Raw genomic sequence first — 51,539 nt, 5'->3', positions numbered from 1 at the left:
GGCGGGGGCGGGCGTGGGCGCCGGAGCCGTAGCTGTCGAGGGCGCACGGGCGGGCGGTGCTGACGCCGGCTCCTGCGCCCGGCCGTCCTCGGCGGATAGCAGCACCTCGACCTCGGCCTTGCCGCGCAACTCCTCCAGCAGCTGGCGGACGCCTTCATAGGTCAGGTAGCGCACGATCTGGGGCCGGGCCTGTTCGAGCGTGGGCGGGCTCTCGCGGCGGCGATCCTCGACCCGCAGCACGGCCCAGCCGCCCTCGGTCTGGAAGGGGCCGACGGTGGAGCCGGCCGGCGCGTCCCTCAGCGCATTGGCGTAGGCCTGGGGCATGACGTCGACGGTGGAATAGCCGAGGTCGCCGCCGGAGAAGCGCGTGGCCTCGTCGATCGAGCGTTCCATGGCCACGGCCTCGAAGGTCGCGCCCTGGCCGAGGATGCCCAGAACGGCGTCGGCCTCCTGGCGCGTGCGCGACAGGATCAGGCGCACGCGGATCTCCTCCGACGTCTGCGCAAGCCTTAGCTGTTCCCGATACAGCGTCTCGACCGCCTGATCCGAGATGGCGCCGTTGACGACGTTCTCGACCAGCATGTCGCCCAGGATGCGCTCGCGCGTCGCCTCCAGCCTGCGCTGGGCCAGGGGGGAGTTGTCCAGACCGCGCCGTTCGGCCTCGCGGGCCAGCAGCTTCTGGTCGATGACCTCGTCCAGCACGCGGCGGAACAGGTCCGAGGTGACGTCCAGCGGCTCTCCCTCGCCGATCAGCCCTTGAGCCACGGCCTCGCGCTTGACGTCGGACGCCCAGATCGTCTGGTTCTGGACCTCGGCGACCGCCCGGTCGCCGGGCTCGGGCGGGCGGTCTTCGCCACCGCCGCGACCGCAGGCGGCGAGCGCAAGGGCGCCGGTCAGGGCCAAGAGGGTCAGGGCGTGGGAAAGGCGCCGCATCGGACGCTCCATGTCTTAAGCGATCAGGCCCAAACGCGCGGCTGCAAAGCCCCTCGCGTTGACAGGGGTATGGCCGGTGCTTAAGTCCCGCCTGCGCCCAAGTCGAGGGGTTTTCGAGCGTTCGCGCGGCCCCCACGCCGCCCCGTCCGGCGGCCCCTCTCGCGGCGTTCGATCGCCGCTCTCCTAGGGCACCTCCTGAGCTCTGAACCGCTCGTCCGCTTCCGGATCATCCATGCTCGGCTTCGCCAAGAAACTCTTCGGCTCCTCCAACGACCGCAAGGTCAAGGACTTCATGAGCCGGGTCCAGAAGATCAACGCGCTGGAGGCCAAGTACGCAGCCCTGTCGGACGACGAGCTGCGCATGATGACGGATGCGTTCCGCGACCGCATCGGGCAAGGGGAAAGCCTGGACAAGATCCTGAACGACGCCTTCGCCGTGGCGCGCGAGGCCTCCAAGCGGGTGCTGGGCCAGCGCCAGTACGACGTCCAGCTGACCGGCGGCATGATCCTGCATGAGGGCGGCATCGCCGAGATGCGGACCGGCGAGGGCAAGACCCTGGTCGCCGTGGCCCCCGTCTATCTGAACGCGCTCTTGGGCAAGGGCGTCCACGTCATCACCGTCAACGACTACCTGGCCCGGCGCGACGCCGAATGGATGGGCCGGGTCTATCGCTTCCTGGGGCTGGAAGTCGGCGTGATCGTCAACGGCCTGTCGTCGGGCCAGCGGCAGATGTCCTACGCCGCCGACATCACCTACGGCACCAACAACGAGTTCGGCTTCGACTACCTGCGCGACAACCTCGTTTATGACCGGCGCGAGATGGTCCAGCGCGGCCACCACTTCGCGATCGTCGATGAGGTCGACTCCATCCTGATCGACGAGGCGCGCACGCCGCTGATCATCTCGGGCCCGACCGAGGACCGGTCCGAGCTCTACAAGATCGTCGACGCCCTGGTGAAGACGCTGATCCAGGACAAGTCGACCTATGACCTGGACGAGAAGCAGCGCCAGGCGCTGCTGACCGAAGAAGGCTCCGAGCGCATCGAGCAGATGCTGGAAGAGGGCGGCCACTTCGCCGAGGACACCACGGGCCTGTATGACGCCGCCAACATCAGCCTGGTGCACCACGTCAACCAGGCGCTGCGGGCCAACACGCTCTACCAGCGCGACAAGGACTACATCATCAAGGGTGGCGAGATCATCCTGATCGACGAGTTTACTGGCCGGATGATGCAGGGCCGGCGCCTGTCCGAGGGTCTTCACCAGGCCATCGAGGCCAAGGAGGACGTCAAGATCATGCCCGAGAACCAGACCCTGGCCTCGGTGACGATCCAGAACTACTTCCGCCTGTACGAGAAGCTGTCGGGCATGACCGGCACGGCCGCGACCGAGGCCCAGGAGTTCCTCGACATCTACAAAATGGACGTGCTGGAAGTGCCGACCAACCGGCCGGTCCAGCGCATCGACCACGACGACGAGGTCTATCGGACCTACAAGGAAAAGAACCAGGCGATCGCCGCCCAGATCGCCCAGTGTCACGTGAAAGGCCAGCCGATCCTGGTCGGCACCGTCTCGATCGAGAAGTCCGAACAGCTGTCCGAACTGCTGCGGACCTATGCCTATGAGGTCGAGATCTCGCGCACGCTCAAGCCCGAATACGTCGGCCGCGAGAAGGAAGCCCAGAAGATCGGCGACGCCGCCTATGACATCCAGACGGTCAAGGGCAAGGGCATCCCTCACAGCGTTCTGAACGCCCGCCAGCACGAGCAGGAAGCCTATATCGTCGCCGACGCCGGTCTGCCCGGCGCGGTGACGATCGCCACCAACATGGCCGGTCGCGGCACCGACATCCAGCTGGGCGGCAACCTCGAGATGCGACTGGCCAAGTGGCGGCTGGACCAGAGGAACCTGGCCATCGAGGTCACGCCCGAGATGGAGAAGGCGGAAGAAGAGCGCCTCAAGGCCGACATCGCCGTCCAGAAGGAAAAGGCGCTCGCCGCCGGCGGCCTGTTCGTGCTGGGCACGGAGCGCCACGAAAGCCGCCGCATCGACAACCAGCTGCGCGGCCGCACCGGCCGTCAGGGCGACCCGGGCGTGTCGAAATTCTTCCTCTGCTGCGAGGACGACCTCTTGCGCATCTTCGCCGGCGACCGGCTGGATGCGATCATGAGGAACTTCGGCGTGGCCGAGGGCGAGGCGATCAGCCACCCTTGGCTGAACCGCGCCGTCGAGACCGCCCAGAAGCGGGTCGAGACCCGCAACTACGACATCCGCAAGAACCTGCTGAAGTACGACGACGTCGTGAACGACCAGCGCAAGGCCGTGTTCGAGCAGCGCCAGGAGTTCATGGATTCCGAGGACCTGTCCGAACTGGTCGGCGAGTTCAGGAACGACGTCATCTCCGACCTGGTCGAGCGCTACATGCCGCCCAAGGCCTATGCCGAGCAATGGGACATCGACGGCCTGGACGAGAAGGTGAAGTCCACCCTGGGCCTGACGCTTCCGCTGCACGACTGGGCCGCCGAGGAAGGCGTGTCCAACGAGGAGGTCGAGGAGCGCATCCGCGAGGCGGCGGACAAGCGCGCCGCCGAGCGTCTGGAACAGCTGGGCGAAGGCCAGATGCGGGGGCTGGAGAAGCAGTTCCTGATGCAGATGATCGACATGCAGTGGCGCGAGCACCTGGTGCATCTGGACCACCTGCGCGGCGTCATCGGCCTGCGCGGCTATGGCCAGCGCGATCCGCTGAACGAGTACAAGACCGAGGCCTTCAGCCTGTTCGAGACCCTGTTGCACGAGCTGCGGCACAATGTGACGCGCTGGCTGATGACGGTGGAGTTCCGCTTCGAGGCCCCGCCGCCGATGGACCTGCCCGAGTTCCAGGAAATCCACCTGAACCCCGGCACGGGCCAGAACGAGATGGCCGATCCGATGGCGCAGAACCCGGAGGGCCAGGTGACGGGCGACGACCGTTCGCGCCTGCCGGTCGAGCTGCTGCCCGCCGGATGGGAGCGCACGCCGAGGAACGCGGACTGCCCGTGCGGGTCAGGTCGCAAGTTCAAGCACTGCCACGGGGCGCTGGTCTGATCTCGGGGTCGTGGTAGTCTTAGGCTTATGGGCAAGTACGAGACGATCACGGCTGATATCGACGAGGATCTGGCGGCCGTGGTTCACGCGGCGGTCGATGCCGGCGACTATGCGGACGTCGCCGACGTCGTGCGCCACGCCCTGAGCCGATGGCGGGAGGCGTCCCGGATGCTCGACCAAGAGGGTTTGAGAGCGGCGCTGGACGCATCGTTGGACAGCGGGATCGGCAAATCGGCGGACGAAATTCTGATCGACTTGCGCGCCAAGTACGAAAATCCGCCGTCCCGAGCGAAATCCTCCGGATGAGGGTGATCTTCTCGCCCGATAGCGAGATCGATCTGGACGACATCGCCGCCTACATCGCCATCGACAATCCGGAACGCGCCTTCAGCTTCGTCGAGGAGATCGTCGAGGCCGCCAGTCGGCTCGACCGCTTTCCTGAGCGCCACTCAGTCTTGGTGAAGGGTCGGTGTGACTACCGTTGCCTGATTCATGGCCGCTATCGCATCCTTTATTCAGTCGAGGCCGACCATGTTCGGATCGCGCGCGTGATCCACGGGCGTCGTCTGATCCGTCCGGACATGCTTGGGTAGATCATGACCTACAAACCCCTCTTCTCCCGCGCGCTCGCGCTCGACCCCGACCGGCTGCACTTCGCCGCGCACAGCCATCACCTGTGGCCGGACGCCTCGTTCGACGGGCAGGTGCGGGCCTGGGTGGAGGCCAATCATTTCGCCGACCGCAAGTGGGACCTGGTCTTCGGCGAAGTCGTGCCGGAGGCGCAGAGGCATGTGGCCAAGGAGCTGGGCCTTCCTGACCCGGAGACGGTGGTGTTCGCGCCCAACACCCACGACTTCCTGATCCGGGTGTTCTCGGGCATCGAGACCCGGCCCATCCGCATCCTGACCACGGACGGGGAGTTCCACGCCTTCCGCCGCCAGGCCGAGCGGTGGGAGGAGGCTGGCGAGGCGGTCGTGACGCGGGTGCCGCTGGAGCCGTTCGAGACGTTCGATGACCGCTTCATCGCGGCGGCGAAGGGTGGGGCGTTCGACGCCATCGTGGTCAGCCAGGTCTTCTTCAAGACCGGTCAGGCCATCGGGTGCATCGACGATCTGGCGGCGCTGGCCAGGCCCGAGGGGCCGTGGGTGATCGTGGACGGCTATCACGGCTTCATGGCCACGCCGACGGACCTGTCGGCAGTAGCGGACCGGATCTTCTACGTCTCGGGCGGCTACAAATACGCCATGACGGGCGAAGGGGCGGGCTTCCTTCATGCGCCCGAAGGCTTCTGCGAGCGGCCGGTCGTGACGGGCTGGTTCGCCGAGTTCGGCAATCTGATGGGGCCGCCGGAAGGGGTGCAGTATCGCGCCGACGCCGGGCGGTTCTGGGGCGCGACGTTCGATTCGACGCCGCTCTATCGCTTCAACGGCGTGCGGCGGATGCTGGACGAGAACGGCCTGACCACGGCGGACGTGTCGGCCCATGCGGACCGGCTGTCGTCACGGTTCTTCGAGGCGTTGAAGGTGGGCGAATGCGGGCGGCTGGGCGAGGCGGAGGTGCTCAATCCTCCGCCCGGCGGCAACCTGCCGCGCGCCCGGTTCCTGGCGTTGAAGCACAGGGACGCCCAGCGTTGGCGGGCCAATCTGCTGGCCGCCAATGTCGTCACCGATGTTCGGGACGAGGTGATCCGCTTTGGCTTTGGCCTCTATCAGGACGCCGACGACGTGGAGCGTCTGATCGGCGTGTGCCGCAGGCTGTTCTCCTGACCGCCTAGAAGAAGGTCGTGTCGTCCTGTTGGTTCGGCTGAGGCGGAGCCGGGGGCGTGCTGGGGCGCGCGGGCTCGGTGCGCGGCGCGGCCGGGCGTGCGGGACCGGGAGTTTCCCCGGGCTGCGCCGTTGTTGCGCCCCCCTCGAGCGGCGGGATCGGCCCCAGGTTCGGATAGGGCAGGGCCCCATCGGTTCCTGCGGGTGGCGGGGCACCGGGCGCGACATCGACCGGATCGGGCGGGGTCGGGGTCGACAGGTCGTCGGGCGCGCCCACGTCGTCGCGCACGAACACCCAGGAGCGGCTGTCGGAGCAGGCGCACGCCTTCAGGAAGCCCTCCCTGTCGCGCCAGATGACCAGGGGATAGCCCATCGGGACGCCCGCGTCGCGCAGCAGGTCCGTCAGGCGATCGCGAAACTGGCGGCTGGCCTCGACCACGGCCGAGCGGGCCAGGTTGCCATCGGCCACGGGAACGCCGGCGGCCGTCCAGCGGTTGGCGGGCGTGGAGATCCAGCGCTCGTAGAGGCTCCAGTCGCGGCTGAGCCACAGCTCGGCGACGGTGGTGCGTTCGCTGGGTGTCGACTGAGGCGCGCCCTCGCGGTCGGGTCGGGCAAAGACGATGACCCGCATTTCGATGCCACCGGCGCGCAGCCGATCGCCTTCCTCGCGCTGGTAGCGCTGGAAGGACGCCGAGTCGCGATAGCCGATCACATAGAGCGGCTCTCCGCCCCCGCCGCCCGAGAGCCAGGACGCCTCATCCAGAAGCCGCTGGATGTCAGCCTGGTTCCTCGTGACCGTCACCGGCTGAAAGCGGGCGTAGAAGTTCCAGTAGGCCCAGTAACCGCCACCGGCGATGGCCAGGCCGATGACGACCGCGAGCGCGGACCAGATCAGAAAGCGACGCATGCGGGGAGGGGCTCCAGCTTCACCGTGTTCACGGGATGAACGTCTAACATCGAATTGCGTCGCTTCGTGAGGCGGAACCTTGGCGAAGGCATCGTCTCAGTGCGCGTTCAGGGGAACGATCTCGGCCCCGTTCGCCGGCGGCGGGGGACGTTCGGTGCGGGCGACCGGCATGCGGACGGTGACGGCGGTGCCTTCGCCGAGCGTCGAGTCCAGGCTCATGCGTCCGCCGTGAAGCTCGGTCAGCGAGCGGACCAGCGACAGGCCCAGGCCCGTGCCTTGCGCCTTCTGATCCGATCCGCCGGCCTGTTCGAAGGGGCGGCCAAGCCGCTTCAGATCCTTCCTGGCGATGCCGACGCCGGTGTCGGCGACGACGAGCTCCAGATAGGGTCCTATGGTCTCGAGCGTCAGAGTCACCGAGCCGCCCGACGGGGTGAACTTGATGGCGTTGGACAAGAGGTTCAGCGTGATCTGCTTGAGCGCGCGACGGTCGGCGTCGACGGTGACCGCGTCGTCTGGCAGCAGGCTGGTCAGCGACACGCCCTTGTCGGCGGCGGTGACCCGCACAAGCGCCACGGCGGCCGAGACGGCGTCGCGGGCGTCGAACACCTCGCGCGACAGCTCGTAACGTTCCGCCTCGATCTTGGCGACGTCCAGCACGTCGCCGATCAGTTCCAGAAGGTGGCCGCCCGCCTCGTGGATGCTGTCGGCATAGTCGGCGTAGCGGACGGGCAGGGGGCCGAACAGGCGCTGGCGCATGGCGTCGGAGAAGCCGATGACGGCGTTCAGCGGCGTCCTCAGTTCGTGGGACATATTGGCCAGGAAGCGGGTCTTGCCGGCATCTCGGGCCTCGGCTTCGGCGCGGGCGGCTTCCAGCCCGACCTCCACGGCGAACTGCCGGGTGGCGTCCAGCACCTGGGCGACCACCAGGGGCGCGCCACCGGGTTCGCCGATCCGCCGGAGCGCCAGGTTGATGCGGCGGTCCAGCGCCTGGCGCGGCGCGAAGCGAAACTCGGACCGTTCGCCCGCCAGGGCCGCGTCGATCGCCGACAGCACGGCGGCCCGGTCCGGGGCATGGATGGAGGCCATCAGACCGTCAGTGCGCAGGGCGGCGAGGTCGAGCGCAGGCGGCGGCGCGCCATAGTCGGCGACGAGCCGTCCGCCGGGCTCGATCACCAGCGTCAGGCCGGGCAGGGCGTCGAGGAAGGCGCGGACCCGCCGCGCATCGTCTTCGGCGCCGAGCAGGACACGCTCGCGCACCCGCCACGACAGCCGCACGGCCAGAACCGCCGCTCCGGCCGAAATCAGGGCGAACAGACCCGCCGCGAGATAGCGCGGCTCAGGCGGACCGATCCACCAGGCCGAAAGCTGGCCTCCGATCGCCGCAATGGCCGACCCCGCGGCTCCAGCCTGAGCCAGCCGCACGCCGTGCCGAGGCCCGCCCAGCGCCAGGCCGGCGACGAAGGGCATGATGGCGAACCCGACCAGCGGTCCGGACAGGCCGCCGGACAGAACCTGGGTGGCCACCGCCGCCAGCGTCCAGCCGACCAGCACCAAGGACCGCTCGCCCGGCCCGTCCTTTCTCAGCAACATCAGGCCGCCGAGCCCCGGAGCGATCATCGCCATCGCCCCGAAGGCCGCCGACCCGGTCAGACGGTCCAGCCAGATCGCGGCGACGGTCGTCACCACCACGGCGGCGGCCCAGCCGCCGTGCCAGGCCACGACGGCGCTGCGGCCCTCGAAGAGCCGTCGACCGGGTTCGGCCGCGTCCTCTGGCGTATGGGCGGGGGCTGGCGTCACGCGAGGTCCGGACGGCCGGGGCGACGGCCGCAAGGGAAGGAGGTTTTCGCCCAACGTTGCAGGGTAGCCGTGCGCACGAGTCGCCTAAAGCCCGCTCCCGCGCAGGGCGACTCGATTTCGGGGGGCGACGGGGTCCGGGTCGTGGAACGATGTCGCGGTTGTCCCTGATCGGCACGGGGCCTATGTCGCGGGCATGACCGCCGCCGCCAATCCCATCGAGGACACCCTCGCCGAACTGATCGAGGACTTCGAGGTCCTGGAGGACTGGGAACAGCGCATCGCCTACGTCATCGACCTGGGCAAGGGGCTGGCGCCGCTGCCGGATGCGGACCGGATCGAGGCCAACAAGGTGCCCGGATGCGCGGCCCAGGTCTGGCTGGCCACCGGACGGGACGGCGACCGGCTGACGTTCCGTGCCGACAGCGACAGCGCCATCTCCAAGGGGAATGTGGCCCTACTGTTGAAGTTGTACTCCGGGCAGGCACCCGGCGACATCCTCTCCTTCGACGCCAGGGCGGCGCTGGACCGGCTGGGGCTGCCCCAGGCGTTGACGCGGCAGCGGGCCAACGGGCTGAACGCCATGGTGGGGCGGATTCGCGCCGAGGCGATGGCGGCGGCGTAGGTCGAGTTCGGTTTTCGACCCGTTGCGAACCTTAGGCAGGCCGTGCGTTTCCCGCCGCCCGAAGAATTTCCTCCACCAAACCCTCGAACTCACTGACCGCGATAGCGTCCATTTCGCGATAATCCGGCGGGCCGCTGAACCAGTGGTGGTGGCGGCCTATCCGATAGAGTTGCCGGGCCGCCGCCTCGATTTGGACGCCAGAAAGTTCATGTTCCATCCGGCAAGCATTTCCTCAATCGACCTTCTCCGCAACTGATCGGAAGGTCCGCTTCCTACCCATAGCCGAAGTCCTCGACGTCCGCTCTTCGGCCCGCTCAGCCCACGCCATAGTAGCGAGCCAGCGCCGCCAGCCCGCGCTTCAGCATGTCCCGCCCCGCTCTCCGCCGCAGAGACAGCGTCTCCTCGGCCAGCCCAAGCGTCGCGCCCCGGATGCAGATGTGATCCAGCATCGCGCGGGTGTCGGCCGGGCAGGCGGCCAGCGCGCGTCTGACGCGGTCGGCGGCGTTGAGGGCGCGGTCGCCGGGTTCGACACGGGCGGCGGAGCCTCCGCCGGAACGCGGCAGGGCGTCCCAGCGCATGGTCAGCGAGGGGCCGGATAGCGCCTTCTCCGCGTCCAGGCCCAGCCGCAGGCCGGCCGCGACCTCGGCCGGCGTCAGAAAGGGGCGACCGTCTGCGTCGCAGCGGAGGGCCAGCCGCTGCAGCGGGCTCTGGCCCAGGTTAGCGCGGACACGGCGGGGGCGGCCGTCGGCCTCCATCAGGATGCGTTCGCCCTCGATTCGGCCCGGGGCTCCGACGGGCGCCGGACGCTCCGGCCGAGGGGCGTCGCGGGCCTCCCAGCCGCCTTTCGCGCGCCGGCGCAGTCCGGGGGTCTCGATCAGGGCGCGGAATACGGTCTCGTCGAGGGTCGTGATGGCGCGGTGGTTCCGGGTCGGGCCCAGTCGCAGGGCGTAGGTTCGGTCCGGAACGACCGTGTCGATCCAGGCGCCGGGGCGGGACAGCATGCGGCGCGCGCGCTCGACCGAGGCGCTCATGCCACTTCTCCCAGCCCCGACAGGTCCGGCGGCGGGGCGTCGACGACGGCGTGAATGGCGTCCTCCAGTTCCTCCAGCAGCTGGTTCAGGGCCTCGTGCTCGCGGGCATCCTCGATGCGGGTCGCGGCGTTGGACGCCGTCTGGCGATTGACGCCGAAGGCATGGCCGACCCGTTCCAGCTGCCAGCCCAGGGCGACGTGGGCCAGATACATCGCCACCCGCCTGGCCCGAAGCGCCGGGACGGGCAGGCGGCTGGTCCGGCGGATCGTCTCGGTCGGCACCCCCAGCCGCACGGCCACCAGCTGCATCACCAGGTCGGCGTGCAGCCTGTCCCGCTCATTGACCGCCACCCTGTAGGGCTCCCTCACGCGCGCCTCCCTGGCTGAACTCGCGATAGGAAGATAATCCTGACGTGCGTCAGAAGCGGACGTAGCCGTGAACGGCGCGAGAAAATTTCGACTCCTTGACTCGCGGACTCTCGACGCCGATTCGCAAATCAGCCTACGAATCGGTCACGGGGAGGCCATTAACCGTTCTTAAGGTTTTCGCCGGTTAACTCGCGAACAAGGTTACCCGTGCGTGTGCCCGGGTTCATACGGTCAAGCTTTGCCTGGAGGGGCATGAATGCGTGTTCTGCTGATTGAAGACGATCACGCCACGGCGCAAAGCATCGAGCTGATGCTGAAGTCCGAGGGTTTCAACGTCTACACGACGGACCTCGGTGAAGAGGGCATCGATCTCGGCAAGATCTATGACTACGATCTGATCCTTCTGGACCTGAACCTGCCCGACATGAGCGGCCTCGAGGTCCTGCGCCAGCTGCGCGTGGGCAAGGTCAACACTCCGGTGATGATCCTGTCGGGTTCGACCGAGATCGAGACCAAGGTCAAGACCTTCGGTGGCGGCGCCGACGACTACATGACCAAGCCCTTCCACAAGGACGAGCTGATCGCGCGCACCCACGCCGTGGTCCGTCGCTCCAAGGGTCACGCCCAGGCCATCATCCACACCGGCGAGATCGCGGTGAATCTGGACGGCAAGACGGTCGAGGTGAACGGTCACCGCGTGCATCTGACGGGCAAGGAATACCAGATGCTGGAGCTGCTCTCGCTCCGCAAAGGCACGACGCTGACCAAGGAAATGTTCCTGAACCACCTGTACGGCGGCATGGACGAGCCCGAGCTGAAAATCATCGACGTCTTCATCTGCAAGCTGCGCAAGAAGCTGGCCACGGCGGCCGGCGGCAAGCACTACATCGAGACCGTCTGGGGCCGGGGCTATGTGCTCCGCGATCCGTCGGAGGGTTCGCAGAGCGCGGCCGCCTGACAGGCAGTTGATCGCTGAAGCTTCAAAGGCCCGTCGGGAAACCGGCGGGCCTTTCGACGTTTCGAGGCCCCCGCTCCAGCGCTCTCAGCACTTCCTGCGCCAGTAGCCCCGCCGGGCCGCCCGTGCCACTCGCGCTGACCAGGGCGATCTCGCTGTCGGGCAGGGGCGGCAGGGGGTCGGCGATGACCACCAGATCGCGGGGGATCATGGCGGCGGGCAGGACGCTGACCCCCAGTCCGGCCCTGAGCGCCGCCATCTGGCCGGCGAGGCTGGGTGAGGTGAACGCGGGGCGAAACGCGATGCCCGCAGACTGAAGCGCGGCCAGCGCCCGCTTGCGATAGATGTCGGGCGCGGGCGCGACGATCAGGGGCAGGGGCGTCTCTGCGGCCAGCGCCAGGTCCTGCGCCACCCAGACCAGCGGCTCTTTCCAGACGCTCGCCCCCAGTTCGGGCCCCACAGGTTCGCGCTTGATGAGGGCCAGGTCCAGCATCCCTCGCGACATCTGATCCAGCAGGTTGGCGGTGAAGTCGCACGTCACCGACAGGCGGATCCTCGGATGACTGCGCGCGAAGGCCCCCAGGATGCCGGGCAGGTGAAGCGTGGCGATGTCCTCGGGCGCGCCGAAGCGGACCTCGCCCTCCAGATCGCCTTCGCCCAGCGTCGCCACAATCTCATCGTTCAGACGCAGCAGGCGGCGGGCCTGGGGCAGGAGGGCCGCGCCTTCGGTCGTCAAGGCCACGGAGCGGCCTGTTCGGTCGATCAGGGGCGAGCCGAGCTGGGTCTCCAGCCGTCGGATCTGCAGGCTGATGGCGGGCTGGGTCCGGTTCAGCAGGGCGGCCGCGCGGGTGAAGCTGCGCGTCTCCACCACCGTCACGAAGGTGCGCAGGAGGTCGATATCGAGGTCGAGAGGACGGCTGCTCATGTCATGAGCATCCGTTATGACGTGTATCAGGTCAATAAACTGGAATGGTCAAGCTCGGGCGGGCACACGGCGCCGCCTCTCGCCGGAACCCTGCCTATGCCCGATCTTTCCGCCAGCCTGGCGCTGCTCACCTCGCCCGCCATCCTGTTCTTCTTCGTCGGGGCTCTGGCCGCCTTCTTGCGCTCGGACCTGGCGATCCCGGAGCCCGTGACCAAGGCGCTGTCGCTCTATCTGATGATGGCGATCGGCTTCAAAGGCGGGGTCGAGGCCCGCGCGGCCGGGCTCAACGGCGACTTCCTGACGGCCGGGGCCATCGGCGTGGCCATGAGCGCGCTCATGCCGCTGCTGGTCTGGCTGTGGCTCAGGGGCTCGAAGAAGCTGGACAAGGCCACGATCTGCGCCGTCGCCGGCGCCTATGGGTCGGTGTCGGTGGTGACGTTCGCGGCGGGACAACAGCATCTGGCGACGATCGGGCTGGACGCCGGGGGCTACATGGCCGCCGTGCTGGCGCTGATGGAGACGCCGGCGATCCTGACCGCCCTGATCCTGATGGGCGGGGCGGGGGCCGACAAGCCTGTCGACCGGGGCGTGGTGCTGCGTGAGGTGCTGGTCGGCGCGGCCTCCATGATGCTGCTGGGCGGGTTCGCGGTGGGGGCGATCTCGGGTCAGGCGGGGTACGAGCGGCTCGAGCTGTTCGTCGGGCCTCTGTTCCAGGGTGCCCTGTGCTTCTTCCTGCTCGACCTCGGCCTGATCGCGGCGCGCGGTCTCATGAACGGCGCGAAGAAGTTGAGCGCGCGGATCGTCGTCTTCGCCCTGCTGTTTCCGGTCGTATCGGCCGCGATCGCCCTGGGCCTGGCGAAGGCGGCCGGGCTGGGCGTCGGCGATGCGGCCCTGCTGGCGGTGCTGGCGGGATCGGCCTCCTACATCGCCGTGCCCGCCGCCATGCGGGTGGCGGCCCCCAAGGCCGATCCCGGCGTCTTCGTGACGGCGTCGCTGGCCATCACCTTTCCCTTCAACCTGCTGGCCGGGATCGCCCTTTACACGGCCGCCGCCCAGTGGCTGTGGCGGTGAGACAGGGACCCGCGGGCCGCGGCACCCAACGCTCTTTCAACGACCGTGAAAACTGCTAGACGACCGCCTCCGGAACGACGGCCCAAGCGGCGGCGTTGCCGTGGAGCCCTCCATCCTAAGGCCATCCATGAAGATCCGCGTTCGCGCCGAGCTGGTCTATCGCTTCGATCCGCCGACGGATGCGATCTACAAGATCCATGCGGCGCGCTGGCCGGGGCAGGAAATCCTGCACGAGCAGCTGACGGTGACGCCCGAGCGGAGCTTTCACGAAGACGTCGACGCGGACTTTGGCGCACGGACGCTCAGGGCGCGACTGTCTGGCGAGGTGGCGGTCCACTACGAGGCCCTGGTCGACAACGGCCGCCTGATGGGCCTGCCGCCGGGCGCGACGCAGCAGGACTGGAACGATCTGCCGGCCGACGTCCTGACCTATCTATGGCCCAGCCGCTATTGCCCATCTGACCAGTTCGGGCGGTTCGTCGAGCGCCAGTTCGGCGGGACCGAGGGCGGGGAGCGGGTGCTGGCCATCCTGGACTGGATTGCCGAGAACATCGACTATGAGCGCGGCGTGTCCGACAGCGAGACGACGGCGGCGCGCACCTTCATCGACCGGGCGGGCGTGTGCCGGGACTTCACCCATCTGGGGATCACGCTCTGCCGGGCGTCGGGCATTCCGGCGCGAGCGGTCAGCGCCTATGCCGATCAGCTGAACCCGCCGGATTTCCACGCCATCTTCGAGGTGTGGCTGTCGAACGGATGGTGGCTGGTCGATCCGACGCGGCTGGCGCCGATCGAGGGGCTGGTGCGGATCGCCTGCGGGCGGGATGCGGCCGACATCGCCTTCCTGTCGACGCAGGGGACCTGCGAGTGGGTGCGTCAGTCGATCACGGCCGTGGCCGAGGACGAGACGGCGCGGGCGGCCTGATCGCTCAGTTCGGGCGGGTGCGTGAGGCCCTGTAGGTCTCGATCAGATCTAGCCGCCTGAGCACCTTGTTCTCCGGATCGATCAGGACGGAGGCGTTTGCGGGGACGCTGATCTCGCCCCGGCCGTCGGTCATCGGGACGGTCGTCACGACGCCGTCGATCTCGACCTCGACCGGCATGCGGAAGGGCACGCCGGCGCTGTAGCCGGAGACTTGCCATGACAGGGTCAACCGGTCGCCCTCGCGGCTCTGGTTCAGAACCGGCAGATCGCCGTTGAGCAGATAGGCCTCGAAGAACCAGCTCAGCTCCTGGCCTGTCTCGGCCTCGACGATTCGGACGAAGTCGCGCGTCGAGCGGCGCATGGTGGTGAAGCTGCCGGGTTGCGGGTCCGGGTGGCCATAGATCAGGACCCTCAGCGAGCGGAAGAACGCCTCGTCGCCGATCAGCATTCGCAGGGTGTGGGCGACGAGCGCGCCCTTGAAATAGATGTCGTTGCCGGCACCCTGGCCGCTGAGATAAGCGCTCCCCACGAGCTCCTCGTCCCGCACGATCGGGAAGATGTTGGCCAGACTGGCGTGCAGCTCGCCCAGCTCGATCTGCATGTAGCGGTCGCCGTGCAGCCAGCGCGCATACAGCGGCTGCATATAGGTGCCCAGGCCCTCGTGCAGCCAGAAGTCGTCGATGTTGGCATGGGTCATCTGGTTGCCGAACCACTCGTGGGCCAGCTCGTGCTGGAGCAACCAGTCGTAGCCGCGCAGGTCGATCCGGTAGCCGTTGCCGTAGGCGTTGATGGTCTGGTGTTCCATGCCCAGGTGCGGGGTCTCGACCACGCCCATCTTCTCGTCGGCGAACGGATAGGGGCCGATGGTCGCCTCGAAGAAGTCCATCATCGGCCGGAACTGGGCGAACAGGCCCGCGACCTTGGCCGGGTCGTCGGACCTCAGGTGCCAGTATTCCATCGGGAAGCTGTTGCCGAACCGGCTCTGATAGGTCGCCTCGACCTTCTCATAGGGACCGATGTTCAGCGCCACGGCATAGGGATTGATGTCGCGCGCCGACCAGTTCCAGGTGGTCCAGCCGTCACCATGATCGACCGTGCCCAGAAAGCGGCCATTCGACGGCGCGGACAGGTTGGACGGAACGGTGATGTGCAGATCGACGCGGCCGGGCTCTGACAGGCTGGAATCGATGCACGGCCAGAACAGGTCGCAGCCCTCGCCCTGAACGGCGGTGGCGATCCAGGGTTCGCCCGTCGGCGCGGTTGCCCAGACGAAGCCACCGTCCCACGGTGGGTTGGGGGCCACCCTCGGCCGACCGGAATAGGCGACACGCAGGGTGGCGGAGCCGCCGACAGCCAAGGTCGCCGGGAGTCGAGCCCAAAGCCGACCGTCAGACTGACCCCAGCCGTCATCGGCCGACAGGGTGACGCCGTCGACGGCGACCTCGGTGATGGTGAAGCGCTCGTCCAGATCCACGATCAGCCGCTCGACAGGGCCGTTGGCGGTGAAGTTGAGGGTCGCGACAGCATCTATGGACCGGGTCTCGGGCAGGACCTTGATGGCGAGGTCGGCGATATCGAGCGTCACGGCCGCCTGTTCGGGCGCCAGGGGCCGCCCGCTCTGGAGCGTGGCGACGGCGGAATCACGGGCCGCGTCCTGGGCCGCGACGGGCGTGGCGACGAGCAGGGCGGCGAAGGCGGCAGCGAGGATCGACATGGCGTGAGACGACGACGGCCAGTCGCTGCGGTCAAGACCGGACGAGGCCGATCGCCCAAGGAAAAAGGCCGGCGTTTCCACCGGCCTTTTCGCAAATCGGGTTGTCGCCGAAGGCTCAGGCGGCCTGTTCGGCCAGCTTGGCCTTGACCTGGCGCTTGATGCGCTGGGCGGTCAGGGACAGCTGCTCGTCATTAGCCTTGACGATGAAGGGATCCAGCCCGCCCTTGAAGTCGAGCGTGCGCAGCGCAGCGTTCGAGATCCGCAGGGAGAAGGTCTGGCCCAGAGCCTCGGACGTCACCTTGACCTTCTTCAGCGACGGCAGGAAGCGGCGCTTGGTCTTGATGTTCGAGTGGCTGACCGAGTGGCCGACCATCGGGCCGACGCCGGTGAGTTCGCAACGACGAGACATCGTCAGATCCTTAGAGGCAGGCGCCGCCGAACCGGGGCGCAAGAAACGAAAGCGCGCGGAAGGACGCCCTCCGCGCGAGAGGGGGCCGTATAGGGCAACGGGCTCGCCGCCGTCAAGGCTTCGTCGCCTCGCGCGCGATCCGGTTCATGCGTCGTTCAATCGCCGTGTTTCATTGCCTAGACTGACCGGATGTTCCGGGGAAATGAGACCACCATGACCATGCCGAACCTTCTGATCCGCACCCTCGCCGTCGCTGCCCCGGCGATCGCGGGCGCGGCCTTGCTGGCCGCGCCGGCGTCCTCGCCCCAGGCCCAGGCTTCGGCGACCGAGGTGCTGCCGGGCTACTGGGAATACACCACGAGCGCGGTGGGCATCCGTGACACCGAGCAGAAGTGCGTGCGGCCCAGCGAGATCAATCGCTTCTTCGGCGGCCTGTCGACGCGGCGCTGGCAGTGCACCTATCCGGTGCGCGAGGTCGGCAATGGCCGCACGCGGTTCGAAGGCACCTGCACCGACCGGCGCGGCCGGCGGGTGAACGTGCGGCTGCGTGGGACATATGATTCCGAGTCGTTCCGGTTCAGCGGCGGGGCGCAGCTGGCGCGCGGCACGCCGTATCTGCCGGCGAGCATCACCGCGCGGCGGATCTCGGCCCAGTGCCCGGCGAACGCGGAGTATTTCTGACTTTCGTCATTCCGGGCGAAGCGCAGCGAAGACCCGGAACAAGGCGGCGCGCGATAGCGCGAAGCTGTCACACACGAGTGGGCTGACGCACTTCGCCTGCGCTTCGCTCCGGCGCCACCTTGTTCCGGGTCTGCGGCGCAAGCGCGCCTCCGCCCGGAATGACGAAAGAAAGAAAAAGGCCCCGGATTGCTCCAGGGCCTTCGTCATTTCAGTATCGCCGACCCGATCAGGCCGCTTCGGCTTCCTCGGCCTCTTCGGCCACCGGCTGGTTGGCCTTCTTGGCGCTGAGGGACTTGCCGAGCAGGGCGACGGCGGCGTCCTTGTCGATGCGGTTGGCAGCGGCCACCTCGCGGGCCATGCGGTCCAGCGCCGATTCATAGAGCTGGCGCTCCGAATAGGACTGTTCCGGCTGGGTTTCGGCGCGGTGCAGGTCGCGGACGACCTCGGCGATCGAGATCAGGTCGCCGGAGTTGATCTTGGCTTCGTATTCCTGGGCGCGACGCGACCACATGGTGCGCTTGATGCGGGCGCGGCCCTTGAGCACCGTCAGGGCCTTGGACACGGTGTCCTCGGCGGCCAGGGTGCGCAGGCCGGCGGTCTTGGCCTTCTTGGTCGGGACGCGCAGGGTCATCTTCTCGTGGTCGAAGGTCACGACGTAGACCTCCAGCGACATGCCCGCGACTTCCTGGGTCTCGATGGCCGCGACCTTGCCGACGCCGTGCGCCGGATAGACGACGGCGTCGCCAACCTTGAATTCCAGACCGGTCTTGTTCGTCATGTCATTCCTTTCCCGGACTCAGGGAAAGGGTGAGGCGAAGGCGCGACGACAATTGCGCTCGGAGCCCGGCGACGATGGATCGCCGATGCCCAAGATCAATCAGTCAAACGCGGAAACGGATCACCCAACCTCTGGCCGACCCCGTCTTCATGGACAGGGTTCTGTCGCAAACGCGGGCGGCGCGTAGAAAACGCAGACCGCCCGACCCAATGTGAGGAACATATCACAAAAATGCGGAATTTCAAAACGTCAGCGCGCGAGCGGTGACTCGGGCCGAAATTCCGACCCCGGGCCGAGGCGGCCGGATCAGGAGCCCTTGCCGGGCTTCTCGGAGAAGTATTTTTCGAACTTGCCGGTCTCGCGCTCGTACTGCTCGCGGTCGGCGGGCGGCGTGCCCTTGACGGTGATGTTGGGCCAGACGCGGGCGTACTGGGCGTTGACCTGGAGCCACTTGCCGTCGGGCTCGTCCTCGGTGTCGGGCTTGATGGCGTCGACGGGGCATTCCGGCTCGCAGACGCCGCAGTCGATGCATTCGTCGGGCGCGATGACCAGGAAGTTCTCGCCCTCGTAGAAGCAGTCGACGGGGCAGACCTCGACGCAGTCCATGAACTTGCAGCGTACGCAGGCGTCGGTGACGATATAGGTCATTGCAGAAAAGGCGGCCTTGGATGACGGCGGGCGACGCGCCGACATGGCGGGGGCGGCGGAACCTGTCAACGTCGTTGGGGACGCGCCTCGCCCGGCTTTACCGCAGTTTCCCGCGTTGGTAGGGATCGCGCGCGACCGGGAGGCGAGTCGCGGGGGAGTTCTGTTCATGTATCGTTTTCGTTCGGGCGCCGCGGCGCTCGCGCTTGCCGTCGCCACTCTGGGGGCCGCCGGCTGTTCCTCGACCTTCGAGGCCACGACGCTCGATGCGACCACGGGTCGCTTTCCGATCAGCCAAGTTCTTCCGCCCGAGGCGATCAAGGTCGACGAGGCCTTCCCGGTCAACGACAACCGGCGGCTGCTGCTGGTGCGGACCAACCTCGGCACCCTGACGCAGTATGAAGAGTATTTCGAGGAGTCGATGGAGAACATCGGCTTCTTCCAGCAGGTCGTGCGGCCCGACGAGTTCGAACGCATGCTGGTCCAGGCGGGCAAGGCCGACGGGGTCAGCGGCACGACCGGCTTCGCGGGTCTGGCCCAGGCCTCGCGCGCCTGGGGGCCGTTCCTCGTGGCCGACTTCAACCTGACAGCCGGCGCCGGCTATCAGGTCGACATGGTCATGACGGTCTATGATCCGTCGACCGCGCGGGAGCTCTACAAGATCGATCACGGGGTGACGAACTGGGCCGGCCTGGACGGCGTGCTGTTCGAACCCAGCTTCAACGCCTTCATCGAGTGGCTGGAGCGGAACTCGCCGACCTATCCCGAGGATCGCGCGGTCCCGGCGGCGTCGGACGACGACGAGGACTGATCCTGCGCGATCTCGGAGCCGTCGTTTCCGAGCATGGCATAAAGGGCGCGGGCCTCGGCCGGAGGCCCGCGTCTCTCGCCTACCTGAAGCACCCGAACCGCTACCAGCCGACCGTCGCGGACGAACACCACGTCGTCGCCGACATGGACGGATCGGCTGGCCTTGTCGAGGCGGGTCTGCAGGCCGTTGTGGGTCAGGCGGACGGCTCCGGTCTCGATGAAGGCGGCGGCCAGCGAGCGGGTCTTGGCGAATCTCGCGCGCCACAGCCAGACGTCGATGCGGCAGGCCTCTGTGGTCATGCCGGGGTCGTATCCGGCGCCGGGCTGTCCGCGTAGGCGGCTGACAGACGGCGGTAGGCGCGCGAGTTGAAGGCCAAGATCGTCAGGACCACGCCGCAAAGACCAGCGACGGTGAAGACCAGCGCCATGCCTCGGTCCGCGCCCGTGCCGAACCATGTTCCTATCGTCCGCGCGCCAGCGCCGTCGGTCATGAAGGGGATGACGATGAACTGGGTCAGGGGACCGATGAGGAAGGCGGTCAGCGGCGAGGCCGACTGCTCCACCGACTGGGCGAAGCCGAAGACGCGGCCCTGGCGCTCATGGGGGACGACCTTCTGGAGCGTGGTCTGTTCGGCGGCCTCGGCCCAGGGGCCCAGGAACATCCAGATGGCGCAGCCGACCGCCAGCAGCGGGATGGAGGTCTGGAGCGTGAAGACGCTGGCCACGCTCCACATGATCAGGTTGACGATCAGGAGGGTGCGCAGGGGCTTTGGGCCGAGCCCGACCTTTGCAATGACAATACCGGAAACGATGAAGGACACAGAAATCGCCGCCCACAGGAAGCCCCAGGCCTGGACCGGCATCAGCGACAGGCCATAGGCGTCCATCAGGGCCATGAAGACGCCGCCCAGGAAGTTGTTGAAGGCGGCGAACAGGATCAGGGCGAACAGGCCCGGCACGGCGAAGACGACCTTGAGCGTGCCCTTCAGGTCGACGCGGCGGTCGGGTTTGGCGTCGGGGTCCGCTGCGCCGTCGCCGCTCGAAGCCGCGGTCTGGGCGTGGGCGGGCACGCGGACGGTCAGCAGATGCAGGATGACCAGCACCGTCAGACCGAGGGCGACGCCGAGCGCTCCGATCATGCCGGCCCAGGCGACCAGCAGGCCGGAGATGACCGAGGTGGTCAGAAAGCCGATGCCGGTGGCCATGCCGACCAGGCCGTTGGCCTTGTCGCGGCGGTCTTCTGGGACCAGCAGGGTGACGAGCGTGGGCAGGGCGATGTTGCGGACGTTGCCGGCGATGACGCCGAGCATGACCAGGCCGATCAGGATCCACAGTTGCGGCCGGGCCACGTCGCGGAAGGCGGTCTCGGGCGTGACGAGGAGCAGGGCGAACGAGGCGGCGTAGAGCGCGAGCGACGCCAGGCTCGAGCCCAGCATGACGCGGGTCTTGGGATAGTGATCGACCAGGCTGCCGAACCAGACGGCGAAGCCCGCCGTCAGGACAAGGAAGACCCCCGCGATCATGCCGGTGGCGAAAACCGAGCGGGTCTCCAGGAACACCCAGAAGGTGATGGCGAACCAGACCGTGAAGTTGACCACGCCCGCGACGGCGTTGTTGGCCAGCAGATTGTAGAAGGCCCGCATGGGGCTTGCCCCCGGCTCACTCATCTCCGCTCATCCCCGCGAAAGCGGGGACCCAGTGCTTTGGGTGACCGGCGCCAATCCGCTGTCCTCGCCGGCGATCCCATACGCCCCTGCCTCACTCAAGCACTAGGTCCCCGCTTTCGCGGGGATGAGCGGAAAAGAAAAGTCACTTCGTGGCTTTGCGGCGCGGGCGCTTTCGCCTGACCGGCGTGGGCGGGGCGGTCAAGGCGGCCAGCGCAGCGAAGGGTGAGTCCTTGACTGGGCGGGCAGGCTTGTCGGGGCGGTCGGGCTGCTGGGCGCGGGGGGTGCGGAGCGCGGCGAGCACAGTCTTGAGCTCGGCGGCGGACCAGCCGAGCTCGGCCAGCGCCGCGTCGGACAGGTCGGCCTTTGCGGCCTCGCGCTTGAACTCTGCGAGGCGTTCCAGGGTCTCGACGGGAATGGCGAAGCGGCCGACGGCGCGAAGGCCCTGGGCGGACAGGGCGCGCGGGCCGGGGGGCGGCTCGGGAAGGAGGCTGAGGCCGGTCTCGCGCAGCGCGAGGGGCGGGCCGGCGAAGGCCTGGGCCAAGGCGCGGGCACGGGGCTTGAGCGCGCCGGGCAGCCAGACGGAGTGATTGCCGACGCGGACGGCGAAGGTCTTGAGCGTACGGCGCTCGGACTGGCTGATGGCGGCGAGATCGCGCTCGACATCGCGGCGGTCGAGCACGCCCCCGGCCTCGATCAGGCGGAAGGCGAGGCCGCGCGGCAGGCCGGTCAGGGTTCCGTTCTCGATGGCTGTCCGGAGGCGGCGGAGGTCGCGGAGCGCCCGCCCGGCCTCCGACGACAGGAAGGCCTCGATGCGGCGCTGGGCGCGGTCGCGGGCGGCCTGGGGGCCAAGGTCCCCGATCAGGCGGACGCGCGGGGTGAAAGGATCGCCGCCGGTAATGCGGGCCGCGAGCGCCCCCTGCCACAGGACGTCGCCCTCAGGCGTGACGGCGAAGGCCGCGTCGGCGTCGGCGGCGAGGCGGCCCAGGCGGCGCGCGATCTCGGGGCCGACGGCGCGCAGGGCGGCGGCTTTCAGTGTGCGGTCGGCCAGGGCCGAGCCTCCGGCCGACGGGGCGAAGCGGACGCCCTCGAGATGGCCGACGGCCTCGCCGTCGACGCTGACGACGCCGTCGCCTGCGACCTCGGCGAGCGTCGCCTCGCGGTCATGCAGCGAGCGCATCAGGGCGGTGGTCTTGCGGTCGACGAAGCGGGCGGTCAGGCGCTCGTGCAGCACGTCGGACAGGCGGTCCTCAAGCGCCCGGGTCCGCTCGCGCCAGGCCTTGGCGTCGGCGACCCAGTCGGGCCGGTTGGCGATGTAGGACAAGGTGCGCACGCCCGCGAGCCGGGCCGAGAGCTGGTCGATCTGGCCGTCGTCGCGGTCGACCTCGGCGAAGCGGGGGGCGAACCAGTCGTCGGTCAGACGGCCGCGTGAGCTGGTCAGGGCGCGGAAGACGTCGCGCGACAAGCGGGCGTGCTCGTCCAGCGTCGTCTTCTGAAAGTCGGGAAGCTGGCACGCCTCCCACAGCCGCATGATCGTCCCGCGCGAGCGGCCGATGCGCTTGATGTCGTCGTCCAGCAGGGCGCGGCGCAGCAGGGTCTCGTCGAGCGCCTGGCCCGTCAGCTTCAGGCCGTTGACGCCCGGCGTCTGGGTCAGGGAGCGGAGCAGGTCGGGCAGGGTGTCGAAGTCGAGGCGGGCGTTGCGCCACTCGATGGCCTGGACCGGGTCGAAGCGGTGGTCGACGACCTGGCCGACCAGGTCCTCGTCCAGCTCCTCGGCCTCGCCCGTGACGCCGAAGGTGCCGTCGCGGATGTGGCGGCCGGCGCGCCCCGCGATCTGGGCGATCTCGTGGGCGTGGAGCCAGCGGGTGCGGCGGCCGTCGAACTTCCTCAGGCCCGCGAAGGCGACATGGTCGACGTCCATGTTCAGGCCCATGCCTATGGCGTCGGTGGCGACCAGGAAGTCGACCTCGCCGGACTGGAACAGGGCGACCTGGGCGTTGCGGGTGCGGGGCGACAGGCTGCCCATGACGACGGCGGCGCCGCCCCTCTGGCGGCGGATCAGCTCGGCGATGGCGTAGACCTGTTCCGTCGAGAAGGCGACGATGGCCGAGCGGCGGGGCAGGCGGGTCAGTTTCTTGGAGCCCGCGTAGGTCAGGCTGGACAGGCGTTCGCGGCTGACGATCTCGACGTCCGGGATCAGGCGGCGGATCAGCGGGGCCATGGTGCCCGCGCCCAGGAACATGGTCTCGAACCGACCGCGGGCGTGCAGCAGGCGGCTGGTGAAGACATGGCCGCGCTCGGGGTCGGCGGCCAGCTGGATCTCGTCGACGGCCAGGAACTCGACGTCCCGTTCCATCGGCATGGCCTCGACCGTGCAGACGAAATAGACGGGCCGGGGCGGGATGATCTTTTCCTCGCCCGTGATCAGGGCGACCGAGTTCTGGCCCCGCGCGCGGACGATGCGCTCATAGACCTCGCGGGCCAGCAGCCGCAGCGGCAGGCCGATCATGCCGGAGGCGTGGCCCAGCATCCGCTCGACCGCCAGATGGGTCTTGCCGGTGTTGGTCGGCCCCAGCACCGCGACGACGCGCGAGGGAGCCTGGCCGGTCGGGCGGTCGCTCATGATGAGGCCAAGGTGGCGTCTCGCCGGAGGGTCGGCAAGCGTGGCGGATCAGTCGGCGATGCGGCGGGTCAACGCGGTCCGGGCCGCCAGATACAGCAGCAGGCCGAACGGCCCGGCCATCAGGATGAAGAACAGACAGGGCAGCAGCGCCCAGTGGGGCAGGCCGCGCTTGCCCGCGTCCTCGGTCGCCCAGGCCCCGACCCACAGGTCGAAGGCCAGGTAGTGAACCCAGCCGACCAGAACGCCCTCGGGCTGTGCGAAGGCGCGGGTGACGCCCTCCAGCGAGGAGAAGTCCAACTCTCGCCCCGCCTCGCCCAGGGTCAGGATCACCCCGCCCAGCAGCACCGTGTAGGTCACGGCAAGCGCCACGCCGATGAACCGCGCCGCCGCGAGGGCGAGCGGGCGGCGGATCGGGGCCAGCGCCAGGATGATCCAGCCGACCAGGGCGACGGCGTTAGCGACGCTGAACAGGGTCTGGGGGCTCATGACGCGGCTCCTGACGACGAGGCTTAACGCGAGCGGGCGGACCTGCGGAACAGGGGCGAAACGAATCAGGACCGAATCACCGACACGGCCCGATTCGTGATCTGTTCACCCCAAGATATTGTATCTTAAGCGGGATTAACCACAACGGCGAAGGCGGCCTGGGCGGCGATTTCGCCGGACGGCTTTTCGGCGCACGCGCGACCGGCTAGGGGAGCCCCGACGGCCCCGTAGCTCAGCTGCATAGAGCAAGGCTTTCCTAAAGCCGAGGTCGCAGGTTGGAGTCCTGCCGGGGTCGCCAGTGTTCCAACATAAATCTTTTAAAACAAAGGCTTATGGTTCGGCTGTCTAACCGAGGTTCGCCAATGTTCCTCGACGTCCAGAATTGGTCTGCCAGCAAACGTCCGAGTTGGGTGGTTGGCGGACCTAGGGTTGGGACGGGTTGCCCCGATGACATCGTCCCGCATTCGCGCCTTGTTGCGAATGCAGTCCGGTGATCAACTGCTTCATCGCTCGACGGAGGCTGCTGTGTCCCCTCACTTCTTCATTGCGGTCGTGTTATTTCTGACAGCATGCAGCGGGCCATCGCGCGCCAATAGCCATCTCATCCCGCACCCTGCGAAGCTTTCAGCGAGTGTGGAATATTTCAGCAGGCAACCTGCTGGTTCGGGCCCTTGGCCAACGATAGTTTTTCTGCATGGTCACCAGAACGGCGTTTCCACACTTGGGGGACAGGCATTCGCCGACTGGGGCGTTCTCGACCGATACGCAAGCCAAGGCTATTTGTCCGTAGCGGTCTCCTTACCAGGTTACGGCGGTTCGGACGGGCCAAGGGATTTCGCCGGGCCGTATACACAACAAGCCGTCACCGCTGTTCTCATAAAGCTCGAAGCAGACGGCTTGGCCGAGCCTGATCGCGTGCTGCTCCAGGGCGTGAGCCTTGGTGCTGTCACAGCCGGCCTGATGGCCGCTGATGATCCTGGGATCGATGGCGTTGTGCTTATCTCGGGTCTGTTCGACTTGCCCGCGTTCCTGAACCGTCCGGCGACTGCCGGCGCTTCAGCGGTTCGGGCAGCGGCCATGCGGCAGACGGGCGGCGATTCTGATGCGCTGCGGTCCCGATCTCTGCTTCCGCAGGCGTCGAGAGTGAAAGCCGCTGCTTTGATCTTGAACGGGGCTAAAGACGACCGCACCGACCCCAACCAAGCTCGCCGTCTTGCTTACACGCTTAATGCTCACGGCGTGGCGGCGAAGGCTGTGATTTATGAGGATTACGGTCATGAAATCCCGGTTTCCGTCCGGCAACCCGAGATAGACGCGTTCATTGATCTACACTTCCCAACTTCTCGCTGAGGGAGGTGTCTCTATGTCCGTTTATGTTCGCAACGGGTCGCGACCGGTCACTCGCAGTGTCCGCTCTCGGGAGAGAAGCCGGTTAGACACTGGCCATGCTCGCCAGCCCCTGCGGGACTAAATCCCGCAGGGTTAGACACCGCCAACCCATTGACTTGGCCAATAAAGTGCTGCTCTGCCGGGGTCGCCAATCTTTCGGGATCTCTGCGGGGCCAGAGATTGGCCTTCCTGCGGATATCCGGTTCAGGCGCTGACTATCAGCATTGAGGTCGATGCTGGGCTCAAGGCGCGGACTGCGGTTCACGGGTCAAGCGCGCCGAGGCCTCTTCATCGCGACGATGGCGTAGACGTAGGTCAGGGCCGCCGCACCGGCTATGGCCGCACCGCGCACCGGCTCGGGTGCGAACAGATAGGCGGAATAGCAAAGTGCGGCCCTCATCACGAAGTGGACGAAGCCGGCAGGATCGTTCGCTCCCCAACCGTGCGGCACCCAAACAAGCCCCGCGAGAATGGCCAGGCCGAGGATGAGCAGGTCCATGTTGACGGCCTCTTGGGCGGCGATCACGACGAACGGTATGAGAAGGGCGACCACGGTGATGAACCGCATGAACAACTGCGTGATGGGGTTGCGCCGGCTCTCAGGTCGTATGCCAGGCCTGCCCCTGAGCTTGTCGATCAGGAGAGCGAGAGGGAACGGCACCGCCGCCGCAATGAACGGGGCGAAGCTCGGGAGCGCCTCTCCCAGATAGTAGGCGGCCGCCGTGAGCGCGCTCCAGGCGATGAAGCCTCCGATCGGCATGGCTGTAGTGGTTGTCGCCAGGTACTCCCGCCGGGCGTCGGCGAGCGACATGGCTAAATAATCGGTCATCGTGAATCCTCCGGTCACCGGCCCCCGGCCGGGTCTCGCCGATAGCGACCAGCTGGCAATGAAGTACACGAAGAACTTTGAAAGTCAAAGCGCTCTGTCATTGCAAAATCGGATAGCTCGGCGTTCACTGGCCGGATCGAACAGGTCAGCGACGAGAAAGGTTCGCGTCAGCCTGGGACGTCGCGTTCGAACTCGATGCTGCTCCGGGGCGTCTGGGTTCGGCCCGTTCTGACCGTCCGGATCAAAGCACCCCGATCATGCTCGCCACCAGCGGGTGGCGCACGATGTCCTGCTCGGCCAGGCGCACCACGGCGATCTCCGGCACCGCCTCCAGCTTGGACGCGATGTCGGCCAGGCCCGAGACGCCCGGCAGCAAGTCCGACTGATGGGGGTCGCCGGTGACGACCATCGTCGAGTGCCACCCCAGCCGCGTCAGCAGCATCTTCAGCTGGGTGTAGGTGCAGTTCTGCGCCTCGTCGACCACCACGAAGGCGTTGTTCAGGGTGCGGCCGCGCATATAGCCGATGGGGGCGATCTCGATCAGGCCCTCGGCCATCAGGGCGCCGACCCGCTTCATCGACAGCCGGTCCGACAGGGCGTCGTAGAGGGGGCGCAAGTATGGGGCGAGCTTGTCCTCCATGGCACCGGGCAGGAAGCCGATGGATTCGCCCGCCTCCACCGCGGGGCGGGAGAGCACGATGCGGCCGACCTTGCCGGCCTCCAGCGCCTCTACCGCCTTGGCGACGGCGAGATAGGTCTTGCCGGTGCCTGCGGGCCCGAGAGCGAGCGTCAGGTTGTGGGTGTCGACGGCGTTCAGAAGTTCGGCCTGGCCCTCGGATTTGGGCTTCAGCGTCTTGAGGTAGGCCTGGTCGCGGTCGTCGTTGGAGGGATGGGGCGACCACCCGCGGCCTTGCGAGACCGGCAACCGCCGGACCTTGGCGTCGTGGGCGCCATAGTCGGGGCCGTCGAAGGCCCCCGCTTCACGAGCTTGACGCTTGAGGGCCGCGCGCTTGGTCATTTCAGGCTCCAGGCATGAAAAAAGGCGACGCCGGAATGGCATCGCCTCGAACGAGGGTGGGGAGGTGGCGGAAGGCGAAGACGCAGCGTCCGGGGTCGCAGATGTATCCCACATCCGGCGGAGACGACCGCCGTAGACCCGAACGCGACACGCACGCTCTCCTGGGCTCTGACCGGACCGGGCTTGATCCGGCTTCGGATCCGGGGCGGAAATGGCCGCCTCGAATCGCATCAACACCTTGATGCTAACGTGGTTTACGAAGGCTTAAAGCGCCAAAGCGTTCCAGATCAGATGAGGGTTTGATGACAGTCTATTCGCTGGCGGACAAGAAACCGCAGCTGCCGGCAGACGGCGAATACTGGATCGCGCCGAACGCCACGGTGATCGGCGATGTGACGCTGAAGTCGGGGGCCAGCATCTGGTTCGGCGCGGTGGTACGCGGCGACAACGATCCGATCGTCATCGGCGAGAACACCAACATCCAGGACGGTAGCGTGCTGCATTCCGACCCCGGCGAGCCTCTCATCATCGGGGCGAACGTCACGGTCGGGCACATGGCCATGCTACATTCCTGCACGATCGGCGACGGGACCCTGATCGGCATCGGAGCGGTGGTGCTGGGCCGGGCGCAGATCGGGAAGAACTGCCTGATCGGAGCCAACACCCTGATCACCGAGGGCAAGGTGATCCCCGACGGCAGCCTCGTCATGGGCCAGCCGGGCAAGGTGGTTCGCCAACTGGAGCCCGGCCAGATCGCGGCGCTGGAGGCCTCGGCCGAGCACTATGTGCAAAACTGGAAGCGGTATGCGGCCGGGCTTCGGATCGATTCCTGACGTAAAGTTCATTTTACACTTCATGACGGGACGTTAAGGATCGGACCCGACCAAGCGGGGGGCCGTCTGGTCATCGTCACGCCTCGCCCCATGACCGGAGCCACCATGCTGAAGACCCGCCGACTGCTGCTCGCCGCCGCCTCGGGCCTTGCCCTGATCACCAGCGCCATGCCCGCCCTGGCCCAGGAAGCGCCGTCCGATCCCTGGCCGCAGACGACGAGCGACATTCCCGCCGATGCCAATGTGCGCTTCGGCACCCTGCCCAACGGCATGCGCTATGCGATCCTCAGGAACGCCACCCCGCCGGGACAGGCGTCGCTTCGCCTGCGCATCGACGCCGGCTCGCTGATGGAGGACGAGACCCAGCTGGGTCTGGCCCACTTCATGGAGCACATGGCCTTCAACGGGACGACCAACATTCCCGAGAACGAGCTGCTGCGCATTCTGGAGCGGCTGGGCCTGGCGTTCGGCGCCGATACCAACGCCGCGACGGGCTTCGACCAGACCTTCTATCAGCTGGAACTGCCCCGCACGAACGATGAGACGGTCGACACGGCGCTTCGCATCATGCGCGAGCAGGTGTCCGAGGCCCTGATGGATCCCCAGGCCATCGACGAAGAGCGCGGCGTCATCGTCGGCGAGGAGCGCACCCGCAACACGCCCCAGCTGCGCAGCGCCAAGGCCCAGCTGGCCCTGCTCGCCCCCGGCCAACGCCTGGCCAACCGGTTCCCGATCGGCGATCTGGAGATCATCCGCACCGCCCCGCGCGACCGCTTCGTCGCCTTCTACGAGGCCTATTACCGGCCCAGTCGCGCGACCATGCTGGCCGTCGGCGACTTCGACGTCGATGTGATGGAAGGCAAGATCCGCGCGGCCTTCGAGAGCTGGGAGCCCAGCGCGCCCGATGGGCCGGAGCCCGATCTGGGCACCGTCGCCCCGCGCGAGGCCGAGACCCGCATCCTGGTCGAGCCGGGTATCCAGTCCTCGGTCCAGATCAACTGGACCCGCGCGCCCGACCGCGATCCTGACACCGTTGCCGAGCGCCAGTCGCGCATCGTTCGGAGCCTGGGCCTCGCGGTGCTGAACCGCCGCTTTGGCGAACTGGCGCGGGCCGACAATCCGCCGTTCGTGGGCGCGGGCGCTTCGGCCCAGACCATCGTGAACAGTCTCGATCTCGGCTCGGTCTCGGCCAGCTTCAATCCGGGTGGCATCCAGCGCGCGATCGAGGCGATGGAGCAGGAGACCCGCCGCATCGTCCAGTTCGGCGTCACCCAGGCCGAGCTTCAGCGCGAGATCACCGAAAATCGTACCGCGCTAGAGAACGCTGTTGCCGCCGCCGCGACGCGGACGACGCCGGCGCTGGTCAACGGTCTGCTGCAGGCCACCAATGACAACCGCGTCTTCGTCCATCCGCAGACCACCCTGGATATCTTCAATGCCACGGTCGCCAACCTGACGCCGGACGCCGTCAACGCCGCCGTGCGCGAGGCCTTCCAGGGCGAGGGACCGCTGGTTCTGGTGGTCACGCCCGAGCCCATCGAGGGCGGCGAGGCGGCGGTGACCGCTATGCTGCAGGCCTCCCAGGCCGTGCCGGTGACGGCGCGCGCCGAGGCCGCGGCGCTCGAGTGGCCCTACGCCGACTTCGGCCAGGCCGCCCAGCCCAGCGAGGTCCGCGAGATCGCCGACATCGGCGCGACCGTCGTCACCTTCCCGAACGGCACGCGCCTGACGGTCAAGCCGACCGACTTCCGCGACGAACAGATCCTGGTCAGCGTCGAGACCGGCATCGGCGAGCTGGGCCTGTCGACCACGACGCCTGATCCCCAGTCCCTGGCCGGTTTCACCTTCACAGCGGGCGGTCTGGGTCGTCTGACGCTGGACGAGCTGAACCGTGTCCTGTCCGGACGCATCTATTCGGCCGGCTTCGCGCTCGATGGCGACGCCTATCGCCTGTCGGGGACGACCCGTCCGGCGGACCTGAGCCTGCAGATGCAGGTCCTGGCGGCTTATCTGACCGATCCAGGCCTGCGTCCTGCCCCGTTCGAGCAGATCAAGGCCCTGTTCCCCCAGATCGTGGCCCAGCAGTCGGCCACCCCTGCGGGGGCTTTCGCCATCCAGTCGTCCGGTCTCCTGGCCTCGGGCGACGCACGCCAGACCTTCCCCAACCCATCCGAGATCGCGGGCTGGACGAACGATCAGCTGAAGGCGGGCGTGATCGCAGGCCTGTCGCAGGGCCCGATCGACGTCACCGTCGTTGGCGACGTGACGGTTCAGGACGCCATCGCCGCGGTCGGCTCCACGTTCGGTGCCCTGCCGGCCCGTCCGGCGGCACCGACGCCCAGCCCCGAGGCCCGGGTCCTGCGCTTCCCGGCCGCCACGCCCGAGCCGGTGCGCCTGACCCACCTCGGGCCGGCCGAACAGGCCATGGCCTACATCGCCTGGCCGACGACCGACTCTGTCGGCGACCGGACCGAAGCGCGCCAGCTCGGCCTGCTCGCGGCCGTCATGGAGCTGCGGGTCATCGAGCGCATCCGCGAGGAACTGGCGATCACCTATTCGCCCAGCGTCGGGTCGTCGTCGTCGGACGTGTTCGAAGGCTATGGCTCGATCTTCGCCTCGGCCCAGGTAACGCCGGAGAACCGCGCGACCTTCTTCACCGAAATGGCCGCCATCGCGGCCTCGCTGAGGGACGTGCCGATCACCGAAGACGAGCTCACCCGGGCCCGCGCGCCCGAGGTCGAGCGTCTGCGCAGGGCCCAGGCCGGAAATGAGTACTGGCTGAGCCAGCTGTCCGATGTCGACACCGATCCGGCGGCCGTGGCCGAGATCACCGGCCACATCGCCGATCTGGAGGCCGTCACGCCCGCCACGATCCAGACGCTGGCCCAGCGCTACCTGGATCCGTCCAGGGCCTGGCGCGCCGGTGTGGTGGCCGCCAGCGTGGAATAGACGGAAAAATGGCCCCGGAGCGAATGCCCCGGGGCCAAGTCTACTCAGGATCGCCGGCGATGACCGACGGTCTCCATCTAGGGGAGCGGCGCTTTTGGCAGGCTGAACGGCCCGTTGTGCGCCATTCAGCTTTCTGGACGCCGCGCTAGAACACCCGACCGCCGACGCCACCATCCAGCATCAGGCTGGCCCCGGTGATGGCCGCGCCCTGTTCCATGATGGTTTCCTCGCGGTACTCGGTGTAGATTTCCTCGCGGACCCAGGTGACGACCTTCACGCCGGCACCGTAGCGGCGCAGCAGGGAGCGCTCGTTGCACTCCCGCTGGGGTGTCTGGGGTCGGCAGGTCAGCGAGCCCATGCGGTCGCGCCACAGGGCCTCGCCCTTCTGGCAATAGAAGCTCTCGCCCCTGTCGAAGGACACGTGGCCGAACCACTCGGCCCAGGTGATCTGCAGGCGCGTGCCGGCGATGCAGCGATAGAGCTCGCCTTCGTAGCCGTCGTGGATGTCGCGGTCAGGGATGACCTGAGAGGCGGGGTGTGGGCTCCCGCGGTCGTCGATGCAGAAGGCCTGGATGACGACGCGCTTTTCCCAGCGACGGCGGGCCTCGTAAGGCACGCGCACGATGCGGGCGACGGCCCCGGCCTCGACCGTCAGGCCCTGGATGACGGTGGGATAGGGTTGTTCGACGCTCACATAGGCCGAACCGCCACCGCCCTGGCGCAGATTGCCGTAGCCCCCGACGCGGGCATTGATGCCGGCCCTGGCCGCCGCTGAGGCATTGGCGTTCGCATTGACGTTGACGTTCACGTTCACGTTGACATCGCCGCCGTCCTCGTCGGGATAGTCCGGACCGTCGGGATGGTCGCAGCAACCCGGCGGCGGTGGCGGCGGGGGAGGCGGCGGGGGCGGTTGGCAGCAAGATGGGGGCGGAGGTGGTGGCTGGCATCCAGACGCGCACTGGGCCGAGGCGGCTCCGGCCAGGCCGAGGAAGGCGATGGCCCCCAATGCGGCCGGCAGCCATGTCTTGATCCGCACCCGCATGGGCTGGGCTCCCGAAAAGCATCACGCGGCCCGCGCATGGGCCGATCCAGCCTGACATCTGGCGGCAAAGGTCTTTCGTTTCCGTTTCCGAGCGATTCACGATGCGGCGCGAGGCTTGCGCGGACCGGCGCGGAGGTGCGCCAGGTGTTCCATAGCGGCACGCAGACCCTGATCGAGCGCTGGGTCGCTCTGCCAAGAGTGGGCGGATTGCCCGCGCGCGCCGATCTGGAGCCGATGCGTTTCGGATCCCTGGTGCCGCAACTCTTCAGCGCCGATCGCACGGCGCGGGGCGCGACATTCCGCCTGGCCGGCGCATGGATCGAAGCGCTGCACGGGCGGCGGATGGCAGGGGTCGCCATGCTGGACCTATGGGCGCCGGACAGCCACGCCCTGGTTCACGCAGCCTTAGGTCAGGCGGTTCGAGAGGCGCGACCGGTCGTGATGGTCGCTGAGGCCGACCCGTTGCGTGGCCTGTTGGAGATCGTCATTGCGCCCCTGAGAACGTCAGATGGGCGAACCGACCGGCTCATAGGTCTCTATCAGCCTGTCTTGAAGCAGGAACGGTTGCGCGAGCCTATCGGTCCGCTGACGGCGCGGGTATCCATGGGAGTCGGCGTTTCCAACCGGCCAGCGTTGGCCTTGGCCGCGGTGGATGGCCGCCGGATCGCATGAACTAGGTTCGCAATGGCAGGCTCAGCCGGGCCACCAGACCGCCCCCTGGCCGGTTCGCCAAGGTCACATCTCCGCCTGCCGCGCGTGCGGCCTGCCGCGCCACGGTCAGTCCCAGCCCGGCACCTCCCGTCTGGCGGCTTCGTGAGCGTTCGCCGCGCTGGAAGGGTTCAAAGGCGGCTTCGAGCTCTGCGTCCGATAGACCGGGGCCACGATCCGCCACGGTTATGATCGCCTGCCCGTCTGATCGGGTAGCGTTCACCTGTGTCTCTCCAGCGAACTTGAGGGCATTGTCGATCAGATTGGCCAGCGCCCGGCGCAGTCCTGCCGGATCGCCGAGGACAGGCAGGGCTGCGTCGCCGGAAAAGCGGACGGCGGCTCCCGTTTCCGCGAAGCCCAGGACGCAGTCAGCGGCAAGGATGGCGAGGTCCAGCGGTTCATGGCGCTCGGCCTGCTGCTCGCCGCGCACGAAGGCCATGGCCTGACCGATCAGGGCGTCCATTTCCTCGACATCGGTGGCCATGCGGTCGCGCAGAGCCTCTGGGGCCTGTTCGGCGCGAAAGCGCAGGCGGGTCAGGGGCGTGCGCAGGTCGTGGGCGATGGCGGCGATGGTCTGGGTCCGCTGGCGCATGTGCTGGCGGATCGAGGCCTGCATGTCGTTGAAGGCCGAGATGGCGGTGCGGACCTCCGATGGACCGGACGGGGTCAGGGGCTCGGCGTCGGGGTCGGCACCCAGACGCTCGGCGGCCTCGGCGAAGACGCGGATGGGCCGGGTCAGGCGGCGCGCCATCAGCCAGACGACGGGCGCCAGGATCAGGGCGGTGATGCCCAGCGCGATGAGCAGCCGCGCCTGCCACGGGTCGATCCAGCCGCGCGGCGGCTCGACGGTGGCCCAGCGGCCGTCGGACAGACGGGCCGAAGCCGAAAAGGGCGCGAAGGTCAAGCGGTCGGCGGTGACGCTGAAGCGGGTCTGGCGGTCGCCACTGGTGATGATCTGGACGGTGTCGGACGGCGTGGTTGCGTCTTCGGCGCGCCGCCGCGCCATCAGGGCCTCGACATGGGCCATGATCGCCTCGGGCGGACGGTTGGTGACCTCGGACCGGTGCGTGAAGACGAAGCTCTCGGTCGAGCGGGCGACGACGGCCGGAGCATCGGCCTCGACCCGCGGAGGGCCGACCGGCGGCGGTCGCTCGCGCTCGAACATGAGAGTGCGCGGTGGCCCCTCCCGGTCCAGGGTGACCCGGACGGCGTCGCCGGGCAGGCCCATGCGCTCGGCGATGGCGGCGGCGATCACACGCTCTATCGGCGTGGCGGTGTTGGGCGCTTCCGGGGCGTCGCGCGACAGGCGCCGCACCAGATCGCGGCCATCGGCGGTCTCGGCCGGACGACCCGCCAGGGCTTCGGCGGCGGCGGCGACATTGAAGCCCGCCGGGCGGGGCGGCGGGGCGGTCAGGACCACGACGAAGGCCACAATCTGCGACGCCACGACCGCGAACACAGCCAGCAGCGCCACCTGGACCAGCACCGACATGGATCCCAGGGGGCGCATCAGCGGACGACCCCCTTCTTGACGCGGGCGTCGAAGCGATACCCCTCGCCGCGCACCGTGGCGATCAGTTCCCGACCCGAGCCGTCGTCGAGCTTCTTCCTCAGGCGGCTGATCTGGACGTCCATGGCGCGGTCGAAGACGTCGGCGTCGGAGCCACGCGCGGCTTCCAGCAGCTGGTCGCGGGTCAGAATGCGGCCGGGTCGCTCAGCGAAGGCGCGCAACAGACCGAACTCGCCGGCCGACAACGTCACGGCCTGGCCGTCGGGTCGACGCAGCTCGCGCCGCACCAGATCCAGTCGCCAGCCGTCGAAGTCGAGCGCGGCGCCCGCCGGAGCCTCGTCCTCGCGCGGACGGCGCAGCACGGCGCGGACCCGGGCCAGGAGTTCGCGCGGATTGCAGGGCTTGGCCAGATAGTCGTCGGCCCCCAGCTCCAGCCCCACGATGCGGTCGGTGTCCTCTCCCATGGCCGACAGCATGACGACGGGCGGCGTTCCGCCCAGCCGCCGCACGACCGACAGGCCGTCCTCGCCCGGCATCATGAGATCGAGCACGATCAGGTCGACCGGGCGGGCGGAGAGTTCCCGGTCCATGTCGTCGGCCGAGGCCGCGCCGACGGCGACATAGCCGTGGTGGCTCAGGTAGTCGCACAGCACTTCGCGGATGCCGGGGTCGTCGTCGACGACGAGGATGCGGGCGGACGGCTCGATCATAGACCCTTTATGCCTTGGCGAAGACCGCAGCGTCATTTCAGTCATGAAACAATCGCTGGTCAGGTTGAAACACGTCGGCAAGGCGGGCGTGGTCCAAAGGGGGAATCAAGAACGTCGAGGAGACCTCATGTCGATTTCCACCATCGCCCTGATCGCGGCGCTCGCCGCCATGCCTGTTGGCCAGGACGCAGAGCCGCGTGTCGAGACCCGTTCCGAGGTCCGGATCGTCACCATGGGCGGACCCCATGGCCCGGGTCGACTCGATGCCGATCAGGACGGCTTCGTCACCCGCGAGGAATTCACCGCCCCCCTGTCGACCGCCTTCGACCGCATGGATGCGAACAACGACGGGCGTCTGTCGACCGAGGAACTGAGCTCCGGGCATGGAGACGCCGAGAGCCGCGACGGGGTCTCCACCTTCACCCTGCGTCGCGGCGGCCATGGCCCTGGTCACGGACCAGGGGACGTCATGATGTTCCACGGCGGGCCGGGCGGCGGCGACCGCGAGGTCTTCGTCATGCGCCGGGGTGGGCCCGGCGGCGACATGGAATGGAATGGACCGGGCGAGCGCCGCGTCGAAATCCGACGCTTCGGCGGGCCGGACGGCCATGGTGACATGGACGCCAATGGCGACGGGCGGGTCACCGAGGACGAGTTCCTGGCTCCGCTGCGCGAGGCCTTCCAGCGCATGGACGTGGACCGCGACGGAGCGCTCGGCGACGGGGAACGTCCGGGATCGGGTCGCGGGGACTGACCGGTGATCTGAAACACGCGCGACAGCCGCGCATCGGTTTCGTGACTTGAGTAACGAGATCGTCGCGTTCTAGGCTGGCGGGGATGAGCCTCCCCGCCGGCCCTTTCGTCAAGCACACCCTGTCCGCCGCGGCGGCGGCGATGTTGCTCGTCGTATTTGCGGCACCGGTTTCGGCGCGGGAACCCCAAGCGTCCGCGGCCCAGGTCGTCGTGTCACCCGACCGCGAGCGGACGCGGATGAACGCCCGGGTGTTCGACACCGTCTGGGACACCGTTCGGCGGCGCTACTACGATCCCAACCTGCACGGTGTGGATTGGCGCGCCGCGCGCGAGACCTATCGGCCCCAGGCCCTCGCGGCTGCGGATGACAGGGCTCTGTATCGCGCGCTCGGCGAGATGCTCGACCTGCTCGACGACGATCACGCGGGAGCGATCTCGCCGGCCCAGGCGCGTCGTCAGGATCAGGCGCGGACACGTCGTGCCGTGATGGGGGTGATGCTGGCGCGGCTGGACGCCGACGCCTGGCGTATCGACGCGGTTCGCCCCGGTTCGCCCGCCGAGGAGGCCGGGATCGAGGTCGGCTGGGTGCTTCAGACCGTGGATGGCCAGTCGTGGGGCGTGGATTTCGACGTTGAGGCCGGGCGACCGACCCTGCTCACCTTCCTGGATGAGGCGGGCCAGACGCGGACGGTGACCCTGGTCCCGCGTGAGATGGACCCCTTGCCGCCGTTCACGGTCGACACGTCCCGGGCGGGGGCCGTTGTCTTGAGGGTGGACGGGTTCGAGGCAGGCCTCGGGCGCTGGCTGGGAGAACAGCTCGCCGCCGTCCCCGTGGAGACCGACGTGGTCATTGATCTGCGGGGCAATCCGGGCGGGCTCCTCCTGGAGGCCGATGCGGCGTTGTCCTGCTTTCTGCCTGCCCGCCAGCCCTGGGCGACCCGTGTGGCGCGCAATGGGCGCCCGGTGACGCTGACGATCATGCCGGGCTGCGGCGACCTCCGCGAACCGGCCCCGCACGATGTGGCCGTGCTGGTCGACAGCGCCAGCCGCAGCGCCGCCGAACTGACCCCTGCTGCCCTGCAGGAGGCCGGGCGGGCGCTGGTGGTGGGGGAGCACACGGCGGGGTCGGTGCTGATCTCTCAGGACACGGTCTTGCCGGATGGCGGGCGGCTGACGCTTAGCCGGGCCGACTACATCACCTCAGGCGGGGTGCGTTTGGAGAAACGGGGGGTGGCCCCCGACGTCGTGGTGGCCCGCACGGTCGAGGATCGCCGCGCTGGCCGCGATCCGGTGCTGGACGCAGCGCTCGAGGCGCTGAACCGGCAGGAACTGGCCCGAGCAGCCGCTGCCGGTGCGCCGACGTTGGCGATAGCGCAGGGGCTTTAGAGCCCTTCCCCTTCCGCTCATCCCGGCGAGAGCCGGGACCCAGTGTTTTGGGCGACGACACTCGCCTCCTGGCCTCTGACCGTTGACCCGTGCACCGTACCTGGCAAAAGGACTGGGTCCCGGCTTTCGCCGGGATGAGCGGGGACTTGGATCAGCCGCGAACAGCTTGGACCCTGCCGGCCGCCTCGCGCGCCCGTTCGCGGGCTTCTTCCACCGAAGCACCGCGAGCCGTGGCCACGCCCATGCGGCGACGCTCGAACGCCTCGGGCTTGCCGAACAGACGGAGGTCTGCGGTCGGGACCGACAAAGCCTCGGCGACGCCCTCGAAGGCGATTCCCGCCGCTTCCATGCCGCCATAGATCACGGCGCTGGCTCCAATCTCGCGCTGGCTGACGTCGACGGGCAGGCCGAGGATCGCGCGGGCGTGCAGTGCGAACTCGCTCATGGTCTGGGTGGCCAGTGTCACAAGGCCGGTGTCATGCGGGCGGGGCGAGACCTCCGAAAACCAGACCTGATCGCCCTTCACGAACAGCTCCACGCCGAAGACGCCGAGGCCTCCGAGCGCGCCCGTCACCTGGCTGGCGATGTCCTGGGCCGAAGCCAGGGCAGCCGGGGTCATGGGCTGGGGCTGCCAGCTCTCGACATAGTCGCCCCGGACCTGACGGTGGCCGATGGGCGCGCAGAAGTCGGTGATGATCTGACCGTCCCGCAGCGACCGCACGGTCAGCAGGGTGATCTCGAAGTCGAAGTCGATGCGGCCCTCCACGATGACGCGCGCCGTCTCGACCCGCCCTGCGGATTGGGCATAGGCCCAGGCGTTGCCAGCGTCCTCCAGCGCGTCGATCATCGACTGGCCCTTGCCGGAGGAGGACATCACCGGCTTGATGAAGACCGGCAGGCCGATGCGGTGCGCCGCCTCGGCCAGTTCGGCGGCTGAGCCTGCGAAGGCATAGGGGCTGGTCGGCAGGCCCAGTTCTTCGGCGGCCAGCCGCCGGATTCCCTCGCGGTTCATGGTCAGCTGGGTCGCGCGCGCTGTCGGAATGACGGTGGTCCCGGTGGCCTCGACCTCGACCAGGACTTCCGTGGCGATGGCCTCGATCTCCGGCACGATCAGATGGGGCCGCTCGGCGGCGATGACGGCCCGGAGCGCGGCGGCGTCCGTCATGGTCACGACGTGCGACCGGTGCGCGACCTGCATGGCGGGCGCGTCGGCGTAGCGATCGACGACGACGGTCTCCACGCCCAGCCGCTGGAGCTCGATCACGACCTCCTTGCCGAGCTCGCCGCCGCCCAGCAGCATGACGCGGACGGCGGTGGGCGACAGGGGCGTGCCGAGACGGGGAGACTGGGTCATCGCCTCGACCTACAATCCCCCGTCTCGATCCGCATCCGAAAAGGCGCGGCCTAGCCCTTGGGCGCGAAGTTTCCTGCCGTCCGGGCGGTGGTCACGGCCTCGATAACGGCGGGCGTCACGCCGAAGCGGCGCATTTCTTCCTCGGTCATCGTCGCGGTCTCGGCGCACGCCATGACGACGTGGGGGAAGTCGGCGGAGACCGCGAGGCCTCCGGTTCGCGCGTCCAGCCAGATCTTGAAGCCGTCGTCGGCCAGCATCTCCTCGGTGAAGCGGTCGCGGCATTGTTCCAGCCAGTCGGCGTTCGTCGAAGCCAGCATCTCGCGCGCATACCATTCCGCCAGATTTTCCGATGTCAGGGTGGGCTCGTAGCTGGCCGGCATGCCCTCGGCGCTGGAGCGTGTGGCGCGCAGGCCTGAGGCCGCCGTGCTCCAGTCCACGCGCTGTCCCGTGGACAGGTCGTAGGTGATGGCGGTGAAGCCGATGCTGGGTCGGGCGGTTCCCTCGCAGAAGAGTTCGTCGCTCAGCATGACGGTGAAGAAGCCCGGACCGGTCATCGGCAGGGTGGCGGTGCGCGTGAAGGTCCCGGGGCCGTCGCATCCGGCGGTGTCGGCGTCGATTCGGTCGAGGTCGGCGTTGATCGCGGCGATCGCCGGCGTGTCGCCCGTCAGGCGGGGCAGGGCCTGAACGCCCTCGCGGATGTCGGGCCGCGTCTCGAAGGCGACGTCGCCACCGGCAGCAGCAGCGGCGGCTTCGCCGTCAGCCTTGGCTTCGCCCTCGGTTTGCGAGCAGGCGGCCAGCAACAGGGCGGCGGCCGAACCGGCCATCGCAATACATGCGTTCACTCTGGTCATTTCGATCTCCCCCGGTGATGCCGAGAGAGTGCCTCGCCAGACGTCGTTTCGCCAGAGGCGACCTCCAACGGCGCGGGCGTTCAGGGCTCGGACGGATAGGGAAACAGGGCGCGAAAGGCGTCCAGCGCCGCGCCGTGATAGATGGTCGCGTGGCTCTCGTCCGGGCGAGGATCGTAGGTCCAGGTCATGTCGGCGGGGGCCGAGGACCGAAGCGCCGCGACCAGCACATCCATCGCCGCCTGCATCTCCCCGCCCTCGTCGGCGATGCTGAGCATGAGGGTGCGCGGACCCGGCGGATGGGCGGCCAGCAGGGTCGCGGCCTGACCGGCCAGTTCCCCGTCGTCCCACCACAGGCTGGGGCTGATGGCGACGTAGGCGTCGAACAGGGCGGGGGCCTTCAGCGCGGTCTCGACCACGAACAGGCCGGCGAGCGACTCGCCCATCAGGACCGACGTGTCGTCGGTGGCGAAGGCCGTCTCCACGAAGGGAATGACCTCTTCGGCCAGGAAGCGGCGGAAGCGGGCGGAGTGCCCTTGCGTCGGATACTGCGCGATCAGGTCGGGGTTGGACGAGCGCAGGGCCAGCTCGTTCCTGCGATCCACCGATGCCACGCCGACGACGATGACATCGCGGGTCGAGCCGTTGACGGTGCCCAGCTGGGCCAGGCCGCTGATGTGGTGAAAGTCCTGGGCCTGACCGCCGTCCAGCACATAGAGCACCGGATAGCGACGGCCGTCCTCGCCGTGGCCGGGCGGCAGCCAGACATTGATCTCGCGCGGCTGGCCCATGACGGCCGACGGCAGGGCGTAGGACTGGCCGATGACGATGGGCGTCGGCTCTGGCGTCTGGGCCGAGGCCGGGACTACCCCGAGCAGGGCTGCGACCGCGAAGATCAGCGCCGCGATCCGCGCTCTCAAAGCCGCGCCTTGACCGCCGCGACCACGGCGTCGGCCGTGATGCCGAACTCGCGGTACAGGACCTCCGCCGGGGCCGAGGCGCCGAAGCCGGTCATGCCGATGAAGGCTCCGTCCTCGCCGATGAACCGCTCCCAGCCCTGCTGGATCGCCGCCTCGACGGCGACGCGGACCGTACCGCGACCCAGCACCGAGGCCTGGTAGGCGGCGTCCTGCGCCTCGAACAGCTCGAAGCAGGGGACGGAGACGACGCGGGTGGGTGTGCCTTGCGCTTCCAGGGTCTCGGCGGCCTTGAGCGCGATGGGCACCTCGGTGCCGGTGGCGAACAGGGTTGCTTTCGCCTCGCCGGACGCGGCCTTCAGCTCATAGGCACCGCGCGCGGACAGGTTCTCGTCCGAGGCCGTGGTGCGGACCGCCGCCGTCTTCTGGCGCGACAGGGCGAGTGCGGACGGCGTGGTCTTGGCCTCCAGTGCCAGCTGCCAGCATTCGAAGGCCTCGACCGTGTCGGCGGGGCGGAAGACCATCAGGTTCGGAATGGCGCGAAGGGCGGCGAGGTGCTCGACCGGCTGGTGCGTCGGGCCGTCTTCGCCCAGGCCGATCGAGTCATGCGTCAGGACGTGGATGACGCGGATGCCCATCAGCGCCGCCAGACGGATCGACGGGCGGCTGTAGTCCGAGAACACCATGAAGGTGCCGCCGTAGGGGATGACGCCGCCGTGCAGGGCCATGCCGTTCATGGCCGCGGCCATGCCGTGCTCGCGGATACCCCAATTGACGTAGCGCCCCTCATAGGTCGGGGCGTCGAAGATCGGCGTGCCCTTGACGAAGGTGTTGTTCGATCCCGTCAGGTCGGCCGAGCCGCCGATCAGCTCCGGCACGGCACCGAACACGGCTTCGAGCGCGGTGCCCGAGGCCTGGCGCGTGGCCTGGGCGGGCTTGTCGGCGATCAGCTGGGCGATGCCGGCGTTCAGGCCATCGAAGGCGCGCTCGGGCAGGTCGCCGGCCATGGCGCGGGTGAAGTCCTTGGCTTGCGGCGAAGCGGCCAGTTTCGCCTCCCAGGCCTTGCGCGCCTTGGCGCCGCGCTTGCCGACCTTGCGCCAGGCCTTCTCGATGCTCTCGGGCAGTTCGAAGGGATCGTGGGTCCAGGACAGGCCCAGACGGGTAGCGGCGACTTCTGCCGCGCCGAGCGCCGCGCCGTGGGTCTTGTGGCTGCCTTCCATGGTGGCGGCGCCGCGGCCGATCTTGGTCTTGCAGGCGATCAGGGTCGGCTTGTCCTGGCGGGTCGCCCATTGCAGGGCGGCCTTGATGGCCTTGGGGTCATGACCGTCGATCGCCTTGACGGCCCAGCCGGCGGCCTTGAAGCGGCCCTTCTGGTCGGTGGCGTCGGACAGGCTGACCGCGCCGTCGATGGTGATGGCGTTGTCGTCCCACAGCACCGTCAGCTTGTTCAGCTTGTAGCGGCCCGCGAGCGCGATCGCCTCCTGGCTGACGCCCTCCATCAGGCAGCCGTCGCCGGCGATGACCCAGGTGCGGTGGTCGACCAGATCCTCGCCGAAGCGGGCGGCCAGATGCCGCTCGGCCATGGCGAAGCCGACGGCATTGGCCAGGCCCTGGCCCAGCGGACCCGTTGTCGTCTCGACGCCCGGCATATGGCCGTACTCGGGGTGGCCGGCGGTTTTCGATCCCCACTGCCGGAAGTTCGACAGCTGCTCCTTGGTCGCGGCCTTGTAGCCGGTAAGATGCAGCAGGGCGTAGATCAGCATCGACCCGTGGCCAGCCGACAGAATGAAGCGGTCGCGGTCGGCCCAGTCCGGGCGGCTGGCGTCGAACTTCAGGAACTTCGAGAACAGCACCGTCGCGACGTCGGCCATGCCCATGGGCATGCCGGGGTGGCCGCTGGCGGCCTTCTCGACCCCGTCCATTGCGAGCACCCGGATGGCGTCGGCCATCTGCTTGAGGGAAGCCTTTTCAGGGGCGGTTTTGGACTCGGCCACGGGCGGAACTTTCGTCGGGAGGCGGAAAAAGGGAGGCGGCGCCGCTTTACCGCGCGGCCGTGGCGGGTTCTATACGAAATCTGGAGGAAGCGACCGATGGCCGACGCCACCACCGCCGCCCGCGACCGTCTCGACCGCGCGCTGAACACGCTGGAACGCAAGATCCATGAGCTGAAGCTGGCGCCTGTCTTGCCGGACGACGATCTGTTCGCCTTGCCGGCTCCGCCTTCGTCCAGCGGCGCTGAGGCGGAGCGGATCGCAGCGCTGGAAGCCGCCGGGCGCGAGGCGTCCGAGGCGCTCGCCCGCGCGGCCGAGGCTGTCCGTGAAGTCTTGGCCGACGCCGAAGCTAACGAGGCCGCCTGATGGCAACGGTCACGGTGGAGATCAACGGTCGCCCCTACGCCGTCGGATGCGCCGATGGGCAGGAGGAGCGTGTGCGCATCCTGGCCAAGCAGTTCGACGCCAATGTGCGCCAGGTCGCGGCCGAAGTTGGCCAGGTCGGTGATCTGAGGCTGTTTCTGATGGGGGCCTTGTTGCTGGCCGACGAGCTTCACGAGGCCCGGTTGTCGGCGTCACCGACCCAGGTGACCCACAATGCGCCGCCGTCCGATGCCGGGGTGGCAGAGGCCTTGAACGCCGTCGCCGCCCGGATCGAGAAGATCGCCCAGGGGCTTTAGGCGGCTCTGGAATCAGATGGCCGGAGGGTCTATCTTCCCGCCCGGCGGGTCAGCTGTGGCTCACGTCGAAGGCAACATATCCTCGCGGCCTTAATTCACTCGAAGGGATCTGTCCCTGTCTGGCCCCGTGGGGCCGGGTACACGGAGCCCACCTGGTTACCCAGGCTCGAGAGGATTTAAACCGTCCTTCACGGCTCTCATGGCGCCGCCACCCCATCTTTGTTGCGCTACCGCTCAGCGCGCGGCGCTTCGCTGCCTGAGCGCGATTGCCGATGATCCCCGTCGAAAAAGCTGCTCTGCGCGCGGAAATGCGGCGCATCAGGCGCGCTCTCGCCGATGACGGTGTTGCGGCGGCTGTCGCGCGTCATGCTGGCGAACTTCCCGAGGCGAGGACGGTGGCCGTCTATCGGGCGGTGGGGTCCGAGCTCGATCCTGCTTCGCTGGCCGAAGCCCTCGTTTCAATGGGGCGGACCCTGTGCCTGCCCGCGGTGATCGACCGCTCGGCGCCGATGAGCTTCCGCCGCTGGACTCCCGGCGATCCTTTGGAAGTCGACGCCGCCGGATGCCCCGCGCCTCTGCCTCTGGCCGAGGTCGTCACGCCGCAACTGATCCTGACGCCGCTTCTCGCGTTCGACGATTTCGGCGGGCGGCTGGGACAGGGCGGGGGGCACTACGATCGGACCTTCGCGGCGATGCCCGACGCCGTCCGCATCGGCCTCGCCTATGCCGGTCAGAGGGTCGAGCGGCTGCCTGTCGAGCCCCATGACATTCCGCTGCATGGCGTTCTGACCGAGGTCGGCTATACCCCCGCGCGAAAGGCGGGCCCCGCATGAGACTGGCGTTTTTTGGAGACGTGATCGGCAAGTCCGGCCGCGATGGACTGAGCGATCACCTGCCTGCGCTGAAACGGGACCTGAAGCTGGATTTCGTCGTGGTCAATGCCGAGAACGCGGCGGGCGGGTTCGGCATCACCGAGCACACGGCCAAGGAGCTGTTCATGGCCGGTGCCGACTGCCTGACGCTGGGCAATCACTCCTGGGACCAGCGCGAGGCACTGACCTATATCGTGCGCGAACCGCGGCTCATCCGGCCGGTCAACTATCCGCGTCTGATGGATGCGCCGGGGGCTGGAGCCAATCTGTTCGAGACCCACAGCGGGCGCACCGTCCTGGTCATGAACGTGCTGGGCCGCGTTCACATGGACCCGATGGACGATCCCTTCAGCGCGGTGGATCGCGAGTTGAACGCCGCGCCCCTGGGGGCCGTGGCCGACGCCGTGATCGTCGATATGCACGCTGAGGCGACCAGCGAGAAGATGGCCATGGGTCACTTCTGCGACGGGCGGGCCAGCCTGGTGGTCGGCACCCATACCCATGTCCCGACCGCCGACGCCCAGATCTTGCCGGGCGGCACGGCCTATCAGACCGATGCGGGCGGCTGCTGCGACTATGACTCGGTCATCGGCAACGAGAAGGAGGAGCCGCTCAGGCGCTTTACGACTCGCATTTCGCAGGGGCGCTACTCGCCGGCGTCGGGACCAGCGACGATCTGCGGGGTCTATGTCGAGACCGACGACCGCACGGGTCTCGCCACGCGCATCGAACCGATCCGGGTCGGCGGACGGCTCAGCCAGACCGTGCCGGTCGCCGCCTGAAGCGTCAGTCGGCGCTGTCCACAAAGGGAACGAAACCGCCGAAGATCAACGTCTTTCCATTGATGATGCCTTCTGAGGGCATCTTCATTCGCGGATCGGACATGATCTTCTCGTTGCAGGCGTCGCGCGTCGCCTTGTCCGGGTACTCGATCCACGAGAAAATCACGATCTCGTCCTCCGTCGCCTGAACCGCGCGAGGGAAAGACGTCAGTTCGCCGTAGGGCACATCGTCGGCGGCCGCCTCGACCGTACGGATCGCGCCATACTCTCTCCAGACCGCGGCGGCGTCGGCGGCGATCTGACGATAGTCGTCCAGTCGATCCTTCGTCACCGCCAGCACGTAGCCGTCGACGTAGGCCATGGGTCTTCTCCGGTCAGGCGGTTTGCAGCCGCGCGCTGCCCCGCTCCACGACCATCGTCTGGCGGGTCGAGAGGTTCCCATTCCGGTTCTGGACCTGGTCCAGAACCTTGAACTCGGTCTGCCAGCGATCCGGCGTCACGTCGCAGAGGACATAGCCGCGCTGGCTGTTGCGGAACTTCAGCTGGGGGTTTGCGGCGAGGAACGCGGCCTGGTCGGCGCGGGCGTCCTGGCCGTCACCGCCGGAGCTGATCGAGGTCGAGACGAACTCGGTGGCGATCGGCTCGCCTTCGGGGTTGCGGCCGTCCAGATAGAGTTCGCCGGCATAGTTCTGATGCTCGTCGCCGGTCAGGACCACGGTGTTGGCGATGCGGCGGTCGCGGATGTGGCGCAGCAGACGCTCGCGCGGCACGCGGTAGCCAGCCCAGCTGTCGGTGTTGACGCCGTAGCCTTCGCCCGGGTTCCGATCCAGATCCATGACCATGATCTGCTGGGCCAGAGCCTTCCAGGTCGCGTCGGAGCGGTTCAGGTTGTTCAGCAGCCAGGCTTCCTGCGCCTCGCCCAGCACCTGCGCATTTCGGTCGTTGATGCCATCACACGAGCTGTTGAAGCGGTCGTTGCAGGGCTGGTCGGTTCGATACTGCCGCGTGTCGAGCAGGTTCAGGTCCAGCAGGTCGCCATAGACCGCCCGGCGATACAGCTGCATCGAGGCCCCGCGCGGGAAGGACGAGCGGCGCAGCGGCATGTGCTCATAGTAGGCCTGCATGGCCGCCGCCTGACGAAGTGCGAAGACGGCCGGGTCGGTGCCGTCCTGGTCGATGTCGGAGACCCAGTTGTTGTCGATCTCGTGGTCGTCCCAGGTCGTGAACCAGGCGGCCGAGGCGTGGCTGGCCTGCAGGTCGGTGTCCATCTTGTACTGGGCGTAGCGCTGCCGGTAGTCGGTGACAGTATAGACCTCGCCGCCGATGTGGACGCGCAGGTTCTCCTGCGGATTGGTCGAGCCGTAGATCCTGTTGCCGCGGCCCTCGTAGATGTAGTCGCCGTAGCAGTAGATGAAGTCGAGGTCCTCGGCCGCGATCTTGCGATGGGCGGTGTAATAGCCGCTTTCATAGGCCTGACAGCCCACGATGCCGAAGCGCACGCGATCCAGGGCGGCCCCGGAGACCGGCATGGTCTTGGCCCGGCCGACGCCGGAACGCTCCCGGCCGGCGATGAAGCGGTAGAAGTAGGGGCGGCCCGGCTCCAGGCCGCCGACCTCGACGTGAACCGCGTGGCCCAGCTCCGGCCGGGCGATGGCTTCGCCGGAACGGACGATCGTGCCGAAGCCCGCATCGGTCGCGACCTCCCAGGTCACCGCCATAGGCTGGGAGGGCATGCCGTGGTCGGGTTCCAGCGGGCGCGGCGCAAGCCGGGTCCAGATGACGAAGCCGTCGGGCAGGGGGTCGCCGGCCGCCACGCCGAGCTGGAAGGGGTTGTCCTCGAACACCGCCTGGGCCAGCGACTCTCGGCTCGAAATACCGCTCAGCATCGAGCCGAGACCGAGACCCACCATCAGGGATCGACGCGACAGGATCGGGGACATGGACGCTCCTCTTGGATACCGCTTCCTCGCTTAGCGGGCGCGTGTGACAGTTCCTTTTTGGCGGCCGGGCGCCGCGACGCCGCAGGGTCGGAGGACGCGGACACAGGTTCCCGCCATGCTCAGCCGAGGCTGTGGCTGGCCGCCTATGCCCTCGTCAGCGGGGGGCGGGTTCCCACGCGCGCATCTCGGCGATCTCGCGGGTCTGGGCGTCGACGACGGCCTGGGCCATGCGGCGGATCTCGGGGTCCTGTGACTGCGCCAGAGCGACCTCGGCCATGGCGATGGCGCCCCGGTGGTGTTCGATCATCTTGGTGATGTAGGCCTCGTCGACCGTCGCGCCCGAGGCCTGGCCCATGCGCTGGTGCATCTCAGCCTCGACCTCGGCGAAGGCCGCGTCGCCGGTCGAGGGCGCGCCCGCGCCGCCGTGGCCCGCGTGCGGGTCGGCGGCCTTCTCGGCATAGGCGGCGTTCTGGTTGGCGGTCGCGGCGTCGCGCATGGCCTGCTGCACCGGATCGCCGCCGCCCTCGCAGGCGGCCAGCGCCAGCCCGAGAGAGAGGGCCGCGGGGGCGATCAGCCTTCGATCCATCGGGGCATCCATCCTTCGTGAATCTCGCGCAGGTGCTTCAGCGGGATGCTGAAAAGGTCCTTCGACGCGAAGGCGTCGCCCCTGGCATGGCCCACGATGGAGGCATGCAGCCCCGCCGTGCGCGCCGCCTCGATCAGAGCCTCCGCATCCGGAACAGCGACGAGGTAGCGGGCCTGGTCCTCTGCGAACAGGAGGATGTGCGCATGGGTCGCGCTGGTGGCGTCCAGCAAGACGCCCGTGTCGGACGCCAGCGCCATGTCGGCCGCTGCCCCGATCAGACCGCCGTCGGACAGGTCATGGACGCAGGTCAGGCGGCCGGCCTCGATCTCGGCGCGGACGAAGTCGCCGGTCTTCTTTTCCAGCGCCAGATCGACCGGCGGCGGGGCGCCGTCCTCGCGGCCCAGGACCTCGCGCAGATAGATCGAGGCGCCGAGCTCGCCGACCGTCTCGCCGATGAGGACGAGCGTGTCGCCCTCGGCCATGGTCGAGAAGCCAGCGACCACGTCGTAGTTGGGCAGGAGGCCGACGCCGCCGACGGTCGGGGTCGGCGGAATGGCGACGCCGTTGGTCTCGTTGTAGAGGCTGACGTTCCCGCTCACGACAGGGAAGTCGAGCGCGCGGCAGGCCTCGGCCATGCCGTCGATGGCGCGCACGATCTGGCCCATGATCTCGGGGCGCTGGGGATTGCCGAAATTCAGGTTGTCGGTGATGGCGATGGGCCGCGCGCCTACCGCCGTCAGGTTGCGCCAGGCCTCAGCCACCGCCTGCTTGCCGCCTTCGTAGGGGTCGTTCTGGACATAGCGAGGCGTGCAGTCCGACGTGACCGCCAGACCCTTGTCTGTGCCGTGGACCCGCACCACGCCGGCGTCGGCGCCGGTGGCCGAGTCCTGGAGCGTATCGGCCATGACGTGGCGGTCGTACTGTTCCCAAATCCAGCGCTTGGACGCCATGTCCGGGCAGGTCAGGACCTTCAGCACCGCGTCTTCCCAGACCTCGGGCGCGGGCACCTCGGCGGGGTTGAGGCGGGGATGCAGTTCCGGCTGGACCCACGGCCGGTCATACAGCGGCGCGTCGTCAAACAGGGGCGCCAGCGGCACGTCGCAGACGACCTCGCCGTGGTGGTTCAGCACCAGACGGCCGGTGTCGGTGGTGCGGCCGATGACGGCGGCGTCCAGACCCCACTTCTGGAAGATGCGATAGCCGTCTTCCTCCCGACCGGGCTTCAGCACCGCGAGCATGCGCTCCTGACTTTCCGACAGCATCATCTCATAGGCCGTCATGCCCTCTTCGCGCTGGGGCACCTTGTCCATGTCCAGCTCGATGCCGACGCCGCCCTTGCCCGCCATCTCGACGGACGACGAGGTCAGGCCGGCGGCACCCATGTCCTGGATGGCGGCGACGGCGCCCGACGCCATCAGCTCCAGCGTCGCCTCGATCAGCAGCTTCTCGGCGAAGGGATCGCCGACCTGGACGGTGGGACGCTTGGCCTCGGACTCGTCGTCGAACTCGGCGGACGACATGGTCGCGCCGTGGATGCCGTCTCGGCCGGTCTTGGAGCCGAAATAGACCACCGACATGCCCGCGCCGGGCGCGGCCGAGTAGAAGATGCTGTCGGCCTTGGCCAGGCCGACGCACATGGCGTTGACCAGGATGTTGCCGTTGTAGCCCCGGTGGAAGTTGGTCTCGCCCGCCACGGTCGGTACGCCGACGCAGTTGCCGTAGCCACCGATGCCGGACACCACGCCCTTGACCAGACGCTTGGTCTTCTCGTGCTCCACGTCGCCGAAACGCAGGGCGTTCAGCAGGGCGACCGGTCGCGCCCCCATGGTGAAGACGTCGCGCATGATGCCGCCCACGCCGGTCGCCGCGCCCTGATAGGGCTCGATGAAGGAGGGGTGGTTGTGGCTCTCCATCTTGAAGATGCAGGCGTCGCCGTCGTCGATGTCGATGACGCCGGCATTCTCGCCCGGGCCGCAGATGACGCGCGGCCCCTTGGTCGGGAACTTCGACAGATGGATCTTGGAGGACTTGTAGGAGCAGTGCTCGGACCACATGACCGAGAAAACGCCCAGCTCCACCGGATTGGGCTCGCGGCCCAGCCGGTCCAGGATCACCTGATACTCATTAGGGGCCAGCCCCCATTCGACGGCGAGTTCGGCGGGAGTCTTCTGGGGCGCGGTCATGGGGGCGGCTTCTAACGATCAACGTGCTCGCTGTCAGCACGGCCCGCCTTTTCATTTCCGCTCATCCCCGCGGAAGCGGGGACCCAGTTCTTTTGCGGGGGAGGATGTCTGGGATGAGCAATCCGTCTCCCTCGACACGACCGATCGCCCAAAGCACTGGGTCCCCGCTTCCGCGGGGATGAGCGGAAGGCAAGGGATCTAGCCCGCCATCCCGCCGAGCCCCGCTGCGGCGTTCAGCCGGGCGTAGGCGGTGAGCGCCTGACCCCGCGCGGCGGCCTCCTCGGCGCGGGCGTCAGCGGCGGCGCGCTGGGCGGTCAGAACCTCCAGGAAGGGCGAGACGCCGCCCCGGTAGCGCTGGTTGGCCAGCCGAGCCTGGTCGTCGGCGGCGGCGACGGCTTCGGCCAGCGTCGCGGCGCGCGCCTCGGCGGAGGCCAGGGCGACGAGCGCGGTCTCGACCTCGGACAGGGCGTCGACGGCGGCCTGGCGATAGGCGATCTCGGCCTGGGTCCGGCGGGCGTCGGCGGCCTCGCGGGCGCTCTCCAGCCGGCCGAAGCTGAACAGGGGCGCGGTCAGGCCGCCGGCGATCTGGCTGAGGAAGCCGGACGCGGTGAAGGGGGTCTCGGGATCCAGCTCCTGACCACCGAGCGCGGCGCTCAGCGACAGCGTCGGCCAGAAGTCGCGCCGCGCGGCCCGGGCGTCGGCCCCGGCGGCCCAGAGCTGGAGCTCGGCGGCGCGCAGGTCCGGACGGCGGGCGAGGACCGCGGCGGGGGCCGACAGGGCGCGGACGGCGGGGGTCTCAAACGCGGCCGTGGTCGGCTGGGTGAGCGCGGCGGTCAGGGCCCCGGGGTTGAGGCCGAGCAGGGCCTCCAGACCCAGCCGCGCCTCTTCGGCCGCCTGGCGCGCGGCGATGGGCCGGGCGCGGGCGGAGGCCAGTGCGGCGCGGGCCGAGGCGGCGTCGAGGCCAGACGTCAGGCCCGCCCGTTCGCGGGTGTCGGCGAGCGACAGGGACTCTTCGAGCGCGCGCACGGCGAGGTCGCCGGCGGCGGCGCGCGCCTGGGCCTCCCGGTAGGCGGCGTAGAGCTGGGCGGCGGTCGAGCGGGCGGTCAGGCGGGCGGCGTCCACGCGGGCGGCTTCGGCCTCGGCGCGCAGGCGCTCGGCCTCGGCGCGGGTGCGGACGGCGCCGTTGAGATCCGGGTTCAGGCTGAAGGACACCAGAGCCTGAAAGGTGTCCTGGTCAAGGTCGTCCACCGACTGCCGCTCGGCGGTCGCCTGTCCGCCGATCTCGGGACGGAGCGCCGCGCGGGCCGAGCCGAGGCGGGCGCGCGCCTCGAACAGTCGGGCTTCGGCGATGCGGACATCGGAGGCTTCGCCCGCCTGTTCGACGATGCCGTCGAGAACCGGGTCGCCGATGGCGATCCACCAGCGGTCGGTCGCCGGGTCGGCTGAGGGCAGGGCGGCGACGTCCCCGGCGGCAGGGGCGGTCAGCGCGGAGGCAGGCGGCGTCAGGTCGGTCGCGCAGGCCGACAGCAGAACGCCCGCCGTGGTGATCAGCAGCGCCTGGCGGATCATCGCGCGGGCTCCGTCGTCGTCGCGGCCGCCTGCGTCGGCGAAGGCGCGGCCTCGACGAAGACGTCCATGCGCTGGCCGAGGTAGGCGGCGGCCTGAGCCGGATCGAAGCTGTAGATCGCCTCGACCACCCGGGTGTCCACGCGCTCGGACCCGCCGGACAGGGCGCGCTTTTCGACCACCTGCGGCTCGATGCGGACCAGCGTCAGGGGGATGCGGCGGCTGGCCTGTCCGCGCAGGGTTCCATAGGCCCGGCCCGAGCGGGTCAGGCGCGCGGCGTCGGCCTCGTCGAACTCGGCGCGGACGTGGAGGCGGGCGTCCTCGCCCATGGCGATCAGGGGCTCGGACGCCGGTCCCGCCGGGGCGTATTCGCCAGGCCGGACGTCGACGCGGAAGATCCGCCCGGCGATGGGCGCGGCGACCGTCAGACGCTCCAGATCGACGCGGCGGGCCTGGGCCTGGGCGCGGGCGGCGGCGGCGCTGGCCCGGGCCTGGGCGGCG

At 68.6% G+C, this 51,539-nt stretch carries 50 protein-coding genes and 1 tRNA gene; 21 read left to right on the top strand and 30 right to left on the bottom strand.

Features of this window, described 5'->3' with window-relative positions; genetic code table 11:
- Window positions 1-933, bottom strand: a 933-nt coding sequence (locus IP78_RS06835) for a peptidylprolyl isomerase (RefSeq protein WP_082384895.1), incomplete at its 3' end; no start/stop codon positions are given.
- A 232-nt stretch (window positions 934-1,165) separates the two neighbouring features.
- On the opposite strand from IP78_RS06835, the gene secA reads away from it, so the two are divergent.
- From secA to IP78_RS06815, 4 genes are read left to right on the top strand one after another with little or no spacing between them, the layout of a single operon-like run.
- Complete coding sequence (gene secA, locus IP78_RS06830; RefSeq protein ID WP_054110949.1) at window positions 1,166-4,018, top strand: preprotein translocase subunit SecA; 2,853 nt, start codon at window positions 1,166-1,168, stop codon at window positions 4,016-4,018.
- Window positions 4,019-4,045: 27 nt separating this feature from the next.
- A complete protein-coding gene (locus tag IP78_RS15495; RefSeq protein ID WP_054110948.1) occupies window positions 4,046-4,324 on the top strand; it encodes a hypothetical protein in 279 nt (92 codons plus the stop codon).
- Entirely contained in the window at window positions 4,321-4,611 is a 291-nt protein-coding gene (locus tag IP78_RS06820; RefSeq protein WP_054110947.1) for a type II toxin-antitoxin system RelE/ParE family toxin, read from the top strand. The genes IP78_RS15495 and IP78_RS06820 overlap by 4 nt, the downstream gene beginning before the upstream one ends.
- Before the next feature lie 3 nt (window positions 4,612-4,614).
- Window positions 4,615-5,784 (top strand): aminotransferase class V-fold PLP-dependent enzyme, encoded by a 1,170-nt coding sequence (locus IP78_RS06815; RefSeq protein ID WP_054110946.1) that lies wholly within the window; start codon window positions 4,615-4,617, stop codon window positions 5,782-5,784.
- A 4-nt stretch (window positions 5,785-5,788) separates the two neighbouring features.
- Here the strand turns inward: IP78_RS06815 and IP78_RS06810 are convergent, their stop codons facing one another.
- Together IP78_RS06810 and IP78_RS06805 are read right to left on the bottom strand one after the other, a co-directional pair.
- The gene (locus tag IP78_RS06810; protein WP_054110945.1) at window positions 5,789-6,688 is read right to left on the bottom strand and encodes a hypothetical protein; all 900 of its coding nucleotides are present in this window, start codon (window positions 6,686-6,688) and stop codon (window positions 5,789-5,791) included.
- A gap of 96 nt (window positions 6,689-6,784) precedes the next feature.
- The gene (locus IP78_RS06805) at window positions 6,785-8,485 is read right to left on the bottom strand and encodes a HAMP domain-containing sensor histidine kinase (protein WP_054110944.1); all 1,701 of its coding nucleotides are present in this window, start codon (window positions 8,483-8,485) and stop codon (window positions 6,785-6,787) included.
- Between the two features lie 193 nt (window positions 8,486-8,678).
- Between IP78_RS06805 and IP78_RS06800 the strand changes: the two genes are divergently transcribed.
- Entirely contained in the window at window positions 8,679-9,107 is a 429-nt protein-coding gene (locus IP78_RS06800; protein ID WP_054110943.1) for a SufE family protein, read from the top strand.
- A 314-nt stretch (window positions 9,108-9,421) separates the two neighbouring features.
- Here the strand turns inward: IP78_RS06800 and IP78_RS06790 are convergent, their stop codons facing one another.
- A complete protein-coding gene (locus IP78_RS06790; protein ID WP_054110941.1) occupies window positions 9,422-10,138 on the bottom strand; it encodes a DUF6456 domain-containing protein in 717 nt (238 codons plus the stop codon).
- The gene (locus IP78_RS06785; protein ID WP_156320315.1) at window positions 10,135-10,506 is read right to left on the bottom strand and encodes a helix-turn-helix domain-containing protein; all 372 of its coding nucleotides are present in this window, start codon (window positions 10,504-10,506) and stop codon (window positions 10,135-10,137) included. Before IP78_RS06785 ends, IP78_RS06790 begins: the two co-directional genes overlap by 4 nt.
- A gap of 256 nt (window positions 10,507-10,762) precedes the next feature.
- Between IP78_RS06785 and ctrA the strand changes: the two genes are divergently transcribed.
- Window positions 10,763-11,464, top strand: coding sequence for a response regulator transcription factor CtrA (gene ctrA / locus IP78_RS06780; protein WP_029416825.1), 702 nt, complete (start codon window positions 10,763-10,765; stop codon window positions 11,462-11,464).
- Between the two features lie 22 nt (window positions 11,465-11,486).
- Here ctrA and IP78_RS06775 read toward each other — a convergent pair whose 3' ends face one another.
- Complete coding sequence (locus IP78_RS06775; protein ID WP_054110939.1) at window positions 11,487-12,386, bottom strand: LysR substrate-binding domain-containing protein; 900 nt, start codon at window positions 12,384-12,386, stop codon at window positions 11,487-11,489.
- 3 nt (window positions 12,387-12,389) lie between these two features.
- Here IP78_RS06775 and IP78_RS06770 point away from each other — a divergent pair, with 3 nt between their 5' ends.
- Both IP78_RS06770 and IP78_RS06765 read left to right on the top strand, forming a co-directional pair.
- On the top strand, window positions 12,390-13,457 hold the full coding sequence (locus tag IP78_RS06770) for a sodium-dependent bicarbonate transport family permease (protein ID WP_231680945.1): 1,068 nt from the start codon (window positions 12,390-12,392) through the stop codon (window positions 13,455-13,457).
- A gap of 127 nt (window positions 13,458-13,584) precedes the next feature.
- A complete protein-coding gene (locus IP78_RS06765; RefSeq protein WP_054110937.1) occupies window positions 13,585-14,382 on the top strand; it encodes a transglutaminase family protein in 798 nt (265 codons plus the stop codon).
- A 4-nt stretch (window positions 14,383-14,386) separates the two neighbouring features.
- Here IP78_RS06765 and IP78_RS06760 read toward each other — a convergent pair whose 3' ends face one another.
- Window positions 14,387-16,096, bottom strand: a complete 1,710-nt coding sequence (locus IP78_RS06760) for a M1 family metallopeptidase (RefSeq protein WP_054110952.1) — start codon at window positions 16,094-16,096, stop codon at window positions 14,387-14,389.
- A gap of 115 nt (window positions 16,097-16,211) precedes the next feature.
- Complete coding sequence (gene rpmB, locus IP78_RS06755; protein WP_054110936.1) at window positions 16,212-16,505, bottom strand: 50S ribosomal protein L28; 294 nt, start codon at window positions 16,503-16,505, stop codon at window positions 16,212-16,214.
- 213 nt (window positions 16,506-16,718) lie between these two features.
- Between rpmB and IP78_RS06750 the strand changes: the two genes are divergently transcribed.
- Complete coding sequence (locus IP78_RS06750; protein WP_082384894.1) at window positions 16,719-17,186, top strand: DUF3617 family protein; 468 nt, start codon at window positions 16,719-16,721, stop codon at window positions 17,184-17,186.
- A gap of 226 nt (window positions 17,187-17,412) precedes the next feature.
- Here the strand turns inward: IP78_RS06750 and IP78_RS06745 are convergent, their stop codons facing one another.
- Together IP78_RS06745 and fdxA are read right to left on the bottom strand one after the other, a co-directional pair.
- Window positions 17,413-17,964 (bottom strand): CarD family transcriptional regulator, encoded by a 552-nt coding sequence (locus tag IP78_RS06745; protein ID WP_029415735.1) that lies wholly within the window; start codon window positions 17,962-17,964, stop codon window positions 17,413-17,415.
- Window positions 17,965-18,270: 306 nt separating this feature from the next.
- A complete protein-coding gene (gene fdxA, locus IP78_RS06740) occupies window positions 18,271-18,612 on the bottom strand; it encodes a ferredoxin FdxA (protein ID WP_054110934.1) in 342 nt (113 codons plus the stop codon).
- A gap of 166 nt (window positions 18,613-18,778) precedes the next feature.
- On the opposite strand from fdxA, the gene IP78_RS06735 reads away from it, so the two are divergent.
- Window positions 18,779-19,420, top strand: coding sequence for a hypothetical protein (locus tag IP78_RS06735; protein WP_054110933.1), 642 nt, complete (start codon window positions 18,779-18,781; stop codon window positions 19,418-19,420).
- Here IP78_RS06735 and IP78_RS06730 read toward each other — a convergent pair.
- The 4 genes from IP78_RS06730 to IP78_RS06715 form a co-directional block, all read right to left on the bottom strand.
- On the bottom strand, window positions 19,369-19,719 hold the full coding sequence (locus IP78_RS06730) for an RNA-binding S4 domain-containing protein (protein WP_082384891.1): 351 nt from the start codon (window positions 19,717-19,719) through the stop codon (window positions 19,369-19,371). The genes IP78_RS06735 and IP78_RS06730 overlap by 52 nt on opposite strands.
- Window positions 19,716-21,086, bottom strand: coding sequence for an MFS transporter (locus tag IP78_RS06725; protein ID WP_054110932.1), 1,371 nt, complete (start codon window positions 21,084-21,086; stop codon window positions 19,716-19,718). The genes IP78_RS06730 and IP78_RS06725 overlap by 4 nt, the downstream gene beginning before the upstream one ends.
- A 142-nt stretch (window positions 21,087-21,228) precedes the next feature.
- On the bottom strand, window positions 21,229-23,706 hold the full coding sequence (locus IP78_RS06720) for a helicase-related protein (protein WP_054110931.1): 2,478 nt from the start codon (window positions 23,704-23,706) through the stop codon (window positions 21,229-21,231).
- Between the two features lie 48 nt (window positions 23,707-23,754).
- Window positions 23,755-24,192: an ABA4-like family protein gene (locus IP78_RS06715; protein WP_054110930.1), complete on the bottom strand. Its 438-nt coding sequence runs from the start codon at window positions 24,190-24,192 to the stop codon at window positions 23,755-23,757.
- A 221-nt stretch (window positions 24,193-24,413) separates the two neighbouring features.
- Here IP78_RS06715 and IP78_RS06710 point away from each other — a divergent pair.
- A tRNA-Arg gene (locus IP78_RS06710) sits at window positions 24,414-24,490 on the top strand.
- A 227-nt stretch (window positions 24,491-24,717) separates the two neighbouring features.
- The gene (locus tag IP78_RS15005; protein ID WP_197272398.1) at window positions 24,718-25,542 is read left to right on the top strand and encodes a S9 family peptidase; all 825 of its coding nucleotides are present in this window, start codon (window positions 24,718-24,720) and stop codon (window positions 25,540-25,542) included.
- Between the two features lie 307 nt (window positions 25,543-25,849).
- Here IP78_RS15005 and IP78_RS06700 read toward each other — a convergent pair whose 3' ends face one another.
- Complete coding sequence (locus IP78_RS06700; protein WP_054110928.1) at window positions 25,850-26,410, bottom strand: hypothetical protein; 561 nt, start codon at window positions 26,408-26,410, stop codon at window positions 25,850-25,852.
- A 241-nt stretch (window positions 26,411-26,651) separates the two neighbouring features.
- Complete coding sequence (locus IP78_RS06695; protein ID WP_156320317.1) at window positions 26,652-27,440, bottom strand: PhoH family protein; 789 nt, start codon at window positions 27,438-27,440, stop codon at window positions 26,652-26,654.
- A 290-nt stretch (window positions 27,441-27,730) separates the two neighbouring features.
- Between IP78_RS06695 and IP78_RS06690 the strand changes: the two genes are divergently transcribed.
- Window positions 27,731-28,261 (top strand): gamma carbonic anhydrase family protein, encoded by a 531-nt coding sequence (locus IP78_RS06690; protein WP_054110926.1) that lies wholly within the window; start codon window positions 27,731-27,733, stop codon window positions 28,259-28,261.
- A 105-nt stretch (window positions 28,262-28,366) separates the two neighbouring features.
- Complete coding sequence (locus IP78_RS06685; RefSeq protein ID WP_054110925.1) at window positions 28,367-31,210, top strand: pitrilysin family protein; 2,844 nt, start codon at window positions 28,367-28,369, stop codon at window positions 31,208-31,210.
- A gap of 145 nt (window positions 31,211-31,355) precedes the next feature.
- Here the strand turns inward: IP78_RS06685 and IP78_RS06680 are convergent, their stop codons facing one another.
- The gene (locus tag IP78_RS06680) at window positions 31,356-32,024 is read right to left on the bottom strand and encodes a hypothetical protein (RefSeq protein ID WP_054110924.1); all 669 of its coding nucleotides are present in this window, start codon (window positions 32,022-32,024) and stop codon (window positions 31,356-31,358) included.
- A gap of 264 nt (window positions 32,025-32,288) precedes the next feature.
- Here IP78_RS06680 and IP78_RS06675 point away from each other — a divergent pair, with 264 nt between their 5' ends.
- Window positions 32,289-32,924 carry a PAS domain-containing protein gene (locus IP78_RS06675; protein WP_082384889.1) on the top strand — a complete coding sequence of 212 codons (636 nt, stop codon included), beginning with the start codon at window positions 32,289-32,291 and terminating at the stop codon, window positions 32,922-32,924.
- 1 nt (window position 32,925) lies between these two features.
- Here the strand turns inward: IP78_RS06675 and IP78_RS06670 are convergent, their stop codons facing one another.
- Together IP78_RS06670 and IP78_RS06665 are read right to left on the bottom strand one after the other, a co-directional pair.
- Window positions 32,926-34,470 carry an ATP-binding protein gene (locus tag IP78_RS06670; protein WP_054110922.1) on the bottom strand — a complete coding sequence of 515 codons (1,545 nt, stop codon included), beginning with the start codon at window positions 34,468-34,470 and terminating at the stop codon, window positions 32,926-32,928.
- Window positions 34,470-35,180 (bottom strand): response regulator, encoded by a 711-nt coding sequence (locus IP78_RS06665; RefSeq protein WP_082384888.1) that lies wholly within the window; start codon window positions 35,178-35,180, stop codon window positions 34,470-34,472. The genes IP78_RS06670 and IP78_RS06665 overlap by 1 nt, the downstream gene beginning before the upstream one ends.
- A gap of 127 nt (window positions 35,181-35,307) precedes the next feature.
- Between IP78_RS06665 and IP78_RS06660 the strand changes: the two genes are divergently transcribed.
- On the top strand, window positions 35,308-35,934 hold the full coding sequence (locus IP78_RS06660; RefSeq protein WP_054110920.1) for an EF-hand domain-containing protein: 627 nt from the start codon (window positions 35,308-35,310) through the stop codon (window positions 35,932-35,934).
- A gap of 83 nt (window positions 35,935-36,017) precedes the next feature.
- Window positions 36,018-37,319 (top strand): S41 family peptidase, encoded by a 1,302-nt coding sequence (locus IP78_RS06655; protein WP_054110919.1) that lies wholly within the window; start codon window positions 36,018-36,020, stop codon window positions 37,317-37,319.
- A 151-nt stretch (window positions 37,320-37,470) separates the two neighbouring features.
- Here the strand turns inward: IP78_RS06655 and purT are convergent, their stop codons facing one another.
- The 4 genes from purT to tkt form a co-directional block, all read right to left on the bottom strand.
- Window positions 37,471-38,673: a formate-dependent phosphoribosylglycinamide formyltransferase gene (gene purT / locus IP78_RS06650; protein WP_054110918.1), complete on the bottom strand. Its 1,203-nt coding sequence runs from the start codon at window positions 38,671-38,673 to the stop codon at window positions 37,471-37,473.
- Between the two features lie 50 nt (window positions 38,674-38,723).
- Window positions 38,724-39,524 (bottom strand): hypothetical protein, encoded by an 801-nt coding sequence (locus tag IP78_RS06645; RefSeq protein ID WP_156320314.1) that lies wholly within the window; start codon window positions 39,522-39,524, stop codon window positions 38,724-38,726.
- Between the two features lie 80 nt (window positions 39,525-39,604).
- The gene (locus IP78_RS06640) at window positions 39,605-40,441 is read right to left on the bottom strand and encodes an alpha/beta hydrolase (protein ID WP_054110916.1); all 837 of its coding nucleotides are present in this window, start codon (window positions 40,439-40,441) and stop codon (window positions 39,605-39,607) included.
- Window positions 40,438-42,432, bottom strand: coding sequence for a transketolase (gene tkt, locus IP78_RS06635; protein ID WP_082384886.1), 1,995 nt, complete (start codon window positions 42,430-42,432; stop codon window positions 40,438-40,440). The genes IP78_RS06640 and tkt overlap by 4 nt, the downstream gene beginning before the upstream one ends.
- Before the next feature lie 96 nt (window positions 42,433-42,528).
- Here tkt and IP78_RS06630 point away from each other — a divergent pair, with 96 nt between their 5' ends.
- Both IP78_RS06630 and IP78_RS06625 read left to right on the top strand, forming a co-directional pair.
- Window positions 42,529-42,795, top strand: a complete 267-nt coding sequence (locus IP78_RS06630; RefSeq protein WP_054110914.1) for a hypothetical protein — start codon at window positions 42,529-42,531, stop codon at window positions 42,793-42,795.
- Window positions 42,795-43,109 carry a cell division protein ZapA gene (locus tag IP78_RS06625; RefSeq protein ID WP_054110913.1) on the top strand — a complete coding sequence of 105 codons (315 nt, stop codon included), beginning with the start codon at window positions 42,795-42,797 and terminating at the stop codon, window positions 43,107-43,109. The genes IP78_RS06630 and IP78_RS06625 overlap by 1 nt, the downstream gene beginning before the upstream one ends.
- A gap of 227 nt (window positions 43,110-43,336) precedes the next feature.
- Here IP78_RS06625 and IP78_RS15650 read toward each other — a convergent pair whose 3' ends face one another.
- Window positions 43,337-43,477 (bottom strand): hypothetical protein, encoded by a 141-nt coding sequence (locus IP78_RS15650; RefSeq protein WP_231680946.1) that lies wholly within the window; start codon window positions 43,475-43,477, stop codon window positions 43,337-43,339.
- Here IP78_RS15650 and IP78_RS06620 point away from each other — a divergent pair.
- A complete protein-coding gene (locus IP78_RS06620; RefSeq protein WP_231680944.1) occupies window positions 43,418-43,942 on the top strand; it encodes a 5-formyltetrahydrofolate cyclo-ligase in 525 nt (174 codons plus the stop codon). The two genes, IP78_RS15650 and IP78_RS06620, sit on opposite strands and share 60 nt — an antisense overlap.
- A complete protein-coding gene (locus IP78_RS06615) occupies window positions 43,939-44,763 on the top strand; it encodes a TIGR00282 family metallophosphoesterase (protein WP_054110911.1) in 825 nt (274 codons plus the stop codon). Before IP78_RS06620 ends, IP78_RS06615 begins: the two co-directional genes overlap by 4 nt.
- A 4-nt stretch (window positions 44,764-44,767) precedes the next feature.
- Here IP78_RS06615 and IP78_RS06610 read toward each other — a convergent pair whose 3' ends face one another.
- From IP78_RS06610 to IP78_RS06585, 6 genes are all read right to left on the bottom strand, one after another.
- On the bottom strand, window positions 44,768-45,124 hold the full coding sequence (locus tag IP78_RS06610; RefSeq protein WP_054110910.1) for a DUF1428 domain-containing protein: 357 nt from the start codon (window positions 45,122-45,124) through the stop codon (window positions 44,768-44,770).
- Between the two features lie 13 nt (window positions 45,125-45,137).
- A complete protein-coding gene (locus IP78_RS06605) occupies window positions 45,138-46,703 on the bottom strand; it encodes an alkaline phosphatase (protein WP_054110909.1) in 1,566 nt (521 codons plus the stop codon).
- Between the two features lie 154 nt (window positions 46,704-46,857).
- Window positions 46,858-47,289, bottom strand: a complete 432-nt coding sequence (locus tag IP78_RS06600; protein WP_054110951.1) for a DUF305 domain-containing protein — start codon at window positions 47,287-47,289, stop codon at window positions 46,858-46,860.
- Window positions 47,274-49,472, bottom strand: a complete 2,199-nt coding sequence (gene purL, locus IP78_RS06595; RefSeq protein ID WP_054110908.1) for a phosphoribosylformylglycinamidine synthase subunit PurL — start codon at window positions 49,470-49,472, stop codon at window positions 47,274-47,276. The genes IP78_RS06600 and purL overlap by 16 nt, the downstream gene beginning before the upstream one ends.
- Before the next feature lie 198 nt (window positions 49,473-49,670).
- The gene (locus IP78_RS06590) at window positions 49,671-51,041 is read right to left on the bottom strand and encodes an efflux transporter outer membrane subunit (protein ID WP_054110907.1); all 1,371 of its coding nucleotides are present in this window, start codon (window positions 51,039-51,041) and stop codon (window positions 49,671-49,673) included.
- Window positions 51,038-51,539 (bottom strand): HlyD family secretion protein (locus IP78_RS06585; RefSeq protein WP_156320313.1); only part of this gene is annotated, 502 nt, incomplete at its 5' end. The genes IP78_RS06585 and IP78_RS06590, both read right to left, overlap by 4 nt.

Source organism: Brevundimonas sp. AAP58 (assembly GCF_001295975.1).
Taxonomy (GTDB): domain Bacteria; phylum Pseudomonadota; class Alphaproteobacteria; order Caulobacterales; family Caulobacteraceae; genus Brevundimonas.
Note: the sequence above shows the minus strand (reverse complement) of the source record. Positions and strands in the feature narration are given on the sequence as shown.

Bases quoted from the DNA above. Each gene is read 5' to 3' on its own strand.
- IP78_RS15495 (WP_054110948.1), top strand. From the start codon at position 4,046: ATGGGCAAGTACGAGACGATCACGGCTGATATCGACGAGGATCTGGCG.
- IP78_RS06815 (WP_054110946.1), top strand. From the start codon at position 4,615: ATGACCTACAAACCCCTCTTCTCCCGCGCGCTCGCGCTCGACCCCGAC.
- IP78_RS06730 (WP_082384891.1), bottom strand. From the start codon at position 19,719: ATGACCACAGAGGCCTGCCGCATCGACGTCTGGCTGTGGCGCGCGAGA.
- IP78_RS06765 (WP_054110937.1), top strand. From the start codon at position 13,585: ATGAAGATCCGCGTTCGCGCCGAGCTGGTCTATCGCTTCGATCCGCCG.
- IP78_RS06665 (WP_082384888.1), bottom strand. From the start codon at position 35,180: ATGATCGAGCCGTCCGCCCGCATCCTCGTCGTCGACGACGACCCCGGC.
- fdxA (WP_054110934.1), bottom strand. From the start codon at position 18,612: ATGACCTATATCGTCACCGACGCCTGCGTACGCTGCAAGTTCATGGAC.
- purT (WP_054110918.1), bottom strand. From the start codon at position 38,673: ATGACCCAGTCTCCCCGTCTCGGCACGCCCCTGTCGCCCACCGCCGTC.
- IP78_RS06745 (WP_029415735.1), bottom strand. From the start codon at position 17,964: ATGACGAACAAGACCGGTCTGGAATTCAAGGTTGGCGACGCCGTCGTC.
- IP78_RS06735 (WP_054110933.1), top strand. From the start codon at position 18,779: ATGTATCGTTTTCGTTCGGGCGCCGCGGCGCTCGCGCTTGCCGTCGCC.
- IP78_RS06675 (WP_082384889.1), top strand. From the start codon at position 32,289: ATGGGCCGATCCAGCCTGACATCTGGCGGCAAAGGTCTTTCGTTTCCG.
- IP78_RS06670 (WP_054110922.1), bottom strand. From the start codon at position 34,470: ATGCGCCCCCTGGGATCCATGTCGGTGCTGGTCCAGGTGGCGCTGCTG.
- IP78_RS06750 (WP_082384894.1), top strand. From the start codon at position 16,719: ATGACCATGCCGAACCTTCTGATCCGCACCCTCGCCGTCGCTGCCCCG.
- IP78_RS06625 (WP_054110913.1), top strand. From the start codon at position 42,795: ATGGCAACGGTCACGGTGGAGATCAACGGTCGCCCCTACGCCGTCGGA.
- IP78_RS06720 (WP_054110931.1), bottom strand. From the start codon at position 23,706: ATGAGCGACCGCCCGACCGGCCAGGCTCCCTCGCGCGTCGTCGCGGTG.
- IP78_RS06820 (WP_054110947.1), top strand. From the start codon at position 4,321: ATGAGGGTGATCTTCTCGCCCGATAGCGAGATCGATCTGGACGACATC.
- IP78_RS06605 (WP_054110909.1), bottom strand. From the start codon at position 46,703: ATGTCCCCGATCCTGTCGCGTCGATCCCTGATGGTGGGTCTCGGTCTC.
- IP78_RS06645 (WP_156320314.1), bottom strand. From the start codon at position 39,524: ATGACCAGAGTGAACGCATGTATTGCGATGGCCGGTTCGGCCGCCGCC.
- rpmB (WP_054110936.1), bottom strand. From the start codon at position 16,505: ATGTCTCGTCGTTGCGAACTCACCGGCGTCGGCCCGATGGTCGGCCAC.
- IP78_RS06770 (WP_231680945.1), top strand. From the start codon at position 12,390: ATGAGCATCCGTTATGACGTGTATCAGGTCAATAAACTGGAATGGTCA.
- IP78_RS06760 (WP_054110952.1), bottom strand. From the start codon at position 16,096: ATGTCGATCCTCGCTGCCGCCTTCGCCGCCCTGCTCGTCGCCACGCCC.
- IP78_RS06685 (WP_054110925.1), top strand. From the start codon at position 28,367: ATGCTGAAGACCCGCCGACTGCTGCTCGCCGCCGCCTCGGGCCTTGCC.
- IP78_RS06790 (WP_054110941.1), bottom strand. From the start codon at position 10,138: ATGAGCGCCTCGGTCGAGCGCGCGCGCCGCATGCTGTCCCGCCCCGGC.
- secA (WP_054110949.1), top strand. From the start codon at position 1,166: ATGCTCGGCTTCGCCAAGAAACTCTTCGGCTCCTCCAACGACCGCAAG.
- IP78_RS06615 (WP_054110911.1), top strand. From the start codon at position 43,939: ATGAGACTGGCGTTTTTTGGAGACGTGATCGGCAAGTCCGGCCGCGAT.
- IP78_RS06610 (WP_054110910.1), bottom strand. From the start codon at position 45,124: ATGGCCTACGTCGACGGCTACGTGCTGGCGGTGACGAAGGATCGACTG.
- IP78_RS06620 (WP_231680944.1), top strand. From the start codon at position 43,418: ATGCGGCGCATCAGGCGCGCTCTCGCCGATGACGGTGTTGCGGCGGCT.
- IP78_RS06660 (WP_054110920.1), top strand. From the start codon at position 35,308: ATGTCGATTTCCACCATCGCCCTGATCGCGGCGCTCGCCGCCATGCCT.
- IP78_RS06700 (WP_054110928.1), bottom strand. From the start codon at position 26,410: ATGACCGATTATTTAGCCATGTCGCTCGCCGACGCCCGGCGGGAGTAC.
- IP78_RS06655 (WP_054110919.1), top strand. From the start codon at position 36,018: ATGAGCCTCCCCGCCGGCCCTTTCGTCAAGCACACCCTGTCCGCCGCG.
- IP78_RS06600 (WP_054110951.1), bottom strand. From the start codon at position 47,289: ATGGATCGAAGGCTGATCGCCCCCGCGGCCCTCTCTCTCGGGCTGGCG.
- IP78_RS06810 (WP_054110945.1), bottom strand. From the start codon at position 6,688: ATGCGTCGCTTTCTGATCTGGTCCGCGCTCGCGGTCGTCATCGGCCTG.
- IP78_RS06775 (WP_054110939.1), bottom strand. From the start codon at position 12,386: ATGAGCAGCCGTCCTCTCGACCTCGATATCGACCTCCTGCGCACCTTC.
- IP78_RS06800 (WP_054110943.1), top strand. From the start codon at position 8,679: ATGACCGCCGCCGCCAATCCCATCGAGGACACCCTCGCCGAACTGATC.
- purL (WP_054110908.1), bottom strand. From the start codon at position 49,472: ATGACCGCGCCCCAGAAGACTCCCGCCGAACTCGCCGTCGAATGGGGG.
- IP78_RS06715 (WP_054110930.1), bottom strand. From the start codon at position 24,192: ATGAGCCCCCAGACCCTGTTCAGCGTCGCTAACGCCGTCGCCCTGGTC.
- IP78_RS06725 (WP_054110932.1), bottom strand. From the start codon at position 21,086: ATGAGTGAGCCGGGGGCAAGCCCCATGCGGGCCTTCTACAATCTGCTG.
- IP78_RS06590 (WP_054110907.1), bottom strand. From the start codon at position 51,041: ATGATCCGCCAGGCGCTGCTGATCACCACGGCGGGCGTTCTGCTGTCG.
- IP78_RS15650 (WP_231680946.1), bottom strand. From the start codon at position 43,477: ATGACGCGCGACAGCCGCCGCAACACCGTCATCGGCGAGAGCGCGCCT.
- IP78_RS06690 (WP_054110926.1), top strand. From the start codon at position 27,731: ATGACAGTCTATTCGCTGGCGGACAAGAAACCGCAGCTGCCGGCAGAC.
- IP78_RS06630 (WP_054110914.1), top strand. From the start codon at position 42,529: ATGGCCGACGCCACCACCGCCGCCCGCGACCGTCTCGACCGCGCGCTG.
- ctrA (WP_029416825.1), top strand. From the start codon at position 10,763: ATGCGTGTTCTGCTGATTGAAGACGATCACGCCACGGCGCAAAGCATC.